The organism is Bacillota bacterium, from assembly GCA_018818595.1.
Lineage (GTDB): Bacteria > Bacillota_I > Bacilli_A > Izemoplasmatales > Hujiaoplasmataceae > JAHIRM01.
The window spans coordinates 1-57,671 of sequence record JAHIRM010000050.1; the positions used below are offsets into that span (position 1 = coordinate 1).

Here is a 57,671-nt window from a genome sequence, read left to right on the forward strand (position 1 = left end):
AAGAAGCTAAAGAGTAAATTAAAGAGACACTTAATGAAACTTTTATTATAAACCGCATAACAAAGCCCTTTGGGCTTTTTCTTTACGATAACATATCTTCTGGAATTTCGAATGATTTTTGATAAAATTTATACATAAAGTAGTATTTCACATGATATAATTATAAAAAGGATGGTGATGACTTTGAGTAATATTCATAAAACAATCAATTATCTATTGGAATTATTTGATAAAAGCAAGTATTTACTAGATAAACCTCAGTCAAAGCAATATAGATTAGAGCACACTTTTCGAGTAGCAAGTATTGGAAAAGAGATTGCTTTAAAGGAAAATTTAGATGTTGATGCTACTACAATTGGATGTCTATTGCATGACATTAGTTATATTTATGAAATGAAATCGAAAGAAGATCATTTAGGGCACGGAAGAAAATCTGCTCAAATATGCAAAGAATTTGTGATGAGTTTGGATTTGGATGATAAACTAAAACACGAACTATTATTTGGTATTGCAATTCATGTGGATGATAGTGCAGATTTTGAAGGAGAAAAGACCCTTTTAGCTGAAACAATTGGAGAAGCTGATAACATTGATCGGTTTGATCGATATAGGTTATATGAGAATTTAGTTCAATCAAATTTAGATAGTATGAGTTTAGAAGAACAATTAGAATTTGTTTTTAAAAAAATCACAAGATTAAAAACTTTAAAAGATTATGTGTTTAAATCGAATACTTCAAATCAAATGTGGAATGAAAAAATAGAAATTCAAATCATATACTATACAGGGTTATTGTCTCAACTTCAAAGAGGAGACTACAAGAACTTATAATATTCATATAAAAAAACAATCAAAGAAGCAGGAGATAATTATGAACTATTTTAACAATTTGGAAAAACCATATCAAATAGCTTTTGAACTTGCATGGCAGTCATTTAATGAAAATATATTTCCAATTGGTGCAGTCATTGTTGATAAAGAAGGTAACGTGATTTCTTCTGGAAGGAATTTAGTTCAAGATAATAAAAACTTGTCCATACTATCAGAGACAAATATGGCACACGCTGAAATGATCGCCATGTCTCACTTGAAGAAATCCCAGCACAAGAATATTAGAGAATATAAGTTATATTCGACAATGGAGCCCTGTCCTATGTGTTTTGGAACAATCGTCATGATGAATATTATGAATATTAACTATGCTTGTAAAGACGAGTATTGTGGTGCAGTAACGTTAAAAGACTCTATACCATATATTAAACAAAGAAATATGAAATTCAACCATACTGGTGGATACGAAGAAGTATTTCAATTAGTTATTCAAACGTTGTTTGAGTGTATAAACTATTCAAAAGATAGTGTTGTATTACAATCATTAAGAAATACAAATGAAGCAGCAATATCTTTAGCTATACATTTGTTTGAATCTGAATTTCTTACTAATTTTCAACAAAACGCATCCGTCTCTTATATTTATAACGAAGTAATAAAAAAATACATTGAATTTTCCTAGTTCTTATACTTTTCGTATATTGTTAATCAAGAAATTTTGAGTAGATTTTTTTAAGAAAGAAAAAATAATAAACAAACATTTATACAACCTACGTTAGAAATCGCAATTGAATTAACTGTTCAAATATTAATAAAGCACCATCAATTTTAAATTGATGGTGCTTTATATATATTTATATTTATTATTATCTCAAATAATCAATAATGCGTTTTACTGCCACTTTAACGATATCAATGGATTCAAAGACGTCATCAACCATTAATGAATGTCCTGCATTTTCAATAATAAGCAAGTTATCTTTCGGTCTTGATTTTAGTTCTTTAATGGTTGGTTCATCTAAGTATTCATCTTTTGTACTAGTAATAATTAATCCTGGGTATTTAGAGATATATTCTAAGCCATCTATTGTTGGAGAAATATACGCGCTTTTAGCAACCATGTTTGGATATTCCATTTTAATTGCGTTTGAAACGATATTTCCAAAACTTTCACAAATATAATAAGTTTTCTCATAAATTTTAAACTCATTAACCTTTAGGATTGCTTCATTAAGTGCACATGTTATTTTTCCGATTATCACTTCATCTTTATCATCTTGTAAATAAATATTAGAGTATGAGATGCATAAAACGTCAGTTTGATGATCTAAATAATATTTTCTTAAAAAGGTTAAAACAGGTCGATCACATGAATTTCCTCCACCGGGGAAGAGTACTACTAATTTCGTTGCGTCATCTGTTTTATAGTGAATATGATTTGATGTTAAATCGTTTTTTGTAATCTTTACATAGGATGCTGAAATCATTAATTATGTTCTCCTTTAATAATATATGGTTTCTTTATTTGCATAGGTAATCACCTTCATTTATAGTATCATTAGAATATTTAAAAAACAAGTTATATTTTTAAACCAAAAAATTTTGTACGTGTATCATCTTTATTCAAGCCATTATCTCCATTAATTAAACTAGCGGTTGCTTGTAAAGAAGACCATAATAAAATATTATATGAGAAAAAGATGAGTAATGATGTATCTTCGAAAGATGTCCTTAATTTTCACAATGAAAAGTTAAAAGAAGAAAATGAATGGCTTGGATTAGTATTAAGATTAAACAGTGGGTACCTGTTTTGACATATATAAAAATTACAAGTTGTAATTAAAATTGTTATGTCAAGCACTACCATAGATGATTGTAAAGCATGCGATTGGTATCACAAAAAAAGTCCTTTGAATGGTTTTCCTATCAATGAAAATACAGAAGAAATTTAGAGAACTTTATTCTTAAAGAAGATCCATTTTTTTATCAAATCTGATTAAGGTATTTTTTTCTTCAAACCTGTTATGTGGGGTGTGGTTATATGTAATTATGTATGGTATACTATATATAAAAATAATTTGTATTTCTAACTAATCATATTCTTAAATGATAGGAGATAAATATATGCGTATATGCTTAGTCGATGATGACTCAATACAACTTGAATATTTAAATGTGCTAATAGGCAAGTGGTCTAGTAAACATAATGTCCACACAGAACTGAGTTTTTATCTCAGTGCGGAAGAAATGTTGTTTGAAAATAATGCAACATATCCTTTTGATATGATTATTTTAGATATTCAAATGGGTAAAATCAATGGAATTGAACTTGCAAAAAAAATTAGACAAACCGATCAAAATGTAATAATCGCTTTCATATCGGGAATGGCTGATTATGTATTTGAAGGTTATGAAGTTCAAGCTTTTAGGTATATATTAAAACCAGTTAAAGAGAATAAAATCTATGAACTATTAGATTATGCGAACACATATAAAGAGAAAGAACATAAATATTTAATTATATCCGTATCTGGAGAAATGAAAAAAATCAAGTATGATGATATTATCTATTTTGAATCAATGGGACACTATGTTGTATTTCATTTAGAAAACTTAGAATATGATTATAAATATAATATAAGCGAATTATGCCTTGAGTTATCTGAATCTGAATTTATAAGAACGCATCGATCTTATGTTGTGAATGTAAAATATATTGAAAAGATTACAAAGAATGAATGTCAACTCATCAATCATATAACAGTGCCTTTAAGCAGGCAATCCTATAAAGCAGTAAATGAGAAATTCATAAACTATTATAAAGGAAAAGGTGTGTAATGGAATATTTGATATTCATTCCGATTTTTATAGTGATTATGTATGGAATGTTTCTGTTTAAAAAACACCCTAAACTCAATTCTATAATGATAGGATCTTTTATCGCTTTGATTACAGTGATAGGTTTTTTTGTTTTGAAAAGTTTCTTGCCACTATCTAAAAATCTAGTGACAATTCTTGTGATTGATACACTAATCATTTTTTTCTTGTTGCGAATCGATCATAAAGTCACAGTAATTTTTCTAATTCTTCATATCATATCAATTGGGTTACTCTTATTTCTTAGTTATCAATATCCAGACACTTCGATCTACTTTAGTTTTCTGATTTCAACGATTTTTTTATTAGCAGAAAACAATCAGATTTTTATGAGAAAATCATATGAGGAAGCCGCAACAGAATACCAAAATAAAATCTTAGATAAACAAGTAGAAGAAGTTCAAAACATATATGTTACGATGCGAAGTTGGAGACACGATTATCATAATCACCTTCAAAAACTAAAAGCTCATATTATGATGGGTCAAATACAAGAAGCAAATCAATATCTAAATGAATTGGAAATTGATTTAGATAACGTAAACCAAATGGTTGAATCTGGGAATATTAATCTTGATGCAATTCTTAATTCTAAACTATCCTTGGCAAACAAAAACAATATTGAAATTAACTACAAAGCAATCGTTCCAAAGAAACTCACGATTTCCGATATTGATTTATGTGTATTAATCGGAAATCTTATAGACAATGCAGTAGAAGCTTGTCAAAAGATTACAGATAAAAGTCCAAAATTCATTAGACTCTATATTGGAATATTTAAACAGCAACTTTATATTTCTGTCACGAATTCAACAAGCGAAATGATCAGGAAATTAGATGATGAATATATCTCAACAAAACGAGGCAATCACGGACATGGCTTGAAAAGAATCAATAATATTGTTGATAAATATGGTGGATATATCAATCGCCAAAATGAACCAAAGGTATTTGTTTCAGAAGTGTTATTACCATTATAAATAGCCACTGGTGTTCGAAATATTACATTTCGTGCACTTTTTTTTACGATTTGCGTTTTTGTTATATAGTGGAGTTGTAAGTTATTAGGAGGAAAACAAATGAAAAGTAATAACATTTTTAAAAATGCAATCTATGTGTATTCACAAGCAAATAAATTTAATAAAAAATATAAATACAGATTAGTATTTAATCTTTTACTTAAATTATTGATTCCGATTTTCGCAACATTCATTCCTACAGTAGTTGTTTATTTGATTATTAATCAATATGAAATTAGCAGTTTTGCCTTAATTGTTGGGCTTATTGTACTGGCTTATGCCATTGTTCACTATGCATATTCATACTTTTCTCACATCCTATTTTTTGATAAGGTATTCATTAGAATGAATGCTTTTTTCGAGATATTAAGTAATAAAGCTATGGGTACTGGATATGAAAACATTGAATTTGAAAAAGGCCGTGAGAAATTAATGAAAGCGGTAGGTTCCATAGAAGCGAACAGTGTAGGGGTTGAACTTTTATTACAAGTTTTTCCTGTTTTCATTACAAGTATTGTGGGTATATTATTGTATAGTTCATATGTTTTAACAATTAATTTTACAATAGTATTAGTGTTGATCGGTATGGCTATCATGAATTTATTATTAAATGCCTATGCACGTAATTATGAAAAACGAACGCAAAATGAGCTTAACATCTATCGAACGAAACTGAAATATTATCAAGATGAAGCAAATAAATTATCTAACGCAAAAGATATTAGAATTTATAAACTTGAGGAATGGTTCTATAAAGGAATCAAATTATTTACAAAAAAATTCTCCTCTACAACAATAAAACAAAAACTTCGTTATTCTTTTGCTAATTTATCTGATTCCATATTTTCTATCATTAGAAACTTGATTGCATATACAATATTAGTAACAATGGTAATAGAAGGCACGATTAATGTGGCTGAATTCACTTTTATGATTGGGATTGTAATTGGATTCTCTGTTTGGTTAAATCAACTGTCTGAAAGTTACGGCAGATTAAAAGAAGCAAGCATTAGAATAGACAGTTTCAGAGATTATATGAATATGGATGATTGCATTAATTTGAATGAAGGAGAAGATGTTAAACCATTATTAAATAAAAAACTATCAATTGAATTTAAAGATGTTTCATTTACTTATCCAAACGCTGAAAAACCAACCATTGACAACCTTAACCTTAGAATTGAACCAGGAGAAAAGATTGCGCTCGTAGGTGTAAACGGAGCTGGTAAAACAACACTTGTAAAACTATTAACTGGTTTATATAATCCAACTAAAGGAGAGATACTAATCAATGGCCTTCCGATTGATTCGTTTAATAGGTATGAATACTACAATTTATTTGGGGTTATATTCCAAGATATTAATACATTGCCATTTACAATTGCTCAAAATATATCAGGAAGAATAGAAGAAGATACAGATTATGAAAAAGTTAGGATTGCATTAAAACAATCTGGATTAGCAGAAAAAGTAGCATCACTCCAAAAGAAAGAATATACTAATTTGACACAAGTAGTTGATGATAAAGGAATCATGTTGTCGGGCGGGGAATTACAGAAGTTAATGTTAGCAAGGGCGTTATACAAAGATTCACCAATTCTAGTCTTAGATGAACCTACCGCAGCACTCGATCCACTGGCAGAACAATCACTATACTTAAAATACAATTCACTAACAAAGAATAAAACTTCGCTATTTATTTCACATAGACTAGCATCTACTCAATTTTGTAATAAAATTATATATTTAGAAGATGGAGCCATTTTGGAAACAGGAAGTCATAAAGAGTTGATGAAAAAGAACGGGAAATACTTCGAGATGTTTGAAATTCAAAGTCAGTATTACAAAGAAAATAAGAAGGAGGAATTTGAAGATGAAATCGAAACTCAAAGTATTTAAGGACATTGTTGATGTCATAAAAATATCAAACAAATCTGATAAATTATATTTTCCGCTTATTATTCTCAAATCTTTGGTCACAGCATCATTTCCTTTTGTTGGATTAATCTATAGCGCCCTAATTCTTGATGGATTCATTGATGGATTAGAAAAATCATCGATCATGTCTCTTGTTTATCAAATGATTATAATAAGCGCTCTACTCTTAATATCTAGAACAATTTTAAATTTCTTTTGTGAACAAAAAACAAATCTTATTAGTCTAAAGTTAAATAGTGAAATTTCAAGAAAGACGTTAAACTTGGATTTCGAACAATTAGAGTCGCAAGAAATTAAAGATAAAATCTCAAGAGCAAATCAAGGTGTATTATTTTCAGGAGGAATCGGAACATTTATAAATATATTAGGATCATCAATTGAGAATATCATATCCTTTATATATTCACTTACTTTAATTGTAGCTTTATTTATCAGTGTAGATTTAAATAATCCGGATACTATCACAAAAATATTTAATAGTCCACTCATAGGGGTGGGGATAATAATATTAATTATTATTTCAATGTTGCTGAATTTTAAAATTATCAAAAAAATTAATAAGTTACACTATGATATATACGAAGAGAACATTACTGTAAATCGGTTATTTCTATATTTACGTGATTCCTCAATGGATTATAAGATAAGTAAAGATGTTAGATTGTTTCATATAGATGCATTACTAGCTAATAAAATCCAGGATACATGTTTTAGATTTGGTAAATCCTATGGGAACATCGCAGTAAAAGCTGGAAGAATGACTGCACAAGGTGGAGTATTGAATAATATTGTATTATATACGGCATATGCAGTCATAGGAATTAAAGCATTATTAGGACTCATATCTGTAGGAAATGTTTTGTTGCTTGTTAGTGCAGTAACGGCATTTAGTACTGCAATAGTTCAAATTGTTGGTAATGTCTCTTCTGCATCAACACAAACGAAGTACTTAGCTCTTTATAAACAATACTTAGATACAACGACAAAGTTGTATAAAGGAACATTGCCAATTGAAAAACGTGACGATGGGAATTATGAATTTGAATTTAAAAATGTTACATTTCATTATCCGAATAATGACGATATCATATTAAACAATGTTTCATGGAAACTTGAAACGGGGAAAAAATTAGCTATTGTTGGACCGAATGGAGCCGGAAAAACAACCTTTATAAAATTATTATGTAGGTTATACGATCCAACAGAAGGAGAAATCTTACTAAATGGAATTGATATTAAAAAGTATGACCATAAAGAATATATCGACTTGATGTCTGTTGTCTTCCAAGATTTCAAATTATTCTCAACAACCATAAAAGAAAATATCAAATGTGGACTAGATGGAAACAATGAACAAATTACCCAATATTTATACCAAGCTGGGTTGCGTGAACGTATAGATAATTTACCGAATGGTATGGATACATACTTATACTCAAACTATGGTGAACAAGGTGTGGAAATTTCTGGTGGAGAAGCACAAAAAATAGCGATTGCCAGAGCATTATATAAAGATTCACCTTTCGTAATACTTGATGAACCAACTTCAGCATTAGATCCAATCTCAGAATATGAGATCTATACAAAGTTTGACACATTGGTTGAAAATAAAACAGCAATCTATATCTCCCACAGAATGTCTTCTTGTAAATTTTGTGACACAATAATCGTTTTTGACAAAGGTGAAATTATTCAGTCAGGAACTCATGATCAATTATTAAGTAGCAATGAAGGTCTCTATTTTAATATGTGGTCTGCACAAGCAAAATACTATGTAGACTAATCGCTAGAAAGCCTTATTATTAAAAGTCTCCATTTTAACTAAAAAACCACAAAAATATCTAGCAATAATTGCAAAATTGAATTAGAATAAAAGAAGGTTCAATTGTAATTAAATTTGCTAAAAAGGTTTTTGCACATATCAATTACTATTAAGGAGAAAAAATGGATACTTTAATTAAAAAATATCGCAACAAAGATTTATACAGCTTAAACTGCTCTGAATCAATCGTTTTCGCTGCAAATGAATACTATAACTTAAGATTATCAGAAAACGGATTAAGAATGGCATCAGGATTTGGTGGCGGAATATTTGAAAAACACTTATGTGGTATCGTCAGTGGAGCAGTTTGTGTGCTCGGAATATTGTTTAAAGGAAAAACGTTTGATAACAAGAACCTGCTTGAAATAAGTATTAATGAGTTTAAAGAAGAGTTTAGAAAAAACTATGACAATTTAGAATGTAATTACTTGTTAGAACATTATCGCGTAGAAGAACAAGGATGCAATTTAATAATCTTTAAATCTGCAGATATATTGAAAAGAGTTATTGATAAATATATCAACAATACTATATGATATATTAAACTGAGATAAGGTAATTGTTTTAAAATCTGTTATTTACATAAGTTGTTACTATTTAAATATAACAGTTTCTACCGCCTCTCATTAAGCACTCAAAATGATTGCGCATAAATTCATGTTGGCAAAGCTTTGCCAAAATAATACTTATAACCGAGGTTTTTGTAGTATTTAATACACTACATATATAACCTCGGTTTTTGGTTTTAAAAAAACATTGAGAGAAGAATTAATTTGCTTTATACTTGAAATCTTCCAACGAATAAATCAGGGTTTGACTTAGAAAGTAATTATAATATAAATGTTCTTCAAGCTGCTTTCCAATTTTTTTCTATAAAATATATTTTTTATTAAAAAAAACTTGCTCATTTTAAAATTAAATGGTATAGTGTATATGTAGGAACCATTCAACACACACTACCGTGCGTTGAATGAGGGAATATGCCCATGCTTTTTTAAAAATTAGTATTTTTTGATCAAAAATTATTTTATGAGGAAATGAGGAAATGAAATGAAACATTCTTTACTAGGAAATATGAGTTATGTTTATAGCGAATCAATTAAAAAATACCCTAAGGTAAAATGGTTTTTACTAGTAAATTTTTTTACTGAGCTTTTAGTTCCATTCTTAACGATTGTCATAACAACTATTTTAGTTTATTCATTAACTAATAATATTGTTGTCGGAGATTATGTGCTAATTATATTGTGTATCATTATTGCAACATATCTTTTAGAAACATTGAGGTTTTGGTCTTTAACAAGATATACGTTTGAGAATACTTTTGCTAGAGTATCTACTTTTACGCTTAGATTATCTGAACATCAATTAAAGACGGACTATATTAATGTTGAAACGAAAGACAGAAGAAATATCATATCAAAAGCGTATGAAGCTATTAATAGTAACTATTTTGGTATCGAGATGTTACTAAGACAAACTCCTTTGTTATTTATCAATGCTGTTGGAATCATCGTTTATGGAGTATTAATTGCTTTGTATGTTCCAATTGTGCTTTTGATACTTGTATTCATGACGATTATTAACTATTTATTAACAAAAAGGGCTAATCTACATTTAAGCAAAATGAACACAAAGTTAAATGATGAATTTAGAGAAAAATATTATCTATCAAAGGATTCAACGAATCCAAATTATGGTAAAGATATTCGAATATACAAGATTGGTGAATGGTTTGATAAACTGTTTGTCCGGTTAACAAAGAGCAGAAGAATGATTACAGAAGATATTGAAAAAAAGTTCTTTTTTGCAAATGTATCAAATACAATCTTTTTATTCATAAGAGATTTTGCTGGTTACATACTGCTACTTGGATTAGTAGTGAATCATGAAATAAGTCTTACTACTTTCACTTTCTTTATCGGTATTGTTACTGGTTTTTCTATGTGGTTAAATGGATTCACAAGAGCATTGAATGAATTAAGAAGTAGTAATATCAAAGTGAATGATTATCGAGACTGTATTACTGTTGAAAATGAATATGACAAAATAGGAAAAATAAGGATTAGTGACCTTAAGTTGCCTTTATCGATTGAATTTGAAAATGTTACGTTTTCTTATCCAAATTCTGACACTCCAGTGATTGATAATTTGTCTTTTAAAATAAATCCGGAAGAAAAAGTGGCTTTAGTAGGCAATAATGGAGCGGGTAAAACTACGATAATTAAACTATTATGTGGTTTATACCGACCCGATAGTGGAGTGATACGAGTGGGGGGATATGACATTAAAGACTTTAATATTGCAGAGTACATGTCTTTATTATCCGTTGTTTTTCAAGATTCAGAGCCATTATCTTTTACAATTGAGAATAACATTACTTGTAAGGACAGTGAAGAAGTAGATAGTGAAAAACTGTGGGATGCAATCGAAAAAGCTGGTTTAAAAGAAAAAATTACATCACTTGAAAAGAAAGAAAAAACAAATATTACACAGATGTTTGATAAATCAGGAGTTAGATTAAGTGGTGGTGAAACACAAAAAATGATGTTAGCGAGATCCTTATATAAGAAAGCACCACTCTTAATACTGGATGAGCCTACAGCTGCTTTAGATCCTATTGCAGAAGAAGAAATGTATCTTAAATACAAGGAACTTGTTAAAAATACCACGTCAATCTTCATTTCTCATCGTTTATCTTCGACAAAATTCTGTGATTGGATTCTATTGCTTGATCATGGGAAAATCATTGAAAAAGGTACTCATCAAGAATTAATGAATTTATCGAAAGAATACAAAAGTATTTTTGACACTCAAGCACAATACTATAAGGACGGTGGGAATTGTGAAGACAATTAGTTTAAAAGATAATTTGAAGAAAAGTATCAATGTTTTAAAAGTAATTAAGTCTTCATCAAAAGGATTCTTTTACGTGTTTATTCTTCAAGCAATTGTCTTATCGATATTTCCTTATGTGGCAATATTCTTTACGTATTTAATCATTGATGGAATTGTTGAGGCATTACCTAAAGATGAATTACTAATATATGTCTATTTGATGATTGGAGTCAATCTTTTCCTTGGTATTTTAGGAAACATTTTAGATTATTATAATCGAGTGTATTCTGTGGAATTGACTTACAACTTAGATAGCAAAATAGCAAATAAAACATTTGAGTTGGATTATGCCTTAGTAGAAGACAATGAAACAATGAAAATGATTGAAATGGCAGAAGAAGGATGTAATGGTAATGGAGGGCCTAAATACTACTGTGAGTATGTCTTAAGTGGAATTTTATCGTCCATTCTAAGTGTTATATATGGAGGCGTATTATTGCTAGGACTTTTAACGGTTAAACAAACAACAAATACCTCAATTGTCGTACAAGTTTTAAACAGTCCTTGGAGTATTGTTGTCATCTTATTGGCTTTAATCATTCCAACCGCAATATCAAAACACGTAATGAATAAAAACAATGAAAAATCATATGACATCATGATGTTTAATATAGAAGGGAATCGTAAGCTTGGTTATTTCGGTCAAATTTGTTCTAACTATAAATATGGAAAAGATATAAGGCTTTATCAATTACAAGATATGTTTTTAAAAAAAATGAAAGAAGTAAGAGATAGTGCAGATATTAGATGGAGAGAATTCTCTATATTTAAATCAAAAATGATGGCAATTTCAATTTCAAGTAATAAAGTCTTATCATTAATTGCCTATTTATTTGTTGGACTTAAAGCGATGTATGGGTTGATCAGTGTAGGTAATGTAGTTGCATATGTTGCTGCAATCATTCTTTTATCACAAGCAATAACGACGATTGTTGAACGATATTCAAAATTGCATCTATTCAATAATTATTTAGAAAACTATTTTACATACTTAAATTTAAAATCAAGAAAAGAATATGGAATGATTGACAAGATTGATACGGACAAACTGTCAATTACATTTTCAGATGTATCATTTAAATATCCTAATACAAACGATTATGTTCTTAAACACATTAATCTCAAAATAGATTCTGGAACCAAACTAGCAATTGTTGGATTAAACGGCGCCGGGAAAACAACACTTGTCAAACTACTATGTAGACTCTATGAACCTACTGAAGGAGAAATACTTATAAACGATATACCGATTCAATCTTACAATAAAGAAGTCTGTTACAAACTATTCTCAGTTGTTTTTCAAGACTTTAAATTATTTTCATATAGTATTAAGGATAATATTTCATCTGGACTTGATGGGGATGTAAATAAAGTAAAAGAAACGCTTGAAAAAACAGGAATGATGGATAGAGTAAACAAAATGCACAAACAGATTGATACGGAAATCTATCAGAGGTCTAAAGAAGATGGTGTTGAAATTTCGGGAGGTGAAGCCCAAAAAATTGCTATATCAAGAGCTTTATACAAAGATTCACCTATTGTTATACTAGATGAACCTACAGCGGCTTTAGATCCAAAATCAGAAGCAGAGGTTTATGAAAAATTCAATGAACTTGTTAAAAATAAAACAGCCTTATTTATCTCTCATCGAATGAGTAGTTGTAAATTTTGTGATGAAGTAATCGTGATGGATCAAGGAGAAATTATTGAACAAGGACATCATAATATTTTGATTCAAAATAGTGGATTATATTCTAAAATGTGGAAAGCTCAAGCAAAATATTATTTACAATAAATTTCTATCTACAGCATATACTTACAATAATGTATTCATTTTTTAAAATACTATGCAATTATTAAACAGTAGCAAAATAAATTTCAAAAAACTTATGATCAAATAAAAACAAAAGAGGATGAGAATGATGTATTGTAGCCTTTGTGGAAAGAAATTAGAATTAAAAAACATTCATAATGAAGGGGAAATTCCTTTTTGTAAAGAGTGTCATAAACTCTATTTTCCAAGAATTGATATTGCCATAATAGCAATCTTAACAAATGATAAAAGCGAAGTTTGCTTAACAAATCAAAATAAAGAAGGAAAATACAAAGTGTTAATAGCTGGGTTTGTAAAACCAAATGAAACACTAGAAGAGTGTGTAATAAGAGAAATTAAAGAAGAAGTAGGAATTGATGTATTGTCTTGTAGTTATTTGAATAGTTACCATTATGATACAAACAATGTATTGATGGTTGGATTTCATGCCAAAACTAGTCAAAGTGATTTTTTAATTGATAAAGAAGAAATAGATAATGCAGCTTGGTATGATTTGCATGATGTAATAGGAAGAATTAGAGAAGGATCCATTGCAGATTTATTATATAAACAGTTTTATCAATCAAAGGCAAAAATTGAACTATAAAAGTAGATAAGACTTAAACAGATTATAAATAAATATATATGAATTGGAGAATTATTATGAAGAATGAATCAAGTAACATTATAAAGTATTTCAGTATTACATTTTTGATTTCATGGATTGCTTGGGCTCCATTTGTTTTATCTGGAATTGGGCTTTATGAAATGACAGACCTCTTGCAAAGCTTAATGATGCCAGCGATAATGATTGGAGCATTTAGTCCTATGATTTCTGCGATGATTTTACTTTACAAAAAGGGAAAATGGAAAGCCATTAAACAGTTTTTCAAAGAAAAATTAAATTTCCGAATAAAACCCATTTACTACGTGTTAGCAGTCTTAATTCCATTAGGAGTGACACTGTTTGCTCATTATTTTACCAATTTTACTGGAATTGATTCATTACCAAACAACTTATTTCCTGAAGGGTTAAATGTACCAGTAATTGTATTGATATTACCTTACATACTTTTTATTGCAATCCTAGGTGGAGGACAAGAAGAATTTGGCTGGAGAGGATATGTTCAAGATCCACTTCAAAATCGTTTTGGCGTTTTAAAAGGAAGTGTCATATTAGGCTTTATGTGGGGACTTTGGCATTTACCCTTATGGTTTATGCCAGGAGAAGGACATGAATATTATTCGTTTTTTGCATTCCTTCTATTCACCATAAGCTTTTCTGTTATTATTGGAATCATTTATAATGTAAGTGGGAAAAAAATGGTTGTGCCATGGATTATGCATACGATTAGCAATACCGCAGTACCGTTATTTCCTGTGTTATTCTTAGCATTTGTCCCACAACCAGGTTACTGGGTTTGGGTTGGAGTAAATATTTTGACCGCAATAGGACTATTCATTTGGTATAAGAAAAGAAATGGTATAGTAAAAGCCTAAGTATTGAAGATACTCTGTCAATAGAATGGTTTTAGGTGTTTGTGTTGCGTTACTATAGAATAAATTAATGAGAAAAAGGGTATCAAGTTTGAACTTGATACCCTTTTTACTATCAAAATGTTACTGAAATATTAATCAATAATAGACATATTTCTTCCTGCGGTTTTTGCTTCATACATTCTAGAGTCCGCAAAAGCAATTAAGGATTCAATATTGACCTCTTCATGTTCTGGATAGGAAGTTCCACCAATACTAATTGTTACTTTGATAGATTGAGAATTATGTTTAATTTCCATATCTTCAACAATATGACGTATTTGTTCAGCTGATTTCATTAAATCCTCTTTTGAAGCTCCTGATAAAACAATGATAAATTCTTCTCCACCATATCGAAAGAAGACATCGCCTTCTCTGACTGAACTTTTAACGGTTTTAGCAATTTCTTTTAATACTTTATCGCCTACGATGTGTCCATACGTATCATTGACAACTTTAAAATGATCTATGTCAAACATTAAAATTCCTATAGGCATATCATAACGAATTGATCTTACAAATTCTTCTTTAAATCTTTGCATGCCAAAGCGTCTGTTTAAGATACCAGTCAATGGATCGTTTGCGGCAAGTTTTTGAAGTTGACTGTATGTAATTGAATTCTTAAAGGCTAAAGACATACTCTTAACGAATAAATTAAGCATTTTTTGATGATAATCAGTAAACGTAGAAGTACCGGCTAAGATGACCAAACCAAGTGTAACCTCTTTATAGAGAATCGGTTCCAAAAGAACAGTTTTTGGACGAAAATCAACAAGTAATCCATTTAACTCCAGATCTTCAGGAATATCAATTAAAATTTTTCCTGAATGTTTTAAACTATTCCATACTAGGTCACTTTTAAGAAGTTTTTCAGGATATAAAATTCCAGAAGAATAAAGAATTTCAAGTTCCCCTTCCTTTTCAATTAAGATGGCTCCGCCATTTGCATTCAAATCAAGCATTAAATGTTGAAGAGATTCTTCTCCAAGCTTATTCAAATCAAGGTGAGTTGATAACATTTCAGTAAAAGATTTGGCTTTTTCTGATGATTGAAATTCTTTTGATAAAGATGAAACTAAAGAATTAAATGATTTTGCACTTTCGCCAAATTCATCTTCAGAATCGATTGGCAAGAAGCAATCTTCATCTAAACAATAATTAATATTAGCAGAATCTTTTCTTTGCATTATTCTTGTCTCAACTTGTTTCATATGTTGTGAAAGTTTTATGATTCTTTTTCCAACTATTTTTCTTGAGAGGAAAATATTAAAGAAACCAACTAAAATTCCCGCAATGATACATAAAACAAAAAAGAGTGGAGTTAAAATGTACTCTGATGGTGTTCCTGTTATTAAAACAAAAAAAGGAAAAATCACGCCAATTACAACGCCAAATCCAATCATAAATATTGCTAAATCATTAAAAACTTTCTTGGTAATCATGAGGGCCTCCTTCAAATCACATTAAGACGAATTTTGATTTGTTAATTGTATTATATCATAAATAGGAAATGTATTTCTATGGGAACAGATTTATAGATTAATATTTGTTTTGCATTTATCTAAATAGGATAAACTTAATCAGTCAAACAAGATTTGTTTAAAAAGCAAAGAATAATGTTTGACAATGTGTTACATTTAAAGTACTATGATGAATAGGCTTGCCCCCAAGCGAGTCGTGAATTAAAACTGCTACTGCCAAGTAGCAAAACTTGTCCTAACGCGGAAGCGTTTGGACATTTTATTTTGGAAGTAGAGATATAGAAAGCAGACAGATTTAGAGCAACCTAATTAGCTCCCTACGATGGTTGTTGATAATTTGGCTAATCTAATACTGATAATTAAGAGAATCACCATAAAACGGAATTATTGCGACTTGTGAATGAATATGTGGTATAATTATATTGTGAAAATAATGGAATTTAATTTTATAAATTAAATCAGATTTAATAATTACTAAGTCGTATAATCGTGATTGATATTATTTAAATTTTAATTTTAGGAAAAGAAACCAAAAAAAACGATATTGATTGGAGTTTTAGAGAGAAAAATAATTCAGATAGTATTCTTTGCATACTGGTGTACACATTTATTGATCTTTTACAAAATCATAAGAATTCTATATCTATTAAATAATAAATATAGGAAGGAGGTTTTGAGAATGGCACTGATGAGTAATTATACTGTCTTTTTAGATGAAACAACAAATAAATGGGTTGTAAGAAGACACGGTTCTGTAAAACAATCTGATGCTTTTGATACTCAAGCAGAAGCAGTTGAGAGAGCGAAATTCTTGGCAGGTAAGACAGTTGGAAAAGTAAATATCATGAATAAAGAAGGAAAAGTAAGAGCACAAGCCTTAAAATCAAATAAGAAATAAAAAAATGTTAAGTGTAGGAAACATTTTTAAAATAAGCTGAAATTATTAGAAAAAAGAAAACATTTTTAACAAAGAGGTTTTCTTTTTTATTTTAATGGTTGCTTGAGGTTTTGATATAACATTTATTGATGATTTTCGTTCTTTATAATAAAATAAATAAAATAATTAGCAGAAATATATAATACTCACATAAGAAATTTAATAAGTAATTGCATCAAAAATTATGCATAGCATAACAAAGCTATTTGCAATACAAATATTCACAAAGAGTGAAATGGAATGCACATCTTTAAAAGGATGAAGGCATGAGAAATTGAACATGAACTGTGTTTTTGTGGTATAATGAGTCAGCAAGAGAAGCATTAGGAATAAAGTGTTTTCGATTTTTATTAAATAATAATTGAACGTATTTACGTAATTAAAATCAATATTTATTATGATATTAGAAAAGGAGAGTGAAATTATGTTATTATCCATTGCTCAAGTCGTTGTCGCAGTATTTGCATTAATTGTAATGTACTTTGCGTATTTCAAAAACAATACATTAGGAAAATTATCTGCATTTGTAATTTTAACTGCAATACTATTGATACAAGTATTTAATGGTCTTGCAGGCGTTATTGCAGGCGCTGATTTTCTAAATTTCTTAGAAAGCATTTTTAAAGGAATTGCAGGTCTTATTATATACGTTGAATTAGCAGCATTAATTATTCTTACGTTTTTTAGTAAATTTAAGACGAAAGTTGCATTATTGAAATGGTCTATAGTAGGGTATGTTATTTTATCCTTGCTAATTGAATTTCATGTATTTAGCTAATTAAAATTAATACAAACAAAGATATTATTATTTAAAACAAAAAAAGCCGGTTAAAAAACCGACTTTTTTTATATAAATAATTCATATACATCTATGATAGTAAAACTTTATTTCATTACTTTTTATAGGTGAGTCTGTATAAACATAAGAATGCTCCCATTGATGATAAAATTCCTGCAATGATCAAGCCATAGGAAAGAATCCAATCAAATTCAATTTCTGTAACGATACTCAATATAGTAACAGTAGTTGTTGTATATAAAGGTAACGTAAATAATAAAACAGCACCTACTGTGAACAATAGTAAAGAAATAATTGAACTTTTCTTAAAATATAACATAACAAGACTCGCGATTAAAGGTAATAGATATGCTAATACTCCCCAAAAGCTCCAAACGATTTGTAAAGAATCTAAATAGAAGAACTCAGTACCAAATACTACTTCATAGCCTAAAAAAGATGAATCTGAATTTTGAAAAGACAAAGCCGGAAAGAAAATCATTACGGCAACCGCAATTCCTATAAACGTTATGATAAAAGAAAACAAACTCTCTGTATTTTTTTTCATTATTTTTTCTCCTTAAGATAAAATATCTATAATTCTATGAATCTATAACTTAATAACGTCTTCTACCACTGAAAAAATTAATCACCCAAAGTAATAAGACAGCTCCTAAAACTGCGAAACAAAAGCCCCAAAAACTAAATGTTGAAATTGTAGCGAGATCTAAAGAATAAGCAATTCCTCCTCCAATTACTGACCCAAGCAAACCAACAACAATATTAGCGAGCAACCCAATTCTTCTGTTATTTCGACTTAGAATGCTTGCAATCCATCCAACGATTGCTCCAAATAATATCCATAATAGTAAATACATATAGTACACCTCCTCTCAAAAATCAAACATTTCTAAATATAACATTATAAAACGAAAAACTTTTTCTATTGATATTTAAAGATGAATGCTTATAAACTATACACTTTCAATAATCCTTTATTTTTTAAGAAGATACCCTTAAATGTAATCTTATACGTTTTAATGCTGGAATCTAGCCTTAACTAATGTGCGAAAATATATGAAAATATAGTTTGTAAATATAATATAACGCAAAATGAAGTAAAATGCAATACCGTATATGAAAATAATGTTGACAATATGAAAATAAAGGCGTATAATGAAATTAGCTAGGATCAAATCAGACACGAGTATCACGAATGGAGAACAACTATATGAATAATAATAAAATTTTTATCGCATTAAAAGTAATATCACTTATGCTATTTGCAGGAATAGGATTGACACTTGTTGCATGCAACACAACGACAACAACAACGTCAGCGATATCAACTTCTGCAACAACCACTACTACTACGAGCACAAACGCCACGACTACAACAACTGAAGAACCAGTCATTTTGAATGCAACATTGACCGATCTTAGTATTGATGGAACAACCGTAATGGGATTTAGTCCATCAACAAATGATTATGTTTTGGTTTTATCTTCAGATGTGACTGAAACACCTACCGTCGAAGCAGTGAAATATGCAGCTGAGTCTACAGTTGTCATTGTAGATGCAGTTAATATCGAATCAGAAGAAGCAAGTGACAGAACGACGACAATAACTGTTACCACAGAAGACGAATTGACAGTAAATGTATATACAGTCTTATTTGAATCAACTATCGCGCCTGTTTCATTAGGAACAGCAGATGATTTTGTACTATTAGCAAAAACAGGAATCGATACTGCAACTAGTTCAATAGTTACAGGAGATATTGGTGTAAGTCCAGCAGCGGCTACTTATATTACCGGATTTTCGTTGATTTTAGATAGTACAACTACATTTTCAACTTCAATTCAAGTCGTAGGCCAAGTTTTTGCCAGTGATTATACTTCACCAACAGGAACGATTCTTACTACAGCAATTTCAGATATGGAAACAGCATATATTGAAGCTGCAGGAAGAGCAGCAAATTACAACGAATTATACGCAGGTGATTTAAGCGGAAAAACTTTAACCACTGGAGTATACAAATGGAGTAATAGTGTATTAATTAACACAGATCTTACTTTAACCGGAAGTGCAACAGACGTTTGGATCTTTCAAATTGCTGGAACATTAACACAAGCTTCAGGAATAAACATTACATTAGCTGGCGGAGCAGTAGCTGAAAACATTGTTTGGCAAGTTGCTGACACAGTAGCCATTGGAACAGGAGCTCATTTTCAAGGTACGCTTCTTGCAATGACAAACATCGTTTGTGAAACGAGTGCCTCAATTGATGGAAGTCTTTATTCTCAAACAGCAATTACACTTGATGCATGTACAGTTACAAAACCTTAAATCAAAGTAATAAAAAGAAATAAATTGATTTTAAAAAAACTAAATATATAGCTCTTTATGTTATTTAAAATAAGGAGCTATATTAGTTTAAAAACATTAACAATTATTTTACTAGAAGTTGTATTGATTTTAAATTTTCATGTAGCATATTATGCATACTGAATATTTAAGGTAAACAACAAATATTAATGTAAATCATTACGAAAGAGATGAATTTTGTGGAAGAGTTTACGCTTTATACAATCGAACAAATTTCAGATATACTCAAGGTTACGAAAAGAACAATTTATAACTATATTAAAAGCAACGATTTAAAAGCAGTTAAATTTGGAAAATACTGGAGAGTTAAGCACTTTGATTTTCAAGAATTCATAGACAATGGTACCAACAAAAAATAAGGCTTTAACAATCGTTCTAGCCCTTAATATCTATGAGGATTATCAAGATATATCTGAGAAAATTTTCATTTGTTCTATTTAAAACATTTATTAAATCAATTTCATTTTTTATTAGGCATGCGCTATTTTGAGCATGCCTTTTTTCGTTTTAAGAAGACAGTGATAATAGATATAAATGTTATAGCAATTACAAAAAATAATGTTTTTTTTTTTAAAATAGTTACTTTTATATCAGAGTAAGATATGATATGATTTACCATATATGAATTTATTTTTGTTTTTTGAGTAATAATGATTTAGTCTATTTTTTCAAATTCAAATATTTAAGTATTATTATTCAATCTTTACATAATTTATTCTGACTTTAGGAGGATTTTTGAAATATGCTACATAGTAGAAAAGGATTTGTATTTGGTTCTTTGCTTGTTGCTATTTTTTTGGTTATTTGGACGTTTAAAGTTTCTCTTGAGGGTGGACGATTAAGTCTTCTCCCTGGAGGAATCATCCTGATTTATATGGTAATCCATTTTTTCTTTTTTTGGATTAGGATTATAGCTGGGAAAAGAAAAGGATGGATTAGTTTTATTCCGTCTCTCCCATCCGGAATAATAATGATAATTTTATTTTATCAATGGATAAAATATAAGGCATATTTAGGTTGTCCTGATGGAGGAATATGTGAAGATACTTTATCACCATTTTTATTTATTACTACAGGAATTACACTTTTTTGTGTTATCTATTCTTTGATTTTTGAGTTGACGTTAAAATATATTCCAATTGATAACCAAATTAATAACACTCCTTTACCTGCAAATCCAAATGAACAAGATTTAACTATTGAGACAGACCAAATTGGAATTCCTCAAAAAATTACAAACAACCGTATATTTAATCGTACTAATTGGATTCAAGTTATAATAGTTATCGGAGGGGGACTACTTTCATTTGGAGCAGTCTATTTAGTGTATGCATTAATTGATTTTTTAATTGGATGGACAGGATTGAATATTCTTCCTTGGATTTTATTACTGATATACTCCTTTGTTTTAACCATATTATTTTTGCTTTCTGAACGTACAAAATGGCCATCATCTGTGAAGGCTGCAATGTTTACAGCTCTCATCGTTATTTGGATTGGAACGTTTGAAGAGATTGAATTTAGTAGTAATAATATAAGTCATCTTGTCTACTTCCTTTCAATAGCAGTTCCAATTGGAGCTATAGTTTATGTATTCTTTTTAAAAAAACCGTGGGTGTATTACATTGCCATCATTTTTTCAGTACTTTTAGGATTTACTTTATTTAACTAACTAACTTTGTTTTATCATTTGATGTTTATGGAGATGATTTGTTATGAAGGCTCAAGAATATACAATAAAACTTTTGAAAATAGAACATTTGGATAAAGAATATTATAGTTTCGATTTTTCAAAACCAGAAGGATTCGAATTTGTTGAAGGACAATTCGGAGTATTTACTCACGTGAACAAAGTGATGGAAGGGAAACCATTTAGAGCGTTTAGTATTGCCTCTACCAATGAAGAACCCTTCCTAAAAATAGCTACAAAAATCACTTCATCTCCCAGCGAATTTAAACAAAGACTCTTAAATTTGGCGTTAGGTGAAGAAGTGATTTTACGTGCACCCATGGGTGATTTTAAATATGACGAAACACAAAAGGCAGTTTTTATTGCTGGAGGGATTGGCATTACTCCAATTAGAAGCATTATACTTTCAATGAAAAGACTAAATGAAAATCGTCTTGACACATTAATCTATTCAGAATTAGAGAGTACTTATCCATTTAGCAGTGAACTTGAAAGCACAAAAAAGCTAGAAGTCTTTTATTCTGCCGATATTGAACCCACTCAAAAATTAATCACTGATACGATAAATATTTATCAAAATAAAGCATTATATTACCTTTCTGGAAGTCCTGGATTTGTGAAAGGAATAACGGAATTATTAAAAGTCCACGGAATACTCGAAACGAAAATCATCTATGATGTTTTTGTTGGATACTAATTTTCACATACTTGAATTCACAATTATTAATTGATTATAATCGTTCAATCTAGACTGTTAAGGAGCCAAAATGAAAAAAATAACAACGTTGATTTTGATAGTGCTTTTGCAGTTAACAGTCTCAGGTTGTGTATATCGTCAAAAAGATAGTCTTTTAAAATGGTTTGATGTTACCAAATTTAATCAAGAATTAATTGATATGTGCTCTGGAGATGGATATGAAAACATTATAAAAGGTGATCCATACTATTGTCCGTTATACACTCAAGAAGATTTAGATCCTAAATTAGAACTGTATATGGAAGAGTTAAGCTTGACGTTTGTAAAGGGCTTAGGAGTTAGTAATGTTTATACCGCTTTAGAACAACTTAAAATTGATTTTGAAGAGCCAATCTCAGATAATGAAGTGCTTTTAAGAGTGGACTTTGTTAATTTCTATACTTGTATTGCTTTAGATGAATATCAAAATGAAAAAATTGTGTATCTAGCCGCTCATACCCCAAAAGGTATTGACAAAAATGCATACATTTATGATAATCCTCTTGAACTTACCTACAAAAAATTAGAAGATATTATTGAAACTCATCAAGGAGAAAGTTTTGAATTTACGATATCGTATAGCAATGGGTTTGTTCAAACCTATAAAGTATATCTAAACGACGAATTATTTAATAACATATTTTTTGCAAAAGATTCAAATCTGTTTTTAGGAGAACTGTTTTACGAGTGTACCTTGTGTACTTATGTACTAGTAGAAGAAGAGTGGATACTTGCTGATAACAATCTTTATACTCCAATTATCTTCTACATTCTTTATGAAGATGATTTAATGAAAGGCTATTACCATAAAGGATTTACCGATTATGGTGCTTCCATATATGAGACAGCTTTTGAGTTGGCTGTAAATCTTGACTAACAATCTTAGTACCATAGGCTGAATCAATTCAATAAAGAAAATATCAATTTTTAGGAGGATAACCAAAATGGTAGGTCACACAAATCAAATTAGTGCAATAGAAATCAAATCAAAAGAATCAAAAAACGCCTTTATGAAAGTATTAATTTCACCTAATGAAGGTTGGGAAGATTACGTTATGAGAGTAATAGAAGTGAAAGAAGAAGGGGTTACACCGCTTCATAGTCATCCTTGGCCACATATCAATTACATTATTGAAGGAAAGGGACAATTAATGATACAAGGCGAAACAAACATTGTGACTTCTGGGTCTTATGCGTTTGTTCCAAGTAATACGTTACATCAATTTAAAAACATTGGTAAAGAGACATTTAAGTTTATCTGTATTGTTCCCAAAAAAGGGCACATCATTTAAAACTATTTTTATTATAAAAAATGAATTAAATGAATTTTTAAAAAAGCGTCTACTACTGGACGCTTTTTCTTTTATTACATTAAAATGTATTTGAAGTTATAGATTCCTTCGTATAAATTGTGGTAAAATAGAATCACAATCATTTATTAAAACAGTAAACATATATATAAATCAATAAAAAAAGGAAGTTTTATTTTTGAAAGAAGCCATTCTTTATCAAAAACTTGATTTTGACAAAGTCCAATGTAAAGTATGTAATCATTACTGCAAGATTTCAGAAGGAAAAAGAGGAATTTGTGGAGTAAGAGAAAATATTCATGGAGTATTATTTTCTCTCAATTACGGAAAAACAATCGCAAGAGCGATTGACCCCATCGAAAAAAAACCTCTATATCATTTCATGCCAAAATCAAAGATCTATTCTTTTGCGACTGTGGGATGTAATTTTCACTGCGAATGGTGTCAAAATTATGACATTTCTCAAAGCTCAAAACAATATAATTACATATTAGGAGAGATGATTTCACCAGAAGAACATGTACAAAAAGCAATTGATTCTAGATGCCCTTCCATAGCTTATACCTATTCAGAACCAACCATCTTTTTAGAATATGCCCTAGACACAATGAAACGAGCAAAAGAAAAAGGATTAAAGAACGTTTGGGTAACAAACGGTTATATGAGTAAAGAGACCTTAGAGTTGATTTTACCGTATTTAGACGCAGTAAATGTGGATTTTAAGGGACCTGATGATGAAGTGTATCAAAAGTATTGTGGAGGAAGTGCAACGACTGTAATGGATAACTTAATTGCCTTTCAAAAAGCTGGAGTTCATCTTGAAATCACAACGTTAATTATCCCAGGAATAAATGATAAACAAATTCAGCTTGAAAAAATCGCGTTTTTTATTGCTTCGAAACTAGGAAAGAATATTCCATGGCATCTCTCAAGATTCTTTCCGGCTTGGAAAATGTTAGATAAAACAATTACCCCAAGAGATACATTAGAAATGGCAAAAACGTTAGGTAAAATCGCGGGATTAAATCATATCTATTTGGGTAATGTATAATTGAATTTTTATATTTCAGTTAGGAGATGAAAAAACATGTCACTTATTGGAGCATTTGTAGTTCCACATCCCCCTTTAATTGTTCCAGAAATTGGAAAGGGAGAACAATCACGTATTCAAAAAACGATTGATTCTTATAAGGCAATTGCCAAAAAAATCGCTTTATTAAAACCAGAGACGATTATCATTACAACGCCACATTCTGTTCTATATTCAGATTATATACATATTTCACCAGAACCCAAAGCAAAAGGAAGTTTTAAAGACTTTGGTGCGCCTTCAATTCAATTTGAAGTTGATTATGACGAAACCTTGATAAAAATGATTTCATCTCTTGCGACTTCAAAGAATATAGCGGCAGGGACCAAAGGAGAAAAAAGTACAGTATTAGATCACGCAACAATGGTTCCACTTTATTTTGTTAATCAATATTACAATAACTTCAAATTAGTAAGAATATCACTTTCTGGTCTATCAGATTCAACTCACTATCAATTTGGAATGTGCATTAATGAAGCAGTTCAACAATCTAAAAAAAGAGTTGTTCTAATATCTAGCGGAGACCTTTCACATAAATTAACAGAAGATGGCCCTTATGGCTTTGCAAAAGAAGGACCTATCTTTGATAAAAAAGTAACCAATGCTTTATCAAATGGAGATTTTATGGAATTATTTTCTTTTGATGAGGATTTCTTAGAAAAAACAGCAGAATGTGGATTAAGATCGTTTCTAATGTTAGCGGGAGCGCTAGATGGAAAATCAATTGAATCCGAGTTACTCTCCTATGAAGGACCTTTTGGTGTGGGGTATGCTATTGCGTCATTTAAAATTTTAAAAGAAGACAAATCAAGACAATTTGGTCTGCTATTTGAAAAACAGGAAAGCTCAAAATTGCGCCTTTTAAGAGAAAAAGAAGATTCCTTTGTAAAATTAGCAAGAAAATCGCTAGAATATTATATTCACACTCATAAAAAACTTGATTGTCCTATAAATCTTGAAGAAGAACTTTTAAAAGAAAAAGCAGGAGTATTTGTCTCTTTAAAAATGGATAATAGATTAAGAGGTTGTATTGGTACAATTTATCCTACAACGAAATGTATTGCTTATGAAATTATTCAAAATGCAATCAGTGCAGGAACTCAAGATCCTCGATTTCCTCCAGTATTAGCAAGCGAACTTTCCAAATTAGTCATAAGCGTCGATGTTCTTGGAAAAAAAGAAGCCATTTCTTCGTTAGAAGAATTAGATGTTTTGCGTTATGGAGTAATCGTTTCTTCAAAAGGCAAATCAGGACTTCTTTTACCAAATCTAAGCGGAATCACAACTCCTTTCATGCAAGTTCAGATTGCTTTGCAAAAAGCTGGAATCAACAAGGAAGAATCATATTCTATGGAAAGATTTGAAGTAATAAGACATCATTAAATGTAAGAGTTTATATAAAACGATAATCTTTTTAACGAGTAAAAAACGATATAACAAATAAAAATTTATTTGAACATCCAATTTACTTTAGTGATTTTAAATAGTATAATTTAATTATATTGGTTGAAGCTATTTTATAATATTTTCTTTAGAATCAACTTATAAAAGCTTTACATCCATAGGAGGAGATTAAATGTTTAAAAAAATACTGTATTTTTTCGTTGCAAGTTTTCTAATTCTTTCTCTATTTGCTTGTTCTGAAGCATTTTACTCACAAACAGCTGAAACCAATTCGGCTTTATCAAGTATTGTTCAATTAGCAGATGAAACAACTCCAGAACGCAAAATCATGTACGAAGTAGATATTTCCTTTGATGTTGAGGATTTAGAGGAATCTTCTGATTTTTTAAAAGCAGCAATGGATTCAGATGAATGGTTTGATCAAGAACTAATTACAACGAGCTTACATTCGTATGTTATTCGGATTAGAACCGATCATTTAGATGCTTTTATTCAAACTCTTCAAGATGAATTTATGCTTCGTTCATATAAGAAAATTGGGACAGATATTTCTATAATGTATCAAGATACTTCCAATCAAATTCTATCTCTTGAAGCACAGTTAGAAAGACTAGTTGAACTATACGACCAATCAACGCTTTCTGAAATGATCATCATTAACGAACAAATTTCTGACATTGAAGTCGAACTGGCAACTCTTCAAGGAATTGTGAATCAATATGATAGTTTAGTAGATTACAGCACGGTAACTCTTAAATTCTATGGTAGTACTATTGTTACTAAATCTCCTTTTTTTAACAGATTAGGAAATGCCTTTGTGGATGGATTTGATGCACTATTACTATTTTTTGATGGATTATTTATTGTTTTAGCTACAATTTTCCCATTCTTAATCGTTATAGCTATTGGAGTATTTACCGGTTTCTATATTTATAAAAGAAAAAAGAACAAGAAAAAGGCGATAGATCAGCCAAAGATTGATAAATAGATTATTTACAGAATATTTTAAAAAAAAGACTATGATTCTCTTATAACTTTGTAATAAAGAAAGTTGTTATAAGGAAAATAGTCTTTTATTTATAATTGATAAATATTTCAATGAGTATGTATTATTTTTCGGGGTCATTATTGAAGATGGCAAGTTGAACAATCATGTGTTTGTCATCATCAAATGGCCAAACTAACCAATGGTGCTTTTTTAAATCAATCATCTTTTTAAGAGAAAGTAGACCATAATCGCCTAAACCATAGCCAAAATTGTGAACATAATCAGAATGCATTTGATCCATTTTTGTTAGATTTTGAATAGAGGTTAGAACATTTTGGTAAAATGAAGAATTAATTTCACTTTGGAAAATATCTGATAATACAATTAATGTTGCGTGTTTTTTTAATAAAAAAAGAATATTCTTGTTAAAAGCATCAATAATTAAAGGCATTATATCTAACATGGAAGTTTCAATGAATTTAAGAAGATTTTCTGAAATGTCAGATTCTCTTAATTGATTTGTAAGAGACAAAACTTGATTGTAAATTAATTGAGTATAAATGGGAGAAATAACAATTAAATCAAAATAGCCGATATACTCCTTTAAGAAAGAAGACTCAGAAATATCTTTCATTTTGTGGTCTATAAATGATTTAATAGATTCTTTTGTTTGAATAGAAGACATTAAATATATAAGGTCATTAAAAAAATTGTTATTTTCAAATCCAGTAAATTCTACTTTCAAAATTCCAGTAACTTTTTCAAAAATTCTTTGTTTCTTTAATCCTAATTGTACATTTTCTACATCAATATCGGCAATAAATATTTGATTAAAGAGTTTTGTGAAGGACCCTATATTTAAATCATCACAATTTCCAGCACCAACAAGGAGTACACGATCGTGAATGTTTTTAGTAAGAACCAAATAATTTTTAGTAATCTCGTCGATTTGATTTCGATAGTTTTCCCATTTAGCAAATCGATTAATTGACGAATTATTAATGTCTTTATTAAACTGTTCAATGTGCTTCATACCGTCACCCTTTCTACTTAATTACATTGTATCCGAAACAAACGTTGTCTACAAGAAATAAATTAGTTTTTGAATATAAAAATACAAGATGTGTTATTGAATAGAAGAACAACACTTTTTATGAAAAAAAGTAGAAAGTCTAAAAACTCTCTACTTTTATCTGTTTATTTTGGTTATTCAGCTGGCTCCACGTAATCTGTGAAGGTACAAACGTCAGGTTGAAAAGTAGTATCAATGTATTCTCTTACCGTTCCAATTGCATCTACAGAAGATTGAACTACAGCTAACATATCATCGTTTTGTAAAACGCTATCCGAATAGAACTCATACACTACATCATCTTTGTAAATATATTGAAAAGTATTTCCTTGTACGCAGACAGCCACCACAGCTCCATCTGGTATTCCCTCTTCATTATTACATCCTACAAGTAATAATGAAGTCATAATAACCATACATAAAACAAACAATTTTTTCATAATTTCCCCCAAATACTAGATTTTTAAAAATAAAATGCATAAAATAATGATAAAGTATAGTATATTTTACAATTTTATAGTGATTATTACAATTGGATTTTGATTTTTTTTAAAAAATGATATAATATAGGTATAACACAAGTATAAATAATGACAGAAAAATTCTTTAAAGTAAGGAGTAAATCATATGAACTATTTTGTAACTGAATGGAAACATTTACTTGAAAAAAAGAAAATCAGAATTAAAATTGAAGCGAGATCTATCATTGTATTTGTAGTAGATGAACTGCCGTATGCTCTGCTAGATAAATGTCCTCATCAAGGATTTCCGCTATTTAATGGCAGGTTTGAATCAGGAATAATTCAATGCAAAGAACATGGACTTGAAATTGATGTAAGAACAGGGGTTGTCATCAATTTGGTAAAAGCGAATTATTTAGATTTAAGTGAATCAGATCGCGTTGTAAAGACGTTTCCAGCTTTCGTTGAACGTGATAAAGTATATGTAGTTCTTTAGTGAATTTATGTTCAAAATATTATGAAGACGCACTTTTTCCTTTCAAAATTCAAGGAAATTAGTGCGTCTTTTCTATTTTTACCAACAAGCAATTGAACTGTCAGTTCGAGGATCTGTTCCTCCAACTAAAATACCAGTCTCTGAATTTCTCCAAATGATTTGACCTCTTCCAAAATGAGACAGCTGTGGTTCAATTTGAACAATATGTCCTAATTTTTGAAGACCTAAAATGATATTAGAAGGCATTTGAGATTCGACAATTATTTTCTTGCCTTCCATCCATTGCCATCGTGGAGCGTCTAAAGTTGCCTGTGGATTTAAATGAAAATCAATCGCATTCATAATAACTTGAACATGGCCTTGTGGTTGCATAAATCCACCCATCACTCCAAAAGGACCAATTGCCTTTTGATCTTTGGTTAAGAATCCGGGAATAATAGTGTGATATGGTTTTTTTCCTGGCAAGATAACGTTTGGATGGCTTTTATTCATACTGAAATTATGACCTCGGTTTTGCAAAGCAATTCCAGTTCCCGGAACAACTAAACCCGAACCAAATCCCATATAATTGCTTTGAATGTAGGAAACCATATTTCCTTCTCCATCTGCAGTAGCAAGATAGACTGTTCCACTTTCATAAGGCTTTCCATTGCTTGGTAAAGAAGCATTTTCATTTATTAATTTTCGTCTAGAATCTGAATAAGATTCACTTAATAAATCAGATGAAGAATATGGCATAGAAGATGGTTCAGTAATATAAGCCATCCCATCAGAAAAAGCGAGTTTCAATGCTTCGATTTGTAAATGATAGGTTCTGATGGTATCTTTTTCCTCGAAAGTGAATCCTTTTAAAATGTTTAAGGCTTGTAAGGCAATTAACCCTTGACCGTTAGGAGGAATCTCCCAAACATTATATCCTCTATAATTAATAGAAATTGGTTCAACCCAAGAAGGATTGTAATTCATTAAATCAGATTTTCTGATAAATCCATTATATTGTTGAGAAAACGCATCAATTTTATCTGCTAATTCGCCTTTATAAAACGCGTCAGCATTCGTTTTTCCAATTTTTTCCAAAGTATCTGCATGATCTTTTGAAAACCAAAGTTCACCTTCAAATGGTGCTCTTCCTAACGGAGCAAACGTCTTGAACCACGATTCATATTCTTCGCCTTTTAAATTTTTTTCATATAATTTAAAGGCATTATTCCAGTGATATGCTAATGTAGGAGAAAGAGGGTATCCTTTTCTAGCATACTCAATTGCAGGAAGTAAACATTCAAGAAGAGGTAGTTTACCAAAACGTTTTGAAAGTTCTCTCCATGCAGAAGGAATTCCTGGCACTGTAACCGGAATAAAGCCAAAACGAGGTATTTCATTATATCCTCTATCTTTAATTGCATCCACGGAAATGCTGTTTGGAGCAACGCCACTTGCATTCAATCCATATAATTTATCTTTGACAAAAACCAATGCAAAAGCATCTCCACCAATGCCATTTGAAGTAGGTTCAGTAACTGTAAGACAAGCAGCTGTGGCAATAGCAGCGTCTATAGCATTTCCACCTTTTTTTAAGATATCAAGACCTGCTTGAGCTGCCAAAGGTTGACTTGTTGCGACCATTCCTTTTTGAGAATAGGTGACATTTCTTTTCGAAGCGTAAGGATAAGAATTTGAAAATGGGATGAACATACATAGCCCTCATTTCGTTTTATAAGAATAACATTCCAAGAATGGCGCCAATAACAATGACAAGCCATGGAAGTTTTTTGAGAAGTTTAAAGATGACGGTTAAAACAAGAAGTAATAGTAAGGCTATCCAATCGATACTAAAGACTGGATCAACTGATATAACAGTAATTAAAACGACCTTAACAAACGCATAACCAATTAGTCCAATAATTCCAGCTTTTATAAAATAAAACCAATTGATTACAAGACTTGAAGAACGGTGTTTTCTTAATAAATTTGCCAAAGAAGAAACAATCAAAAATGAAGGTAAGACAAACCCAAACGTTGCAGCGATAGCTCCTAATATACCAAAATGTTCAAATCCAACATAGGTAGCAACATTTATTCCGATTGGACCAGGAGTTGATTGTGCAATCGCAACCATTGAAATAAATTCATTTAATGTGAGCCACCCTCTTGCAACAACCTCTTGTTGGATTAATGGAATAGCAACCATTCCTCCACCAATTGTAAATAAACCGACATAGATAAATAGCAAAATAAGTTCAATCATAATTTTTTCCTCGCTTTCTTGGCTAAAATGAAAGCGCGAAGAGTACCTAAAACAAACGAAAGTAAAATGACGAGTGTTGTAGGGACATCAAGAAAAAAAACTAAGCTAAAACAAAGTAAAGCATATAGCAAAGTAATAATGTCTTTTATCGCATTTTTTCCGATATCAAAAATCGCAAAGGCAAGCAAAATGACTACAACCAAAGTTATTCCTTTTAAAGCACTTACCACAATTGGAATTTCAGCAAATTCTTTTAACCCAGTCGCAATCAACATAATTACAACTAAAGAAGGCAGTACAATTCCTAAAACAGCAAAAAAAGCACCTTTCCATTTTCGAAGGTGCATACCAACAAGCGTTGCAATGTTTACCGCAATCATTCCAGGTGCGGTTTGGGAGACAGCGATATAATCAGCAAGCTCTTCTTCAGAAATCCATCCTCTTGAGACAAGTTCTCTCTTGATGATAGGAATCATTGCTAAACCACCACCAAAAGTGAAAGCCCCAATTTTTAAGAACACAAGAAAGATTTGAATAATACTAACCATAGTTTTACACTCACAAATCTATTTTAATTTAATTTCAATTTAAATTGAAATCATAGATAATTCTATTATACTATTTTGCCATAAAACATCATCTTTATCAAGGATAAGAACATTCTTTTTCAAAATACATGAAAATATATTTAAAACAATAAAATGGTAATTACCTGACTATAAATCATAGAAATATATACAATGCAATAAAAATAAGGTAATCCAAAAAGAATAATAAATCAATTGAAATAAAACTTGAAATCAAATAGCAATAAAAAAAGATTATTTATCGAAATAATCCTTTTTTCATTTAATTAAATAGAATTATTAATTTCCAAGTGATCCAACGATTGGTAATGTACTTAAAATAGAAGCTGTGTGAGGACTGCCAGCAAAAGCAAGTGTTGCGTCGGTACCTGCAAGATGCATTCCTTGATGCCATCCATTGTTCCACTCTGGATCGTTAGACACATCGTAAACAACTCCACTAACTGCCATATATGCAGTAGTACCGTTGTCACCATTATACGTAGCTAATTCTACTAAAGTAAATACACGAAGAGTTGATATAGTAGTTGTAGAAGTTGATGCAGTAGTTAACGTTGAGGTTGTAGTGCCGGTAGTTGTATCTGTTGATGCTGTAGTCACAGAGGTATCTGAGGTTGAAGTCGCAGTAGTTGTTGTAGTAGTAACTTCTGTATTTGAAGTTGTTGATGTTAAGGAAGTATCACAAGATACCAAAAACATTGCAAGCATAATTACAAATACAGATATATATTTTTTTAAAAACATTTTTTCACCTTCTTTGTTACTTCATTATACATTGGTTTTTAAAGAAGACAAAATGATATGCTTACAAATTGCATCCAACTAGTAAAAAGGGCTTTAAGGATTCTTAACATATTTTCAAATTATACATTGACAAGAACCAAAAATGTTATTATCATAGACGAAAGAGGTGAATCTGATGGAATCTATAGCCGTTTTAGGACCAATTGGTACATTCAGTGATGAAGCAAAAAATCAATTTCAAATCATTGTTAAACACTCATACGATTCACTTTATTGTTCCACAATGGAAGAAGTAATTAATGCGGTTAAAACAAAAGCCATATTAGCGATTGTCCCCATTGAAAACACATTAGATGGATACGTTCAAAGGAATTTAGATTTATTACTTCAATCTGAAGTATCCGTTATTGGAGAATTAACCATTCCGATTCAATTTTCAATGGTTGCTAATGCAAAAAATATAAAAGATGTAAATAAAATTTTTGTTCAATATGTAGCAAAAGGACAATGCAATGAGTTTTTTAAAACCATTCCAAATGTAAAAATAATCACAACAGAAAGCAATTCTGAATCTTTTCAACTATTTTCAAAAGGAATTGATCACGAAGGAGCTATTATTCCTTTTCATCTTTTCAATTCACAACCAATTAAATTTGGAATCGAGAATGTGACGGATTCTTTTCATAATGAAACAAGATTTTTAATTGTAAAAAAAGGATCTTTTGATCAAAATCTAAATATTTTAGATAAAAAAAATCAATTAAAAGTTTCTTTGGTTGTAAAAGAAGCAGACGATAAACCAGGTGTGTTATTTTCTATTCTTGAAGAATTTTCAAAAAGAAAAATAAATCTTATTTCTATTATGTCAAGACCCACAAAAGAACATATGGGTAAATACAATTTTTTCATTGAATTGGTAGCCACCCTTGAAGATCAAGAAATCATCTTTTTGACGATTCAACAATTATCAGTAAAGTACTTCATAAAAGTGTTAGGAATTTATCCGAAAATCTAAATATATGTTATAATTTTACTAAATCAATATTTTGACGATTTCATTTACATCTTTTGTATAGGAAGGAATAGATACAATCATGAAAAAACTACAAAATTTCTTAAAGAGTTATCCCAAATCAAGAATATTAGATATTGGAACAGGAACAGGAACTTTTATAAAAACGATTATTAGTTTAGATGATAATTATTTGGAAATCATTGGTATTGATGTTTTAGAGAATGCTATAAGTGCATCCACGAAAAATTTTGAAGGAAATAAAAGAATTCACTTTGAGAAAATGGATGCTTTACATTTAACGTTTGAAGAGCACTCTTTTGATATTGTTTGTTTGTCCAACTCACTTCATCACCTAGAAGATATTGGTAAAACAATTAAAGAAATGGAAAGAATGCTTAAACCAAATGGGGCTCTTTTGTTTAATGAAATGATAAGCAATGGATTATCTAACGCACAAATAAGCCACAAATTTCTTCATCATTTTGCAGCAGAAATTGATCGAGAAAACGGATTAATTCATTACGATACTTTTGATGGATCTAAAATATTGAGTTTGCTAAAAAAACACAGCACATTATCAGTCCAAGAAAATTGGGTCATGTTATATGAAAGACAAGAACATAATTCAAAAGAAGAAATTGACTTTTTATTTCAAACAATGGATCGTTTAATTGAAAAAGTCAAATCCGAAAAAAAAGTGAAGTATTTTACAAGAAAAGCGGAAGACATAAAGAAATATATTTCGAAATATGGCTTTGATTCTGCAACTCAAAAACTATTTGTTTTAAAATAGTGTTGCTAATTATGATATAACAGATAAAAGGATTGTCTAGACGACAATCCTTTTTGTATATTAGAATAGAAAATCAAAGGTTCTTTAAATACGATTTGCAAATCTTGTCCATTGTGTTTTTCAAATGTATTGGAGTCTGCAAAATGGCGTCTTCAAGTGTAATAATATCTGGATTGATTTGAAAAACGGTTGTTAAGCCTAAGGGATAATCTTTCATCGAAACTTCATCTATTTCCCCTACAAGCGAAATTAAAGGAATTCTTTTCTCATAAGTATACTTTAAAATTCCAGATAGAACTTTTCCATTAAAACTTTGGAAATCTAATTTACCCTCTCCAGTCAATACGACATCACACTCTTCAAGTGATTTTTCAAAATGAATCAATTCAAGAAATGTGTCAATTCCATTTTGAATGTCAGATTGTAAAAATAGTTTTGTAGCTACAGTGGCTCCCCCTGCCGCTCCAGCACCTTCAAAATCAGTATCAAACTGAAATATCTTTTTTAATAAATTAGAATACCTTTCCATATTTTGATCTAAAAGATTAATCATTTTAAGGTCAGCGCCCTTTTGCTTTGCAAAAATATTAGAAGCGCCATTTATGCCATAAAACGTATTCTTTACATCACATAAAGTAATAAATGATACATTCTTAATTTCAGGAAATACGTTATCAATATTAATCGATTGAATCAAATGAAGAGTAGCTCCCGTTGGTACAAACGAATGTTGGAATTGATCAAAAAACCGTACTCCAAGTGCACAAACAAGTCCACATCCAGCATCATTTGTTGCACTTCCTCCTAGAGTAATATATATTTTTTTTGCCCCAGATTGAATTGCATGTAAAATTAATTGTCCAACTCCAAAGGTGGAAGTAATTGCTGGATTTGGATTGTTTTTTACAAAAGACAAACCTGCGCAAGCAGCCAATTCAACGATGGCTATATCGTTATCTAGCTTTCCATAAAAACTTGGAATAATTTTACCATAGGGATCCTGAACCAAAACGCTTATTTTTTCTCCATCTAAGACAGAAAGAAAAAAATCAACTGTTCCTTCCCCCCCATCGGCTATAGGAATTTTAATTATGTCACATTTTGGAAAATTCTTTAGAATAGATTGTTCCATAATGTTGATGACTTCTTTGCTAGATAAACTGCCCTTAAAAGAATCTGGAATCAGGATAACTTTCTTCATTTTTGATTTCTATCCGCAAAATTCGTTTTAAAAACATTTTTTCCTAAGGAATGAGTTAATTTATTCCATGGCTTCTTGAGAAAATCAGGATTTTCCTTCACCTGATTGATGACATCTAAATATTGATTGACAAACGATTGCTCCTCAATACTACACTTTTTTGCAAATTCTTTTAACTCAGATTTTGTAGGAGTAGATTTAAATAACGTATTCTCTTCTTTGACAAATTGAAGTTGTAAAGCATTCAATTGTTGTTTATAGGTATCTTCATCGATTATTTTAGAAAAGATAGCCCTAACAAGATATTCTCTTTCTAACCAATAAGCCAAACTTTTTTCTTTGCTTGTAAAGACTGGAGGAATACATATTCCAAAAAAAGTAGGTTTATAAATGGATAAACAAGGAGTAGAAGACCCCGTTAGCCAAATGGTATCGATAGAAGGTCTTGAATGAACAATCATGCTAGCAGTCGTTTGATCTCCTAAGAAGCTTTTATGCATACATACACTTTTAAGACTTCCTTTAGTGTAAAGAGATTTGGTATCTTTTTCATAATGACTTCTTAAAATAGTCATCATTTTTGATTCGTCAAAAGAATCTTGAGACTTCAGTTGACTTGAAGCCATGCAAGATCTGTGAAATGATCCTGAAAAATGCGTAAAAATTGGTTCTGAATTTCTTTTCGCAAAAGAATCATTGTTTATAGACAATCGATTACTAATGTTTCCAAAATCGGATACTTCTTTTACAATAAATGATTTCCCGCTCGTTTCTAAAATGTAAGAACTAGTCTTATCTGATATCAAATAGGAATTATCATAGTAGAAATGCTTGTCAAAGCCACAATTTCCTCCTTGACCGTATTTTTCAAGTAAATCGACAATAATAGTTATGGCTTCTTTTGCAGTGCTTGAACGTTCTAAAGCAAGCCTTAAAAAGTCCATGCCGATTAATGTTTCCTTTTTCTTTCCTTTTGATTTTGTAAAAACAGCTTCATTTCCAATCATTACACCTTGATCGTTAATTCCCATCTCGGCTCCCCACATCCAACTAGGACAAGAAAGTACTAATCCATAAGAATGTTTAATTTGATCGACCTGAATGTAAGTGCATTTTAATTTCGTTTTTAGATGGTCTTTTGGTTCGACAAATAAGGATAAATTAGGTTCATTTGGACTTCTGTCGCTATTTTTTCCAAAAAACAGTGAATGAGACGTTCTTTTAACTAAAGTGTCACACATTTTGGGTCACCTCGCCTTTTTATCAAAATTATGTGATATTTGTTCTTTGATAACAGTTTAAAGAAAAATAAACTAATTGTCAATGCCCTCTAATTCAAAAGGTTCTATTTGGATATATTTGGCGTGTAAAACAAAGATAAAAGTGGTATAATTATAAAAGAATTAAAAATGAAATGACATTTAGAATTTGATTTTTGAATATTTATTTGTTTTAAAAGAAGGTATAAAAATGAAACGGAAAATAAAGAAGCAGTTAAGACTTAGTCAAATCTATCAATATCTCGAAAATGATGAGTTGTATTTGGTTCAAATCTCACTTGATAATTATGATGAACTTTTTAATGGATGGGATGCTACTCCTTTAAAAAGAAGAGATTTAGAACCTGAACTTCTTGATTTTATTGAGCAAGTTGGATACGATATCCCATTAAAGGAAAAAGTTAAATTAAGCTTTCAGCTCCCAAATGCTAAATTTGACAAGCAAAAGGAAGAACGAAGCAAAGAAGCAATTTATAATAACTTCACTATGGTGATTCATTACATTAATAAATCACTTGTGAAAAATAATCGCAAAATTATTTCCTACATAGCGATTGGATTATTATTTTTGATTTTCGCTTATTTTCTTCGTAGCTCGAGTATGCTACCTGTTCCGTTATCCATTCTATCTGAAGGGTTATTTATCGGAGGATGGGTCATGTTTTGGGAAGCATTTTCACTGTTTTTCTTTGTGAGTTACGACTCAAGAGCAAGAAGAAAACGATTTTTAAGGTTTGCGACTTCTGATATTGATTTTGATTATCATGATGAACAAAATCAATATCCAGTAGAATAAATAAAATAATATAAAAGGAATGAAAACATGACGATAAGAAATAGAAAAGAAGGAGCTTTATATTCCATCTCAGAAGAAATTGCAAATGCTATCTCTCATGGAATTGGAGCATTTTTATCAGTTTTAGGTTTAATAATTTTATTAATGGACGCAATTCCTCAACACGATGTATGGAAAATCGTTAGTGTATCTATATATGGGGCAAGCATGATTACTTTATTTAGTATGTCAACAATGTATCATTCTTTGACACACAAAAAAGCGAAAAAGGTTTTTCGTATCTTTGATCATACTTCAATTTCGATTTTAATTGCTGGGACCTATACACCTTTTACTTTAGTGCTTTTAAGAGGAACCATGGGGTGGATTATTTTTGGAGTTGTTTGGACAGCCAGCATTGTAAATATTGTTTTAAATAGTATAAGCATTAATAAATTTAAAACTGTATCAATGATAAGTTATGTTGCAAGTGGATGGGTAGCTGTTTTTGCAATTGTACCTATTATTAAAACTATGCCAGCTTTAGGAATTATTTTGCTTTTCCTTGGAGGCATTATGTATACAGGTGGACTTATATTTTATCGTAAAAAGAATATTAAATACATGCATTTTATATGGCATTTATTTGTTTTAGCAGGTGCTATATTACACTTTTTCTGCATTCTTTTCTATGTTATTTAAGAAAAGCATAAAGATAATTGATTGAATCAAGTAGAATATCATAACTGATATTCTTTTTTTTATTTTTTAATAAAAATATTAAATATTAGTTAGCCAAAGTGAATACTTTGTGATATTATTTGAATGTCAAACTATTTGATACTCAAAATAAAAAAATAATCCAAGGGGGATCTTGATTTTGAAAAAAACCAATTTAGTTATTACGATAATCGTTGTTTCAATCAGTTTGTTTTTAAGTTTATTTGTTCTCTTTACTCCTATTCCACAAAATAGTGAAACAGAGTTTAGCGCTGTAAAAGCAGCGGAATACATAAGCGTTCTTTCAAATGATCCGCATTCTGTACTTGACGAAGAAGCTCATGAAGAAGTTCGGCTATATATTAAAAATCAGTTAATTGAATTTGTGGGAGTGAGTAATGTCGAAGAAATGAATTATACCAAAGAAGAATTAGGTGAAGATACTGATTACGGAATTCAAAATCTACTAGCAACCATTCCAGGAAATTCGGAAACGGGAATATTACTTGTGGCTCATTATGATTCAAGAGGAAACATTGGAAGAGATGGGGAACTCGGAAGATCTTATGGAGCAGCAGATGATGGATACGGATTAGCTGTTTTACTAGAAGTGGCTCGTTTGTTCGCAGATCAAACTCTTGAAAATTCCATATATATTTTAGTCACAGATGCAGAAGAAGTAGGACTATATGGAGCGGTGATGGCTGCACAAGAACAAGAATTAATGGATAAAATTGGATTTGTGATAAACATTGAAGCAAGAGGAACTGAAGGCGCAGCTTATATGTTTGAAACTAGCAGAAACAATGAATTAGTCATTGATTTTTATCGTAATGCAAATTTGCCTGTAACGTACAGTGTTGCGACTGCAGTTTATGCTGTCATGCCTAATTCAACGGATTTTAGTGAGTTTTTAAAAGCAGATAAACAAGGTGCGAATTTTGCAGTATTGGATGGGTTTTATAATTACCATACCCCACTTGATAACTATACAAATATTAGTTTAACAAGCATTCAACATTATGGGGAACAAATCATACCGCTTGTCAGTGAATTTACATCTAATACTATCTATTCAGATGTAAATTATTTTGTTGGAACTCAAGATCAAGTATTCTTTACAATCCTTCCAAACGTATTAATTGCTTATACAGACACATTTGGAACCGTTATGAATATCATTTTAATCGTCGCTTTTATTGCTTTAATTGTAGTATTACAAAAGAAAAAACAAATAATACCTATGAAAATCCTTAAATACACTGGTGTCATTTTCCTCTTCATTGTAGTAGCAGTAATCATTGGACTAGTAGTAAGTCAAATTGCTGCATTTTTAGGGAAAACAACTTGGAATGTCACATACGTTAGAATGCAAGGTACCGAAATTCCAACTTTACTTTCAATGGTTGGGGTCATCACACTTTTTGCTTTTATATTCAAAAAGAAATATGTTTTAAAAGAAGATAAAATGGCTTTCATGCTTGCAGGAATTGGAATAAATTTAGTATTTGCGCTACTTACTGGACTTGTATTAAGTGGAGCTTCTTTCTTATTCTTTGTGCCAGCGTTATTTGGTTTGATATCATTGTACGTGCTTTCATTTGTTAAAAATAGGACTTTAAATACCATTACGTTAAGTCAAAATATTATTTGGAATATATTAATTTTTGTACCATTACTTTACTCTTTATTTTTAGCACTTACAATAGGAGGATTGCTTGCTTTATTATTGCTTTTAGTGATTGCACTAAGCGTCGTGATTCCTTCTGTATTTATCCAACTTAATCTTTAATATTATATTTTTCTATTTTTAAAAAATACATTTGTAGAGGTCTAAAAGAGAAAGATTGAATTTCTTTTAGACTTCTATTTTTTGAATAAATTTTTATAATAAAAAGGATTCATTTATTTCTTTATCTCGCAAAACATACGTGATATAATGGTATTAAGAGAAATCAGAAAAGGAGATGATAAAATGATTACGGTATATTACACAAATCAAAACTCAGAGTTATTGATTTATAAAAGTATAAATGAAGAAAACATTTATGATAAAATCATACCTAAAAGTTGGATATACTTAACCGAGCCTACAGAAGAGGAAATTGCAAAAGTTAGTCAAATCACAGGGATTAATGATGCAATCATTCGAAGTACATTAGATGAAGAAGAATCCGCACATATTGATATTGATGATGATGTAACATTAGTAGTTGTTGATACTCCCGTTGTAAAAGTGGATGACTTTTATCCAGACATTCATCATTTTTTCACTACTCCACTTGGAATTCTCTTTAATAAAGATTATTTTCTTACGACTTGTTTTAAAAAAGATTTAGTGATTCCAAGTTTAATAAACCGATTAATGAAGAATTTCTCGACACATAAGCACATTAAATTAACCATTCAAATTCTTTATCGAAATGCAGCTAATTTTGTTACAATGTTAAAACTACTAGATAAAGACTCCGAGCATGTGCAAAAGAAACTTCATGAAGCCTTAAAAAACATTGAATTGTTTGAATTAATGAATTTAGGAAAATCTTTAGTCTATTTATCGACTGGATTAAATGCGGACATCTTAGTATTAGAAAAAATTAAACGAGTAGAAATGTTTAGACAATATGAAGATGACTTAGATTTAATTGATGATGCGATTGTAGAAAATCGCCAAGCAATGGAAATGTGTAGTATTCATAGAGATATCTTAAATGGAACGATGGATGCTTATGCCTCAATTATTTCCAATAATGTGAATACCGTTATGAAAACATTGACTGTTGTGACGATTGTTCTTACGATACCTACCTTAGTAGCAAGTATTTTTGGAATGAATTTCGATCTTCCTTTCCAACAAAATGGATTTTGGGTCGCTATTATCATTTCAATTATTTTGGCTTCTGTTGGGGGTTATTTTCTAGCGAGATATACTAGTAAAACAAAAAACAAACGAACAAAAAAATAGAATTAATGAAATGAATCCCCCATTTAGAAATGAATGGGGTTTTCTTTAAAGAATAAAAGAAGTTTAATAAAACGGTATTTGCAATTTATCTTGAAAGACATATAATGAAGTAAGAAGTAGTATATATTATGAAATTAATATCCTGGAGGTGCTTTATGATTTATGAGAAAAAGTATTTAGAGTTATTAAGTAAAGATTTTCCTACCGTTCAAATGGTAAGTAGTGAATTAATTAACCTAAATGCCATTTTAAATTTACCAAAAGGGACAGAAATATTTATCACTGATATTCATGGAGAATATGATGCATTCAATCATTACTTAAAAAATGCATCAGGAATTATTAAAGAAAAAATTGATTTAATTTTTCCTCATCTTTTAAAAGAAGAGAAAAATCAACTAGCTTTCTTTATTTATTATCCAACGGATATGCTAAATAAATATCAAGAACTTTTGCCTGTTGAAACATTTCAAATTCTTGTAAAAAAAACACTATATTTGATGATAGATCTTTGTAAACACATTGCAACAAAGTATACAAAGAGCAAAGTTCAAAAAACACTTCCTGAAGAATTTTCTTATATAATTCAAGAACTATTATATGAATCAAATAGCCATGAAGACAAAGAAAGATATTATGAAGCCATAATTGAAGCGATTTTTGAAACAAAAAGAGAAAACAAGTTTATCTTACAGATTAGTAGATTTATTCGAAATTTAGCCATTGATAGACTTCATATTGTTGGAGACATCTTTGATCGAGGACCAAAACCGCATTTAGTAATGGAAAAATTGATGAAAAAGAACAATGTTGACATTCAATGGGGAAATCATGATATTAGTTTTTTAGGAGCAGCAAGTGGTTCCAAAGTTATGGTAGCGAACGTCATAAGAATTGCTGCAAGATATAATAATCTAGATTGTTTTGAAGATGGATATGGAATCAATTTAATTCCACTAACGAGACTTGCCTATAAGTATTATCAAAACGATCCTTGTCTATTATTTATTCCTAAAGGAGAAAAAGCGACGTTCCAGCAAGAAGAAGATTTGAGCTTTGTTGCAAAAATTCATAAAGCAATCACAATTATTCAATTTAAATTAGAACAATCCGTTATCTTAAGAAATCCAATGTTTAAACTCGAAGATCGATTATTGCTTGATAAAATTAATCCGCTTGAAAAGACCATTACAATTGAAGGAGTAAAATATTCATTACGAGATGAACTTTTTCCAACAATCGATTTTACCAAAAACCCTTACCAATTAAATGCGGATGAAAAAGAAGTGATTGATCATTTAACTCAACTTTTTTTACATAACGAAATGCTTCAAAATCATGCAAGATACATGTTTCAAAAAGGAAGTATGTACCTAAAATATAATAATAATCTATTATTTCATGCCGCAATTCCACTTACAAAAGACGGAGAATTTTTATCTCAAATAATTGACTCAAAATCGTATTTCGGGAAAAGTTTGTTTGAAGCATATGAAAGGAAACTTCGACACGCTTACTTAAATCGATACGAAAAGCACAATCACGATCACGACTATTTTATGATGCTTTGGCAAGGAAGTACCTCTCCTCTTTTTGGAAAAAACACCATGAAAACATTTGAAAGATATTTTATAAACGACAAACAAGCTCACTTTGAAATGCAAAACCCTTATTATCAATTGCGAATGGAAGAATCGACGTTAAAGAAAATATATAAAGAGTTCGACCTAGATTTTGAACGTTCCAAAATGATCAATGGACATGTGCCTATGGACATCACAAAAGGTGCTCAAGTGATTTTAGCTCATAATAAGATTTATAGCATCGACGGTGGAATGAGTAAAGAATATGCTCAAGAAACATCTATGGGAGGATATAGTTTGATTAGTGACTCTCATGCATATTTTTTGGTATCTCATGAACGGTTTGAATCTTACATGCAACTGATTGAAACAGAAAAAGATATTATTTCTGTGACAAGGAGCGAAGAATTAAATTCAAGAAGAACATATATCTATGACACGGATAAAGGTGAAGAATTAAAAGAAAAAATTAGAGATTTAACAAAATTACTCCATGCATATCGAGAAGGAACCATTAAAGAGAAAGCACTTCAGTAACTACTTTAATCTTGGAGGTAAAAAACATTGAAATCGATTGTGATAGGTGGAGTATCTTACGACACCATTGTACAATTAAGTGAATTACCAAGCCCCATATCTCAAACTATTTTTTCAAGTCAAACCTACGATATGATAGGCTCGACTGGTTCAGGGAAAGCCATAGCTTTAAAAAAGCTAGGGTTTGACGTGAAATTACAAGGTGTGATTGGGCAAGATGAATACGGAAAAAAACTAAGAATTCGGTTTGAAAATGAACAAATTCCTTTTCTGTACGAAATTGATAAGTCAAAAACAGAAAGACATTTGAATTTAATGGATAACCAAGGAAAAAGAATTTCAATTTTTCTTTCAAACATTTCCTTTGAACAGGAATTTGATTATAATCAACTATCACCTTTCATTCAAGAAGCTGATTATGTCATTTTAAATATCATAAATTATTGTAGAAATTACATTCCAATTATTAGAAAACTACATAAAGACATTTGGTGTGATTTACATGATTATGATGGTAAAAATCCTTATTACCAGGATTTCATTGATGCCGCAGACTATATCTTTTTTAGTTCAGACCTCGTTGAAGATTATAAACCCATAATGTCTTCATGGATTTTAAAAGGAAAGAAACTAGTCATTTGTACTCATGGGAATAAAGGGGCTTCTTGTTTAACTAATAATGATATATGGTATGAAGAACCAATTAATTCTTCGTTTCAACTTGTAGATTCAAATGGAGCAGGAGATAATTTTTTTGCAGGATTCTTATAGGCACATTCAAAAAATTATTCCATCGATAAATGTTTAAAAATAGCTTCAATCGTTGCTGGATCTTGTATAGCATCCAAAGAAATCTCAAGTCCACTTTTAAGTGAAAAATGGGTAGAAGGTTTATTTGATGAGTATTTTAATTAGATGACAAAATCTAATTAAAAGTGTATGATATAAGTGAAAGATTCATATTCGAAAGAAGATGATATTTTGGATAGAACATTTAAAATTAGAATTCTATTTACAAGCGACTCACATGGTTCATTGCTGGATTTAAACTACTCAAACAATCAATTAGTAGATTATGGAATGGTCAAAATTGCATCATTGATAAAGAAATATCGAACAAAATCAACGGTATTAATTGATGGTGGAGATACCATACAAGGTAGTCCTTTGCTCTATTACCATCAATTACATAGAAACAACTTTAGCCACCCCGTTGCGACCATTTTTAATCAATTAAAATATGATTTCTTTGTTCCAGGAAATCATGATTTTAATTATGGGATTGATTATTTAAATCAATTTACAAGAGAGTTACATTCGACAACTCTTTGTGCTAATATCTTAACAAAAGAACATAATCTATATTTTGATAAAGCTTATGAAATAAGGAATTATCCGCATGGAGTTAAGGTAGCTTTTATTGGATTAACGACCCAATACATTCCTAATTGGGAACAACCATCTAATATAAAAGACTTGGAATTTGTAAATGTTATCGATAAATTAAAAGAAGTACTAGCAGAAATTAAATCAACCTATTCAGTCCAAGGAATCGTTGTCATTTACCATGGAGGATTTGAAAAAGAGTTAGATACTCTAAAAGATTATGTAAGCGATACTGGTGAAAATTTAGGATCCAAAATTCTTGAAACTTTCCCTGAAATTAATGTACTACTTACGGGGCATCAACACCGGCTGATTTCTCAAAATGTAAAACAAACAACCGTTATTCAACCAGGGTCATATGGTAAATATTTAGGTTTAATTGATATTTCATTTTCCAAAAATAAAACTTGGTCATTAGACAAAATTGAGTCACAAATATTAAGTAGTCAAGGAGTATTATCAGATAGAAACCTAGCTTTCACGATTAGCGATATAGAAGATGCTACTCAACTCTTTTTAGATCAAACAATCGGAACAGTTCCTAATAACGATTTAAAAATTGAGGATTTATTCCAAGCAAGACTTCATAAGCATAAAATTGTAACCTTCATCAATCAAGTTCAGCTTTTAGCAAGCAAAGCAGATATCAGTTGTACTTCTTTAGGAAATGCCATAACTGGATTTGATAAAGAAATAACAGTACGAAACGTTCTTAGCACTTATATTTATCCGAACACATTGACTGTCATTCAAATTACAGGAGAAAAATTAAGGAAAGCTCTAGAAAAAAATGCAGAATATTTTGTGATTGAAAACAATGAAATAGTTGCAAACCCGAAATATTCCTATCCAAAACTCGAACACTATAATTATGATATGTTTGATGGAATTGATTATGAATTTGATATATCAAAGGAATTTGGATTTCGAGTGATATCAATGACTTTTAAGAAAAAAGACATTAAAGATGAAGATGTATTTACGTTAGTCATGAATAATTATCGTGCAACGGGTGGAGGCGAATTTGAAATGTATAAAGGACTTCCAATTCTGAAAGAAATGCAATTTGATATTGCAGAACTTTTAATTAATTATATTCGAGAACATAAAGAATTGGTTATCCCAGATATTCATAATATCCATATCCATAAATAGAACACTTTCAAAATCAATTTATGAAAGAAAAACACTCATTATTTGAGTGTTTTATTTTACCTATTTTCTCCCTTTTTTCTAAAAAAGTCGTAGTAAATGTAGCCAAAACATGATATAATAAACGTTACAATTTAATTCAAAACATGTTTTTTTGTAGATGATTGTGCTAAATTTGTTCTGATTAATTCATGGTTTAACGTATTTTTTTTATCACGATGATGAAAGCGCTTGAAAAGGAGTGACAATATGACTCAAGGAATTATTTTAGCTGGAGGTTATTCTTCTAGACAACACCAAAACAAAATGAGTTTACTCTATCAAAACAAAGAATTGATTTTACATGTTATTGAAACAATGAACGATTTTGTGGATAAAATCATTGTCGTAACAGGACATTTCCATCAAGAAATTTACGATTTAATTTCAAACACTCCAAAAGTTGAAATTATTCAAAATTTCAACTACGATTTGGGAATGTTTAAATCCATTCAATGTGCCGTAACAGAAACTAGTGAGGATTTTTTCTTAATCCCTGGAGATTATCCTTTCGTAAAAAAAAGCACGTATCAAGCACTGTTAAAAGAAAAAGGAGAATTTATTGTACCAAGCTTTAACAATAAGCTTGGACATCCTTTATTAATTTCAAAATTGATGCGTCAAGAAATTTTACAAGAAAATTGTTTATCTAATTTAAAAATAATACGAAATAGACATCAAATAACCTATGTGAATGTTCAAGATGAAGGCATTTTAATCGATATTGATACCGTACAAGATTATGAATTATTTATTCGAAATCGAAAGGACTGAAATAATGAAAGTTCAACAATATTATAATGCTTCCTCTTTAGAAGAAGCCTATCAAATGCTTTTGTTAAGCAATAAGAATATGATTATTGCTGGGGGAGCTTGGCTTAAATTATCCGTAAAATCAGTTGATACTTTGCTTGGACTTGAGCATCTTGGACTCGACGAAATCGTTGAAAACAAAGCTCAAATTGAAATTGGATCAATGGTTCCTTTAAGACAAATCGAAACAAACCCTGCATTAATTGAACTTGCAAGTGGAATCCTTCCATTCGCCATTCATAATGTCATGGGAGTTCCCATTCGAAATGTGGCAACTCTTGGTGGTACTGTCATGGGGAAGTATGGGTTTTCTGATATATTGACCGCTTTACTCGTAATGAACGCTCGTTTAGTTTTTTATCATCTTGGAGAAGTCTCTTTAGAAGAGCACCTAAATTCATCAAGAAAAGATAAAGACATTCTTTTAAAAATCATCATCCCAAAATCAAAGATGTCTGGTTTCTTTAAGAAAGTCGCCATTACAGCGTTGGATTTTGCGATAATCAATGTTGCATTATCATACTCCTCAGATAAAATAATGATTTCTGTCGGAGCAAGACCCGCACTAGCAAGTCTTGCAAAAGAAGCCATGGCGTATTTTAATTCTCAATCTAATATAACTGATGACGTAATTGAAACGTGTGCAAATATTGTGATAAACGAATTGTCATTTGGTAGTAACAGCCGTTCTTCTGCAGAATACCGAAAAAATCTTGCAAAAGTCTATATAAGTCGAGGATTGAAAGAGGTGACGTCTTATGAAAATTAATCTTGTCATTAATAACATCAAAAAAGAATTTAATGTAGATCCAAGTGAATATTTACTAGATACGTTACGAAACAATCATTATTTAAGTGTGAAAAGAGGATGTGATTCCACAAGTTGTGGAGTTTGCACGGTCTTACTCGATGGAAAACCTGTCCCATCTTGTTCCATTTTAAGCGTAAGAGCCACGGGACATGAAATTACAACGGTTGAAGGTATCCAAAAAGAAGCTGAAAAATTAAGCGGATATTTTGGGCTTGAAGGTGCCGATCAATGTGGATATTGTAATCCTTCTATGGCGCTCGCTGTTTATGCCTTAAAAAACGAATTAGAGAACCCAACCGATGATCAAATAAGAGAATATTTAGTTGGAAATCTTTGTAGATGTACAGGCTACGTCTCTCAACATAAAGCCATAAAAAAGTATTTAGGTGATAAAGCATGAAAGTTGTAAACCAAAAACTTCCATCCATAGATGGAAAAGGATTAATGATGGGTCGTCCTGCTTACACAGACGATTTAGCTGAAAAGAATTCCTTAATTGTCAAAGTATTAAGAAGTCCATATGCTTACGCAAAAATTAAAAGCATCGATACATCTAAAGCAAAACATTTAGAAGGAATTGAACTGGTTTTAACCTATCAAGATTTTAAAAGAATTCCTTATACCAGAGCAGGGCAAGGATATCCTGAGCCTTCACCGCATGATAAGTTTATTTTAGATGAATTTGTAAGATATATAGGCGATGAAGTATGCGCAGTTGCTGGACATACAAATGAAATATGCGAAGAAGCTCTTTCTTTAATCGAAGTAGAATATGAAGTGTTAGAACCTGTTTTAGATTTTGAAAAAGCGATGAATCATAAAAGCATCATTCATCCAGAACCAGAGATCCATGAAATGTTTCCGATTGGATTTGAACCTCTTAAAAACATAGCCGCAAGCTATCAAATGAATGTAGGAGATGTTTCAAAATCTCTAAAAGAATCAGAAGTTACAATCGAACAATCTTTTTATACACAAGCACAGTCTCATGCAATGTTAGAACCACATACAGTAAACGCAAGAATTGACTTTCAAAACCGTTTGGTTTTATATTCTGCGACACAAACTCCTTTTCATGTGAGAAGAATTATATCTCAAACTCTAGAAATTCCTTTAAGTAAAATTAGAGTCATAAAACCAAGAGTTGGTGGAGGTTTTGGTGGAAAACAAGCTATTCATGGTGAAATGTTAGTTTCTTTTGTTACTTTAAAAACAGGAAAACCTTCAAAGATGGTTTACACGAGAAAAGAAGTATTTGAATCCGCATATACAAGACATCCTATGCGAATAGATTTAAAACTTGGAGCGATGAAAGATGGCACATTAAAAGCCATTGATTGTTATATTTTATCCGATACAGGAGCGTACGGAGAACATGCGTTAACGGTCTTTATGGTTGCGGGATCGAAAGTACTGCCACTTTACAATAAAGTAGATTCTGTTCGTTTTCATGGACACGTGGTTTATACAAACCATACTTCAGCTGGAGCTTTTAGAGGATATGGAGCCATTCAAGGAAATTTTGCTTTAGAATCGGCCATCGACATGCTCTGTCATAAACTGAAGATGGATCCTATCTATTTCAGACAAAAAAACATGATTTTAGAAGGAGAAACTTCACCAATCTTTTCCATTATGGGTGAAGGTACAGAAGGAACCGCTATGAACATGGAGTCTTGTAAATTAGACTTTTGTGTGAAGCGAGGTATGGAATTAATTAACTGGAAGAACAAGTATCCAAATATTCAATTATCTCCTTCAAAAGTAAAAGCAGTTGGAATGGCTATTGCGATGCAAGGAAGTGGAATTCCTTATATCGATATGGGATCGGCAACTCTTAAATTAAATGATGATGGTTTTTATAATTTGCTAATAGGAGCAACGGATATTGGGCAAGGAAGTGACACTATTCTTGCACAAATAGCAGCAGAAGAATTACAAACAACATTAGATAAAATTATTGTTTATTCTTCCGATACTGATTTAACCCCATTTGATACTGGAGCTTATGCGTCCAGTACGACTTATGTATCTGGAAACGCTGTTTTACTTGCCGCTAAAAAAATGAAGAATTCATTGTTTGTTGAAGCTTCAAGAATATTAAAAACATCAAAAGAAGAGATTTTATTTGATGGAGAAATCTTTCAAGACCAAGTAAGTTTACGAAAAATTAGTTTTAAAGAATTATCCAATCAAATTACGTATAACGAAGATCAAAAACAATTAATGGTCACTTCAAGTTATGTTGGACACAAATCACCACCACCTTTTATGGCTGGTTTCATTGAAATTAATGTTGACAACCAAACAGGAGAAGTCGAGATATGTAATTACGTAAGTGTTGTGGATTGTGGGACAACTATTAATCCAAAACTTGCTAGAGGACAAGTGGAAGGTGGAATCGTTCAAGGACTAGGTATGGCGATGTATGAAGACGTTAAATCAACTTCTAAAGGGAAATTAATCACAAATGATTTTTTGACCTATAAAATTCCTACTAGACTTGAAATCAAACACTTAACGACTGAATTTGCGGATAGTTATGAGGAATCAGGTCCTTTTGGAGCAAAATCGGTTGGCGAAATTGGAATTGATACTCCTCCTGCCGCGCTGGCAAATGCTTTATATAATGCACTTGGAATTCGGATTACCTCTTTACCAATTACACCAGAAATTATATTAAAGAAAATACAAGAAAAGGAGTTGTTAAATAATGAAAAATAACAAATTAAATAAGATTTCTACCATTTTATTTTATGGAGCTATCTGGGGGATTCTAGAAGCTTCTTTGGGATATGTATTGCATTTTGTCCCTACGTTTATTGCCGGAACAATTATGTTTCCAATCGTGTCAGTTCTTTTAGTGAGAGCTTACGCAAAAACAAACTCAAAAGCATCGCTTGTTTTCATCGGATTGGTTGCCTCTTTTATAAAAGGAATTAATTTATTTATGCCTCAATATAGTATTTGGAAAACGATAAATCCAATGATTTCCATCGTTGTTGAATCAATACTAGTGCTTGCAGTCATTCAAATAATCAGCAAAGATAAACCACTTCAAACTTTTGTAGCTTTACCACTTGTAAGCATTGGCTGGAGAGTATTGTTCCTTGCTAATCTTGGAATTCAGTTTCTTGCTAATGGATACCTTGCTACTCAAATTTCTGGTATTTATCCTGCATTTGAATTTGTAATCTTAAGTGGAATTGTAAGTGGAGTTATCGGTGTTTCCTTATTGGTAATCAATTCTCTTTGGAATAAGAAGATTAAGTTAAGTGTTTCCATTAAACCTGTATTATCTTTTATCACGTTTGCTTTAGCGATTGTCATTACGATTTTACTATAAATTTATGCCAAGGGGTAAGACATTAATCCCTTGGTTTTATTCTCTACCCACAGAAAAAGAGGTGAAATAATGCTTTCAATTTATGAGAAAATTCTCGATTTTAAAAAAAGAGGAATTCCTTCCATCGTTGTAACTGCGGTAAAAAAGCAAGATGCAGGTCCTGTAGAAGTTGGCAAGAAAATGATTGTTGCTATTACGGGTGAAGCGTTTGGAACCGTAGGAGGCGGAGCAATTGAATATTATGCCAGAGAAAAATGCAAAACCTTATTACTATCAAGGGAAAATTTATTAGAAGAATATTTACTAAGTGAAGGAGAAGTTCTTCCAAATACCAAAACCTTACCCATGGTTTGTGGAGGAGTGGTTACTTTATTTTATGAATACATTGGATCGAAAGAAATGATTTATATTTTTGGAGCTGGTCATGTTAGTCAAGCTCTCGTAAATATTTTAAAAACAATGGATTACCATGTTACGGTTATCGATGAACGCAAAAATGTCATTGATTCGTTTTTACAAGCTGACATAAGAATCAACATGCCTTTTGTTGAATACATCGAACAAAATCCTATTCCTGATGATTCTTTCATTGTGGTTTGTACTCCAAGTCATAAACATGATTATCATGTCATTAATAAAGTAATCGAGTTAAACATAAAACCAAAATACATGGGGATGCTTTGTTCTCCTGATAAGTTAAAAGATTATCTTGAAAAAACCTATGATTTATTTGGCAAAGACGTTGATTTATCTCATTTTTATTCGCCCATTGGACTTGATTTAGGTGGAGGTTCTCCTGAAGAAATCGCCATTTCAATCACCTCAGAAATACTTGCCGTATCCAATCATAAAACAGGACACAAACATTTAAGAGAGGCAATTGATGGTAAGGATTGTTACTGGAAAGATTAATTCTTTCAAAACAACCAAAATGATTGAATTGTATAAAAAAATCCAAAAAGGCGATGGATTTGTTTCTTTAAAAATAATGATCAAGGATAAGGTTCATAGTTACAATGCACTTCATCTTTTGACAAACGAAACATTTCCTTTGATCATTCGAAAAGAATTCAATGATTCTTCAAAAGAAGTCATTTGTCAAATAGGTGAGTATCATTTTTTAAAAGATACAGTTTTATTGATAGAAAACACAATTGAAAAGATGATAAAAGCAAAGGTTTCACCTATTTTTTTAGATGAAATTGGAAATTTAGAATTACAAGAAAAAGGATTTCATCAAATTCTAAAAAAAATGATTTCTTCTAAACTTGATTTGTATTTATCAATTAGAGCTGACTTAGTGGATGAAATCATAAAAAAATATAACATAGAAGAATTCGAGATAATTTCCTTATCGTAAGGAGGACCACATGATATATGACACTTGCATTCAAAATGGAATGGTATTTGTTGATGATGCGTTTGTAAAAACAAATCTTTATATCTTAGATGGAAAAATCGCTTTGATTAGTAAGGCTGTTTTGACATCTGTTTTGACGATTAACGCCATCAATCAGTATGTCATTCCAGGAATCATTGATCCTCATGTTCATTTCAATTTAGATTTAGGCAAAACGCATTCAAAAGATGATTTTTATAACGGAAGCATATGCGCAAGTTTTGGAGGTGTCACAACCTTTATTGACTTTTTAGACCCTGTGGATAATCCAATTGATTTAGAAAAAGCATATTTGAAACGTCTAGAAGAAGCAAAATTATCTGTAATAGATTATAAATTTCATGCGACGATTAAAAACCCTACTTGTGATTTAGAAGAATTTGTTCAAAAGATGTTATCTCTTGGAATTACTTCTTTAAAACTGTTTACTACGTATTCTAATTCTGGCAGAAGAACGTTTGATGCTCAAATTATTGAATTAATAAAATTATCTGAAAAATATCGTTTCACTCTACTCGCTCATATTGAAAACGATGAACTCATTGATTTAAATAGTGCTTTTACATTTTGTGACTTATCCAAAAGTCGTCCAACCATTTCTGAAACAAAAGAAGCATTAAAACTTGCCTCGTTTGTAAGAAAATATGGTGGAACACTTTATATGGTTCATCTAAGTAGTGGAGATACTTTAGAACGGTTAACTTTAGATTTTCCGGATATTTTGCATCAAAATTTTTTTGTTGAAAGTTGTCCTCACTATTTTTTGTTTTCTGATGAAGTTCTGCAAAGAAAAGATGGGTATCTGTATACACTTGCTCCCCCACTTAGAAGCTTTTTAGAAAAAGAAAAATTAAAATCTTTGTATTCTCACATTGATACAATAGGTACAGACCACTGTTCTTTTTTTACAAGCGAAAAGAAACAAGAGTTTCTCAATCAACTTCCTTTAGGAATTGGAGGAATTGAACATTCTTTTGAAGTGATGCATTCTCTTTTTCAGACAGATTCCATTATCAAATTAACAAAAAACGTTGCCACAATTCATAACCTAAAAACAAAAGGGACGATTGAAGTAGGAAAAGATGCAGATCTTTGTATTTTTGAGAAGATGGATGGATTTATTCATGAAGATCACTCTACATCTGATTACTGTGTTTATATTGGAATCAAAAAAGATTTAAACATCGTTTCAACCATTTCAAGAGGTAAATTTATTGTAAAAGATAAAGTGTTTGTTGGAGGATTTGGAACGTTTTTAAAAGGAAGTGACATTTCATGAAAGCATTTATAAATGCCCGAATTTACGATTTTCATACTTTTAGAGAAAACAGTTATGTTCTCTTTGATGAACAAATCATAGAAATTGGAAAGATGTCTGATTTTACTATTAAAGGCATTGAACAAATTGATTGTGAAGGACAAATTCTAATGCCTTCACTTGTGTGTGGACATTCACACATCTATTCCACTTTTGCAAGAGGAATGAATGTAGAATTTCATCCTCAGAATTTTATGGAAATTTTGACTCAACTTTGGTGGAAAATGGATTATCATATTACAAACGATATCACCTATGCATCAGGAATTGTGGCTTCGGTTGATTTTATTAAAAATGGCGTCACAACCTTAATAGACCATCACGCTTCTAAAGAGATTATTGGCTCTTTAGAACAATTAAAAAAAGCAGTTTGTGAAGACGCATCTTTGCGAGGAATCTTTGCTTTTGAAACAAGTGATCGCTTTAATGTAGAAGAAGCCATTCAAGAAAACATACAGTTTATACAAAACGAACACTCTTCTTTTACACAAGGGTTATTTGGACTTCATGCTTCTTTAAGTTTATCAGATGATACACTTTTAAACGTTTCAAAAAATCTCCAAAACAATCCAATCCATATCCACGTAGCTGAAAGTAAAATGGATGAACAAGATTCCATTTCAAATTATGGATTACGCGTCATAAATCGATTGGATCAATTTAAACTCATCCAAAAAAACAGTATTTTAGTTCATGCTCTTTATGTTAATGATGCAGAACTTACTATTATTAAAGAAAGAGAAGCAGTTGTAGCGTTAAACATCTCTTCGAACATGAATAACGGTGTTGGGCTTCCTAATTATAATGCACTTAAAGAGAAAGGAATAAAAGTCATCATTGGAAATGATGGACTGTCTTCTTCCATGACGCTAGAATATTTATATCTTTATTATTCTATGCATTTGAAAGAGGAATCACCTCTAGCTTTTTCACTTGAAGATTTACGTAAAATCATCTTAGATACTTATGAATTTGCAAGTAATCGGTTTAACATAAAAATGGGTAAAATTGAAAAGGGATATGTCGCAGATTTGTTAACAATTCCATACATAGAGCCCACTCCTTTAAACAAAGACAATGTTTTAAGTCACTTGTTTTTTGGATTGTTTCCTCAATTTAAACCTAAAAATGTATTTGTTGCAGGAAAACAAGTTTTAACTAATTATCACGTATCACCTGCTTTAGAAGCTTCCTATCTTTTGGCAAAAACAAAAGCCTCAAAGTTATGGGAAGAAATCAAGAAAGAAGGTTAATGAAATGAACTTAAAAACATCGTTTGATGGATTGACTTTAAAAAATCCATTAATGCCAGCTTCTGGTCCTTTAGTTGGAGATCTTGAAAAATTAATATATATGGTAAATCAAGATTGTGGAGCAATAGTAACCAAAACCATTTCTACAAAAGAACCTCACATTCCAAAGCCTTGTATCTATGGAGACAAAGAGTTTATCATGAATAGCGAACTTTGGAGTGAATATTCAAAAGAAGTTTGGGTTGAAGAAATTTTGCCTGCTTTTATGAAAGAAAAAGATCGACCATTAATTATAAGCGTTGGCTATTCAAAAGAAGATATGGAACTTTTAATTCCAATTTTAGATCCATTTGCTGATGCGTTTGAAGTATCAACTCATTATGTTGGAAAAGATTTATCGGTAATTGCTGAGACTGTAAAAACCATAAGAAAACATACACTTAAACCTGTATATATGAAAATAAGCCCACACATTCCTAGTCCTGAAGATTTTGCAAGAACGGTAAGAGATGCTGGAGCTAGTGGAATTGTTGCAATAAATTCTCTTGGACCTACTTTAAAAATAGATATTGAAACAAGATCCATCGTTTATGGAAATGATTCAGGGTTTGTATGGACGAGTGGGCCTTCGATTAAACCTGTTGCTTTAGCCATTATTTATAAGATTAAAAAAGCATTACCCGATTTCACCGTTATTGGTGTTGGGGGTATTAAAAGCGCAGAAGATGTAATTGAATTTTTGCTTGCAGGAGCGTCAGCCGTTCAAATGTTATCAGGAGCACTTTTAAAAGGGAAAGATTTATATTCAAAAATCATATCAGATTTACCGAAAGTTCTTCAAAAATATGGTTTTTCTAGCGTTGAAGAAGTTATTCAAACAACGCTTACTAATTCTGTGAAATATAGCGCAAGTCTTCCACACTTAATTGAAGACAAATGCATTAAGTGTATGATTTGCATGAAGATATGTCCCTATTTTGCAATTGATTTCAAAGACAAAATTACGTTTAATTCTAAAAAATGTTTTGAATGTGGCTTATGCGTTTCAAAATGCCCAACTGCTGCAATAGTGATGGACTAAATCAAGGAGGTATCTTATGAAAGATATAAGTGTTTCAATTCCAAAAGTAGATAATCTTGAAAAAACATCAGGTAGTGCTTTGTATGTGAATGATTATGATATGGAAGGCATGCTTTATGCTAAAACACTTCGTTCGACGATTTCAAAAGGAAAAATTAAAGAAATAGAAATCCCTTACCTTCCTTTCGGATACGAGATTGTTGATTACAAAGATGTTCCTGGACAAAATATTGTGAAAGTCATCTTTGACGATATGCCAGTATTTGCCAAAAATGAAGTAACCTATAAAGGCGAGCCTATCTTGCTTATTGTGGGAGAAGATAAAGTTGTTATTGATGAAATCTTAAAACAAATAAAAGTCATCTATATTGAAGAAACACCTACATATGAATGGAAAAATAGTTGTTGCCATTATCACTTCACGAAGGGAAATCCAATTTCTGTTTTTAATATGGCAAGTCGAGTAATCACTTATGATTATGAAACTGGTTATCAAGAACAAGCCTACATTGAGCCTCAAGGATTTTTAGGTTATCCAGAAGGGAAAAAGATTACCTTAATCGGGTCCATTCAATGCCCTTATTACGTTAAAAACGCAGTTATAATGGCTCTTGGAGTACCATTTGATGAAGTTAGAATTATTCAAGCATCCGTTGGTGGAGCCTTTGGCGGAAAAGAAGAATTTCCTTCATTAATCGGATGTCAATTAGCCGTTGCAGTTGCTAAAATTCAAAAACCAATTAAACTCATTTATGAAAGAGAAGAAGATATGATTTCTTCTACGAAACGTCATCCTTCCAAAATTACAATGAGTGCAGCTATAAATGACAAAAAAGAATTAATAGGAATTAAGGCAAAAGTCGGAATTGATGCTGGAGCAACCATTGGCTTAAGTGGAGTGGTTTTATCAAGAGCATTAATTGCTTCAACCGGAGCTTATACCATTCCAAATTTAGAAGTGAATGGAGATGTTTATTTAACCAATACAGTTCCAAATGGGGCATTTAGAGGCTTTGGAGCTCCGCAAATGTTGTTTGCCATCGAAATGTTTATGGAACACAT

The 57,671-nt window shown here is 30.7% G+C and carries 55 protein-coding genes (1 of these 55 running past the window's edge); 43 read left to right on the plus strand and 12 right to left on the minus strand.

The window, feature by feature from the left end; genetic code table 11:
• Nucleotides 1-183: 183 nt before the first annotated feature.
• A complete protein-coding gene (locus tag KJ971_07985; GenBank protein ID MBU1145770.1) occupies nt 184-831 on the plus strand; it encodes an HD domain-containing protein in 648 nt (215 codons plus the stop codon).
• 40 nt (nt 832-871) lie between these two features.
• Nucleotides 872-1,513 carry a nucleoside deaminase gene (locus KJ971_07990; protein ID MBU1145771.1) on the plus strand — a complete coding sequence of 214 codons (642 nt, stop codon included), beginning with the start codon at nt 872-874 and terminating at the stop codon, nt 1,511-1,513.
• Between the two features lie 184 nt (nt 1,514-1,697).
• Here KJ971_07990 and KJ971_07995 read toward each other — a convergent pair whose 3' ends face one another.
• A complete protein-coding gene (locus tag KJ971_07995) occupies nt 1,698-2,318 on the minus strand; it encodes a hypothetical protein (protein ID MBU1145772.1) in 621 nt (206 codons plus the stop codon).
• A 637-nt stretch (nt 2,319-2,955) separates the two neighbouring features.
• On the opposite strand from KJ971_07995, the gene KJ971_08000 reads away from it, so the two are divergent.
• From KJ971_08000 to KJ971_08040, 9 genes are all read left to right on the plus strand, one after another.
• Complete coding sequence (locus KJ971_08000; GenBank protein MBU1145773.1) at nt 2,956-3,669, plus strand: LytTR family DNA-binding domain-containing protein; 714 nt, start codon at nt 2,956-2,958, stop codon at nt 3,667-3,669.
• 86 nt (nt 3,670-3,755) lie between these two features.
• Nucleotides 3,756-4,688 carry a GHKL domain-containing protein gene (locus KJ971_08005; GenBank protein MBU1145774.1) on the plus strand — a complete coding sequence of 311 codons (933 nt, stop codon included), beginning with the start codon at nt 3,756-3,758 and terminating at the stop codon, nt 4,686-4,688.
• Between the two features lie 99 nt (nt 4,689-4,787).
• Complete coding sequence (locus tag KJ971_08010) at nt 4,788-6,626, plus strand: ABC transporter ATP-binding protein/permease (GenBank protein MBU1145775.1); 1,839 nt, start codon at nt 4,788-4,790, stop codon at nt 6,624-6,626.
• Nucleotides 6,601-8,448 (plus strand): ABC transporter ATP-binding protein/permease, encoded by a 1,848-nt coding sequence (locus KJ971_08015; GenBank protein ID MBU1145776.1) that lies wholly within the window; start codon nt 6,601-6,603, stop codon nt 8,446-8,448. Before KJ971_08010 ends, KJ971_08015 begins: the two co-directional genes overlap by 26 nt.
• 161 nt (nt 8,449-8,609) lie before the next feature.
• The gene (locus tag KJ971_08020) at nt 8,610-9,023 is read left to right on the plus strand and encodes a C-GCAxxG-C-C family protein (protein ID MBU1145777.1); all 414 of its coding nucleotides are present in this window, start codon (nt 8,610-8,612) and stop codon (nt 9,021-9,023) included.
• Between the two features lie 514 nt (nt 9,024-9,537).
• Nucleotides 9,538-11,346 carry an ABC transporter ATP-binding protein/permease gene (locus KJ971_08025; GenBank protein MBU1145778.1) on the plus strand — a complete coding sequence of 603 codons (1,809 nt, stop codon included), beginning with the start codon at nt 9,538-9,540 and terminating at the stop codon, nt 11,344-11,346.
• On the plus strand, nt 11,333-13,180 hold the full coding sequence (locus KJ971_08030) for an ABC transporter ATP-binding protein/permease (GenBank protein ID MBU1145779.1): 1,848 nt from the start codon (nt 11,333-11,335) through the stop codon (nt 13,178-13,180). The genes KJ971_08025 and KJ971_08030 overlap by 14 nt, the downstream gene beginning before the upstream one ends.
• A 124-nt stretch (nt 13,181-13,304) precedes the next feature.
• Nucleotides 13,305-13,805: an NUDIX domain-containing protein gene (locus tag KJ971_08035; GenBank protein MBU1145780.1), complete on the plus strand. Its 501-nt coding sequence runs from the start codon at nt 13,305-13,307 to the stop codon at nt 13,803-13,805.
• A gap of 56 nt (nt 13,806-13,861) precedes the next feature.
• Nucleotides 13,862-14,698, plus strand: a complete 837-nt coding sequence (locus KJ971_08040) for a CPBP family intramembrane metalloprotease (GenBank protein MBU1145781.1) — start codon at nt 13,862-13,864, stop codon at nt 14,696-14,698.
• A gap of 131 nt (nt 14,699-14,829) precedes the next feature.
• Here the strand turns inward: KJ971_08040 and KJ971_08045 are convergent, their stop codons facing one another.
• Nucleotides 14,830-16,176 carry a GGDEF domain-containing protein gene (locus KJ971_08045; protein MBU1145782.1) on the minus strand — a complete coding sequence of 449 codons (1,347 nt, stop codon included), beginning with the start codon at nt 16,174-16,176 and terminating at the stop codon, nt 14,830-14,832.
• A 718-nt stretch (nt 16,177-16,894) separates the two neighbouring features.
• Between KJ971_08045 and KJ971_08050 the strand changes: the two genes are divergently transcribed.
• Complete coding sequence (locus KJ971_08050; GenBank protein ID MBU1145783.1) at nt 16,895-17,113, plus strand: DUF2188 domain-containing protein; 219 nt, start codon at nt 16,895-16,897, stop codon at nt 17,111-17,113.
• 463 nt (nt 17,114-17,576) lie between these two features.
• Nucleotides 17,577-17,930, plus strand: coding sequence for a hypothetical protein (locus KJ971_08055; GenBank protein ID MBU1145784.1), 354 nt, complete (start codon nt 17,577-17,579; stop codon nt 17,928-17,930).
• 115 nt (nt 17,931-18,045) lie between these two features.
• On the opposite strand, the gene KJ971_08060 is transcribed toward KJ971_08055, so the two are convergent.
• Together KJ971_08060 and KJ971_08065 are read right to left on the minus strand one after the other, a co-directional pair.
• Complete coding sequence (locus KJ971_08060) at nt 18,046-18,498, minus strand: hypothetical protein (protein MBU1145785.1); 453 nt, start codon at nt 18,496-18,498, stop codon at nt 18,046-18,048.
• Between the two features lie 49 nt (nt 18,499-18,547).
• Nucleotides 18,548-18,808 (minus strand): GlsB/YeaQ/YmgE family stress response membrane protein, encoded by a 261-nt coding sequence (locus tag KJ971_08065; GenBank protein ID MBU1145786.1) that lies wholly within the window; start codon nt 18,806-18,808, stop codon nt 18,548-18,550.
• A gap of 353 nt (nt 18,809-19,161) precedes the next feature.
• Here KJ971_08065 and KJ971_08070 point away from each other — a divergent pair, with 353 nt between their 5' ends.
• The 9 genes from KJ971_08070 (at nt 19,162) to KJ971_08110 (ending at nt 27,537) form a co-directional block, all read left to right on the plus strand.
• Nucleotides 19,162-20,280, plus strand: coding sequence for a DUF3494 domain-containing protein (locus tag KJ971_08070; protein ID MBU1145787.1), 1,119 nt, complete (start codon nt 19,162-19,164; stop codon nt 20,278-20,280).
• A gap of 218 nt (nt 20,281-20,498) precedes the next feature.
• On the plus strand, nt 20,499-20,678 hold the full coding sequence (locus KJ971_08075) for a helix-turn-helix domain-containing protein (GenBank protein MBU1145788.1): 180 nt from the start codon (nt 20,499-20,501) through the stop codon (nt 20,676-20,678).
• A 383-nt stretch (nt 20,679-21,061) separates the two neighbouring features.
• A complete protein-coding gene (locus KJ971_08080) occupies nt 21,062-21,991 on the plus strand; it encodes a hypothetical protein (protein ID MBU1145789.1) in 930 nt (309 codons plus the stop codon).
• Nucleotides 21,992-22,034: 43 nt separating this feature from the next.
• A complete protein-coding gene (locus tag KJ971_08085) occupies nt 22,035-22,706 on the plus strand; it encodes an FAD-dependent oxidoreductase (protein MBU1145790.1) in 672 nt (223 codons plus the stop codon).
• Nucleotides 22,707-22,776: 70 nt separating this feature from the next.
• The gene (locus KJ971_08090) at nt 22,777-23,622 is read left to right on the plus strand and encodes a hypothetical protein (GenBank protein MBU1145791.1); all 846 of its coding nucleotides are present in this window, start codon (nt 22,777-22,779) and stop codon (nt 23,620-23,622) included.
• Between the two features lie 67 nt (nt 23,623-23,689).
• Nucleotides 23,690-24,037, plus strand: a complete 348-nt coding sequence (locus tag KJ971_08095; GenBank protein MBU1145792.1) for a cupin domain-containing protein — start codon at nt 23,690-23,692, stop codon at nt 24,035-24,037.
• A gap of 196 nt (nt 24,038-24,233) precedes the next feature.
• Nucleotides 24,234-25,106 (plus strand): AmmeMemoRadiSam system radical SAM enzyme, encoded by an 873-nt coding sequence (gene amrS / locus KJ971_08100; protein ID MBU1145793.1) that lies wholly within the window; start codon nt 24,234-24,236, stop codon nt 25,104-25,106.
• Nucleotides 25,107-25,142: 36 nt separating this feature from the next.
• Nucleotides 25,143-26,528 carry an AmmeMemoRadiSam system protein A gene (amrA, locus tag KJ971_08105; GenBank protein ID MBU1145794.1) on the plus strand — a complete coding sequence of 462 codons (1,386 nt, stop codon included), beginning with the start codon at nt 25,143-25,145 and terminating at the stop codon, nt 26,526-26,528.
• Nucleotides 26,529-26,721: 193 nt separating this feature from the next.
• Complete coding sequence (locus KJ971_08110; protein ID MBU1145795.1) at nt 26,722-27,537, plus strand: DUF4349 domain-containing protein; 816 nt, start codon at nt 26,722-26,724, stop codon at nt 27,535-27,537.
• Nucleotides 27,538-27,658: 121 nt separating this feature from the next.
• On the opposite strand, the gene KJ971_08115 is transcribed toward KJ971_08110, so the two are convergent.
• Both KJ971_08115 and KJ971_08120 read right to left on the minus strand, forming a co-directional pair.
• Nucleotides 27,659-28,570: a hypothetical protein gene (locus tag KJ971_08115; protein MBU1145796.1), complete on the minus strand. Its 912-nt coding sequence runs from the start codon at nt 28,568-28,570 to the stop codon at nt 27,659-27,661.
• Between the two features lie 173 nt (nt 28,571-28,743).
• Nucleotides 28,744-29,049 carry a hypothetical protein gene (locus KJ971_08120; GenBank protein MBU1145797.1) on the minus strand — a complete coding sequence of 102 codons (306 nt, stop codon included), beginning with the start codon at nt 29,047-29,049 and terminating at the stop codon, nt 28,744-28,746.
• Nucleotides 29,050-29,236: 187 nt separating this feature from the next.
• Between KJ971_08120 and KJ971_08125 the strand changes: the two genes are divergently transcribed.
• Entirely contained in the window at nt 29,237-29,566 is a 330-nt protein-coding gene (locus tag KJ971_08125) for a Rieske 2Fe-2S domain-containing protein (protein MBU1145798.1), read from the plus strand.
• 78 nt (nt 29,567-29,644) lie between these two features.
• On the opposite strand, the gene KJ971_08130 is transcribed toward KJ971_08125, so the two are convergent.
• The 4 genes from KJ971_08130 to KJ971_08145 form a co-directional block, all read right to left on the minus strand.
• A complete protein-coding gene (locus tag KJ971_08130) occupies nt 29,645-31,258 on the minus strand; it encodes a gamma-glutamyltransferase family protein (protein MBU1145799.1) in 1,614 nt (537 codons plus the stop codon).
• 19 nt (nt 31,259-31,277) lie between these two features.
• The gene (locus KJ971_08135; protein MBU1145800.1) at nt 31,278-31,811 is read right to left on the minus strand and encodes a chromate transporter; all 534 of its coding nucleotides are present in this window, start codon (nt 31,809-31,811) and stop codon (nt 31,278-31,280) included.
• Complete coding sequence (locus KJ971_08140; GenBank protein ID MBU1145801.1) at nt 31,808-32,359, minus strand: chromate transporter; 552 nt, start codon at nt 32,357-32,359, stop codon at nt 31,808-31,810. The genes KJ971_08135 and KJ971_08140 overlap by 4 nt, the downstream gene beginning before the upstream one ends.
• Before the next feature lie 318 nt (nt 32,360-32,677).
• Nucleotides 32,678-33,097, minus strand: a complete 420-nt coding sequence (locus KJ971_08145) for a hypothetical protein (protein ID MBU1145802.1) — start codon at nt 33,095-33,097, stop codon at nt 32,678-32,680.
• Between the two features lie 220 nt (nt 33,098-33,317).
• Between KJ971_08145 and KJ971_08150 the strand changes: the two genes are divergently transcribed.
• Together KJ971_08150 and KJ971_08155 are read left to right on the plus strand one after the other, a co-directional pair.
• A complete protein-coding gene (locus tag KJ971_08150; protein MBU1145803.1) occupies nt 33,318-34,157 on the plus strand; it encodes an ACT domain-containing protein in 840 nt (279 codons plus the stop codon).
• A 79-nt stretch (nt 34,158-34,236) separates the two neighbouring features.
• Entirely contained in the window at nt 34,237-34,950 is a 714-nt protein-coding gene (locus KJ971_08155) for a methyltransferase domain-containing protein (GenBank protein ID MBU1145804.1), read from the plus strand.
• A 73-nt stretch (nt 34,951-35,023) separates the two neighbouring features.
• On the opposite strand, the gene KJ971_08160 is transcribed toward KJ971_08155, so the two are convergent.
• Nucleotides 35,024-36,151 (minus strand): glycerate kinase, encoded by a 1,128-nt coding sequence (locus KJ971_08160; protein ID MBU1145805.1) that lies wholly within the window; start codon nt 36,149-36,151, stop codon nt 35,024-35,026.
• The gene (locus KJ971_08165) at nt 36,148-37,392 is read right to left on the minus strand and encodes a peptidase U34 (GenBank protein ID MBU1145806.1); all 1,245 of its coding nucleotides are present in this window, start codon (nt 37,390-37,392) and stop codon (nt 36,148-36,150) included. Before KJ971_08165 ends, KJ971_08160 begins: the two co-directional genes overlap by 4 nt.
• A gap of 229 nt (nt 37,393-37,621) precedes the next feature.
• Here KJ971_08165 and KJ971_08170 point away from each other — a divergent pair, with 229 nt between their 5' ends.
• The 18 genes from KJ971_08170 to KJ971_08255 form a co-directional block, all read left to right on the plus strand.
• Nucleotides 37,622-38,227 (plus strand): hypothetical protein, encoded by a 606-nt coding sequence (locus tag KJ971_08170; GenBank protein MBU1145807.1) that lies wholly within the window; start codon nt 37,622-37,624, stop codon nt 38,225-38,227.
• Nucleotides 38,228-38,254: 27 nt separating this feature from the next.
• Nucleotides 38,255-38,908 carry a hemolysin III family protein gene (locus KJ971_08175; protein MBU1145808.1) on the plus strand — a complete coding sequence of 218 codons (654 nt, stop codon included), beginning with the start codon at nt 38,255-38,257 and terminating at the stop codon, nt 38,906-38,908.
• A gap of 178 nt (nt 38,909-39,086) precedes the next feature.
• Entirely contained in the window at nt 39,087-40,718 is a 1,632-nt protein-coding gene (locus KJ971_08180; GenBank protein MBU1145809.1) for a M28 family peptidase, read from the plus strand.
• A 183-nt stretch (nt 40,719-40,901) separates the two neighbouring features.
• Nucleotides 40,902-41,891: a magnesium transporter CorA family protein gene (locus KJ971_08185; GenBank protein ID MBU1145810.1), complete on the plus strand. Its 990-nt coding sequence runs from the start codon at nt 40,902-40,904 to the stop codon at nt 41,889-41,891.
• A 128-nt stretch (nt 41,892-42,019) separates the two neighbouring features.
• On the plus strand, nt 42,020-44,011 hold the full coding sequence (locus tag KJ971_08190) for a fructose-1,6-bisphosphatase (protein MBU1145811.1): 1,992 nt from the start codon (nt 42,020-42,022) through the stop codon (nt 44,009-44,011).
• A 27-nt stretch (nt 44,012-44,038) separates the two neighbouring features.
• Nucleotides 44,039-44,782, plus strand: a complete 744-nt coding sequence (locus tag KJ971_08195) for a carbohydrate kinase family protein (protein ID MBU1145812.1) — start codon at nt 44,039-44,041, stop codon at nt 44,780-44,782.
• A 177-nt stretch (nt 44,783-44,959) separates the two neighbouring features.
• Entirely contained in the window at nt 44,960-46,552 is a 1,593-nt protein-coding gene (locus KJ971_08200; protein ID MBU1145813.1) for a bifunctional metallophosphatase/5'-nucleotidase, read from the plus strand.
• Between the two features lie 246 nt (nt 46,553-46,798).
• Nucleotides 46,799-47,362 (plus strand): nucleotidyltransferase family protein, encoded by a 564-nt coding sequence (locus tag KJ971_08205; GenBank protein ID MBU1145814.1) that lies wholly within the window; start codon nt 46,799-46,801, stop codon nt 47,360-47,362.
• Nucleotides 47,363-47,366: 4 nt separating this feature from the next.
• On the plus strand, nt 47,367-48,170 hold the full coding sequence (locus KJ971_08210) for an FAD binding domain-containing protein (protein ID MBU1145815.1): 804 nt from the start codon (nt 47,367-47,369) through the stop codon (nt 48,168-48,170).
• Nucleotides 48,160-48,612: a 2Fe-2S iron-sulfur cluster binding domain-containing protein gene (locus tag KJ971_08215; GenBank protein ID MBU1145816.1), complete on the plus strand. Its 453-nt coding sequence runs from the start codon at nt 48,160-48,162 to the stop codon at nt 48,610-48,612. The genes KJ971_08210 and KJ971_08215 overlap by 11 nt, the downstream gene beginning before the upstream one ends.
• Nucleotides 48,609-50,936, plus strand: a complete 2,328-nt coding sequence (locus KJ971_08220; protein MBU1145817.1) for a molybdopterin-dependent oxidoreductase — start codon at nt 48,609-48,611, stop codon at nt 50,934-50,936. The genes KJ971_08215 and KJ971_08220 overlap by 4 nt, the downstream gene beginning before the upstream one ends.
• Nucleotides 50,926-51,558 carry a hypothetical protein gene (locus tag KJ971_08225; GenBank protein MBU1145818.1) on the plus strand — a complete coding sequence of 211 codons (633 nt, stop codon included), beginning with the start codon at nt 50,926-50,928 and terminating at the stop codon, nt 51,556-51,558. The genes KJ971_08220 and KJ971_08225 overlap by 11 nt, the downstream gene beginning before the upstream one ends.
• Nucleotides 51,559-51,627: 69 nt before the next feature.
• Nucleotides 51,628-52,470: an XdhC/CoxI family protein gene (locus tag KJ971_08230; protein ID MBU1145819.1), complete on the plus strand. Its 843-nt coding sequence runs from the start codon at nt 51,628-51,630 to the stop codon at nt 52,468-52,470.
• Nucleotides 52,442-52,918 (plus strand): hypothetical protein, encoded by a 477-nt coding sequence (locus KJ971_08235; GenBank protein MBU1145820.1) that lies wholly within the window; start codon nt 52,442-52,444, stop codon nt 52,916-52,918. Before KJ971_08230 ends, KJ971_08235 begins: the two co-directional genes overlap by 29 nt.
• 10 nt (nt 52,919-52,928) lie before the next feature.
• The gene (locus tag KJ971_08240; GenBank protein MBU1145821.1) at nt 52,929-54,236 is read left to right on the plus strand and encodes an amidohydrolase family protein; all 1,308 of its coding nucleotides are present in this window, start codon (nt 52,929-52,931) and stop codon (nt 54,234-54,236) included.
• A complete protein-coding gene (locus KJ971_08245) occupies nt 54,233-55,528 on the plus strand; it encodes an amidohydrolase family protein (protein MBU1145822.1) in 1,296 nt (431 codons plus the stop codon). The genes KJ971_08240 and KJ971_08245 overlap by 4 nt, the downstream gene beginning before the upstream one ends.
• Nucleotides 55,529-55,532: 4 nt before the next feature.
• A complete protein-coding gene (locus tag KJ971_08250; protein MBU1145823.1) occupies nt 55,533-56,609 on the plus strand; it encodes a 4Fe-4S binding protein in 1,077 nt (358 codons plus the stop codon).
• Nucleotides 56,610-56,625: 16 nt separating this feature from the next.
• Nucleotides 56,626-57,671 carry the 5' end (the start) of a xanthine dehydrogenase family protein molybdopterin-binding subunit gene (locus KJ971_08255; GenBank protein ID MBU1145824.1) on the plus strand. 1,051 nt of this gene lie beyond the right edge of the window, so the window shows 1,046 of its 2,097 coding nt (coding positions 1-1,046); the start codon lies at nt 56,626-56,628; its stop codon lies beyond the right edge, outside the window.

Coding starts and splice junctions, on each gene's coding strand:
- KJ971_07990 (MBU1145771.1), top strand. CDS start 872: ATGAACTATTTTAACAATTTGGAAAAACCATATCAAATAGCTTTTGAA.
- KJ971_07995 (MBU1145772.1), bottom strand. CDS start 2,318: ATGATTTCAGCATCCTATGTAAAGATTACAAAAAACGATTTAACATCA.
- KJ971_08000 (MBU1145773.1), top strand. CDS start 2,956: ATGCGTATATGCTTAGTCGATGATGACTCAATACAACTTGAATATTTA.
- KJ971_08005 (MBU1145774.1), top strand. CDS start 3,756: ATGATAGGATCTTTTATCGCTTTGATTACAGTGATAGGTTTTTTTGTT.
- KJ971_08010 (MBU1145775.1), top strand. CDS start 4,788: ATGAAAAGTAATAACATTTTTAAAAATGCAATCTATGTGTATTCACAA.
- KJ971_08015 (MBU1145776.1), top strand. CDS start 6,601: ATGAAATCGAAACTCAAAGTATTTAAGGACATTGTTGATGTCATAAAA.
- KJ971_08020 (MBU1145777.1), top strand. CDS start 8,610: ATGGATACTTTAATTAAAAAATATCGCAACAAAGATTTATACAGCTTA.
- KJ971_08025 (MBU1145778.1), top strand. CDS start 9,538: ATGAAACATTCTTTACTAGGAAATATGAGTTATGTTTATAGCGAATCA.
- KJ971_08035 (MBU1145780.1), top strand. CDS start 13,305: ATGATGTATTGTAGCCTTTGTGGAAAGAAATTAGAATTAAAAAACATT.
- KJ971_08040 (MBU1145781.1), top strand. CDS start 13,862: ATGAAGAATGAATCAAGTAACATTATAAAGTATTTCAGTATTACATTT.
- KJ971_08045 (MBU1145782.1), bottom strand. CDS start 16,176: ATGATTACCAAGAAAGTTTTTAATGATTTAGCAATATTTATGATTGGA.
- KJ971_08050 (MBU1145783.1), top strand. CDS start 16,895: ATGGCACTGATGAGTAATTATACTGTCTTTTTAGATGAAACAACAAAT.
- KJ971_08055 (MBU1145784.1), top strand. CDS start 17,577: ATGTTATTATCCATTGCTCAAGTCGTTGTCGCAGTATTTGCATTAATT.
- KJ971_08060 (MBU1145785.1), bottom strand. CDS start 18,498: ATGAAAAAAAATACAGAGAGTTTGTTTTCTTTTATCATAACGTTTATA.
- KJ971_08065 (MBU1145786.1), bottom strand. CDS start 18,808: ATGTATTTACTATTATGGATATTATTTGGAGCAATCGTTGGATGGATT.
- KJ971_08070 (MBU1145787.1), top strand. CDS start 19,162: ATGAATAATAATAAAATTTTTATCGCATTAAAAGTAATATCACTTATG.
- KJ971_08080 (MBU1145789.1), top strand. CDS start 21,062: ATGCTACATAGTAGAAAAGGATTTGTATTTGGTTCTTTGCTTGTTGCT.
- KJ971_08085 (MBU1145790.1), top strand. CDS start 22,035: ATGAAGGCTCAAGAATATACAATAAAACTTTTGAAAATAGAACATTTG.
- KJ971_08090 (MBU1145791.1), top strand. CDS start 22,777: ATGAAAAAAATAACAACGTTGATTTTGATAGTGCTTTTGCAGTTAACA.
- KJ971_08095 (MBU1145792.1), top strand. CDS start 23,690: ATGGTAGGTCACACAAATCAAATTAGTGCAATAGAAATCAAATCAAAA.
- amrA (MBU1145794.1), top strand. CDS start 25,143: ATGTCACTTATTGGAGCATTTGTAGTTCCACATCCCCCTTTAATTGTT.
- KJ971_08110 (MBU1145795.1), top strand. CDS start 26,722: ATGTTTAAAAAAATACTGTATTTTTTCGTTGCAAGTTTTCTAATTCTT.
- KJ971_08115 (MBU1145796.1), bottom strand. CDS start 28,570: ATGAAGCACATTGAACAGTTTAATAAAGACATTAATAATTCGTCAATT.
- KJ971_08120 (MBU1145797.1), bottom strand. CDS start 29,049: ATGAAAAAATTGTTTGTTTTATGTATGGTTATTATGACTTCATTATTA.
- KJ971_08125 (MBU1145798.1), top strand. CDS start 29,237: ATGAACTATTTTGTAACTGAATGGAAACATTTACTTGAAAAAAAGAAA.
- KJ971_08130 (MBU1145799.1), bottom strand. CDS start 31,258: ATGTTCATCCCATTTTCAAATTCTTATCCTTACGCTTCGAAAAGAAAT.
- KJ971_08135 (MBU1145800.1), bottom strand. CDS start 31,811: ATGATTGAACTTATTTTGCTATTTATCTATGTCGGTTTATTTACAATT.
- KJ971_08140 (MBU1145801.1), bottom strand. CDS start 32,359: ATGGTTAGTATTATTCAAATCTTTCTTGTGTTCTTAAAAATTGGGGCT.
- KJ971_08145 (MBU1145802.1), bottom strand. CDS start 33,097: ATGTTTTTGGTATCTTGTGATACTTCCTTAACATCAACAACTTCAAAT.
- KJ971_08150 (MBU1145803.1), top strand. CDS start 33,318: ATGGAATCTATAGCCGTTTTAGGACCAATTGGTACATTCAGTGATGAA.
- KJ971_08155 (MBU1145804.1), top strand. CDS start 34,237: ATGAAAAAACTACAAAATTTCTTAAAGAGTTATCCCAAATCAAGAATA.
- KJ971_08160 (MBU1145805.1), bottom strand. CDS start 36,151: ATGAAGAAAGTTATCCTGATTCCAGATTCTTTTAAGGGCAGTTTATCT.
- KJ971_08165 (MBU1145806.1), bottom strand. CDS start 37,392: ATGTGTGACACTTTAGTTAAAAGAACGTCTCATTCACTGTTTTTTGGA.
- KJ971_08170 (MBU1145807.1), top strand. CDS start 37,622: ATGAAACGGAAAATAAAGAAGCAGTTAAGACTTAGTCAAATCTATCAA.
- KJ971_08175 (MBU1145808.1), top strand. CDS start 38,255: ATGACGATAAGAAATAGAAAAGAAGGAGCTTTATATTCCATCTCAGAA.
- KJ971_08185 (MBU1145810.1), top strand. CDS start 40,902: ATGATTACGGTATATTACACAAATCAAAACTCAGAGTTATTGATTTAT.
- KJ971_08190 (MBU1145811.1), top strand. CDS start 42,020: ATGAAATTAATATCCTGGAGGTGCTTTATGATTTATGAGAAAAAGTAT.
- KJ971_08205 (MBU1145814.1), top strand. CDS start 46,799: ATGACTCAAGGAATTATTTTAGCTGGAGGTTATTCTTCTAGACAACAC.
- KJ971_08210 (MBU1145815.1), top strand. CDS start 47,367: ATGAAAGTTCAACAATATTATAATGCTTCCTCTTTAGAAGAAGCCTAT.
- KJ971_08215 (MBU1145816.1), top strand. CDS start 48,160: ATGAAAATTAATCTTGTCATTAATAACATCAAAAAAGAATTTAATGTA.
- KJ971_08220 (MBU1145817.1), top strand. CDS start 48,609: ATGAAAGTTGTAAACCAAAAACTTCCATCCATAGATGGAAAAGGATTA.
- KJ971_08225 (MBU1145818.1), top strand. CDS start 50,926: ATGAAAAATAACAAATTAAATAAGATTTCTACCATTTTATTTTATGGA.
- KJ971_08230 (MBU1145819.1), top strand. CDS start 51,628: ATGCTTTCAATTTATGAGAAAATTCTCGATTTTAAAAAAAGAGGAATT.
- KJ971_08235 (MBU1145820.1), top strand. CDS start 52,442: ATGGTAAGGATTGTTACTGGAAAGATTAATTCTTTCAAAACAACCAAA.
- KJ971_08240 (MBU1145821.1), top strand. CDS start 52,929: ATGATATATGACACTTGCATTCAAAATGGAATGGTATTTGTTGATGAT.
- KJ971_08245 (MBU1145822.1), top strand. CDS start 54,233: ATGAAAGCATTTATAAATGCCCGAATTTACGATTTTCATACTTTTAGA.
- KJ971_08250 (MBU1145823.1), top strand. CDS start 55,533: ATGAACTTAAAAACATCGTTTGATGGATTGACTTTAAAAAATCCATTA.